The organism is Streptomyces sp. NBC_00704 (assembly GCF_036226605.1).
Lineage (GTDB): Bacteria > Actinomycetota > Actinomycetes > Streptomycetales > Streptomycetaceae > Streptomyces.
The window spans coordinates 7,015,824-7,072,672 of sequence record NZ_CP109000.1 but is presented as its reverse complement, the minus strand read 5'-3'; the positions used below and the strand labels follow the sequence as shown (position 1 = coordinate 7,072,672).

The following is a 56,849-nucleotide window of genomic DNA, read 5'->3' as shown; positions in this document are numbered from 1 at the left end:
GGGTGCGGGCCGGGACGCCGACCGGGTAGGGGTCGGTGCCGGCGGCGCGCAGCCGGTCGAGGGTGCGGTGCCGGACGCGGACCTGTTCGGGCAGGCCGGCGTCCGGCCCGGCGGGTCCGGCCGCCCCGTCCCGCGCGTCGAGGCCGAGCGCCGCGGTGGGCGGCAGTCCCTCGGTGGTGGCGGGGCGCGGCCCGCCGGTGGAGCGCCGTCGGCCCCACAGCTTGCGCAGTGAGGGCACCTGGACGAATCCCTCGGCGATGCCGGAGGCCAGCCCCACCCGGGCCAGGGAGCCCGCGTCGGCGTAGCAGAGGAAGCGGGGGTACCACTGTGGCCGGTACTTGGCGTTGGACCGGTAGAGGGCCTCCAGCTGCCACCACCGGGAGAAGAACAGCAGCAGTCGCCGCCACAGGCGCAGGACGGGCCCGGCGCCGATGCGGGCCCCCTCCTCGAAGACCGAGCGGAAGACGGCGAAGTTCAGCGAGATGCGGCGCACGCCGAGCTTGGGGGCGGCGGCGCACAGGTCGGCGACCATGAACTCCATGACGCCGTTGGGGGCGGAGCGGTCCCGGCGCATCAGGTCCAGGGAGACGCCGTCGGCGCCCCAGGGGACGAAGGAGAGCAGGGCGAGCAGGCGGCCGTCGTCGTCGAGGGCCTCCACGAGGAGGCAGTCGCCGTCGGCGGGGTCGCCGAGGCGGTCGAGGGCCATGGAGAAGCCGCGTTCGGTCTCGGTGTCGCGCCAGGCGTCGGCGCGGCCGACGATCTCCTCCATCTCCTGTTCGGTGAGGTCGCGGTGGCGGCGGACCCGGCAGGTGGCTCCGGTGCGGCGCACCCGGTTCACGGCCTGCCGGGTGACCCGCATCTCGCGGCCGCCGAGGTCGAAGGAGGCGACCTGCACGATCGCCTCGTCGCCCAGTTGCAGGGCGCCCAGGCCGGCGCGGGCGAAGGCCTTCGCGCCGTCCTCGGAGGCGCCCATGACCGCGGGCGCCCAGGCGTAGCGGCGGGCGGCGTCCAGCCAGGCGGCGATGGCGTGCGGCCAGGCCTCGCGGTCGCCGACGGGGTCGCCGCTGGCCAGGCAGACGCCTGCCTCGACGCGGTAGGTGACGGCGGCCTTGCCGCTGGGCGAGAAGACGACGGCCTTGTCGCGCCGGGTGGCGAAGTAGCCGAGGGAGTCCTGGCCGCCGTAGGCCTTCAGCAGGGCGCGGATGCGGGGCTCCTCGTCGCCGTGCAGGGCCGCCTCCATGCGCTGGGAGCGGAAGAGGACGGCGGCGGCGTTGAGGAGGGCGAGGGCGCCGAACAGGCCGAGCAGGAAGTACAGGGCGCGCGGCGGACGGCCGTCGAAGGAGCCCGCGGAGACCAGGCCGCCCAGGACGCGGTTGGCGGCCCAGGCGAGATGCTGGCCGGCCGGGAGCGTGCCCGGGAACAGCGCCACCAGGCCCCAGCCGGCGAGCATCGCCAGGACGAGCCCGACGACGAGGACGGCGAGCGCCCGCCGCAGGGCCGCGCGGCGCGAGGCGGCGTAGAACTCCCCCCGGGCGACGACCAGGACGCCCAGGGCGAGCCCGCAGACCACGAGGGACGGGACCGACTGCGCGTACAGGCCGAGGACGACGCCGAGGACGTCGGTGAGCACGAGGAGCCCGAGGTAGACGACCACCAGCCACCAGGCCACCTTCTTGCGGGCGGCGGTGGCCGCGGCCAGCAGCAGCAGGAAGACGGCGTAGGCGAGGTTGGCGCTGACCGGGACGATGAGCAGGTCGAGGAAGCGCACGACCGGACGCAGCAGGCGGCGCAGCGGCGGGATCAGCGCCAGCAGGACGCAGAGCAGGGCGAGGGCGCCGAAGAACGTCGCGAAGGCTTCGGGCACCCGGTTGAGGAAGCGGCTCGCGGGCCGCCGGCGCGGGCCCGCGGCGCCCTCGGTCGTGGCGGTCTCCGCGGGGGCACTCATGCCTCGACTGTAGGAACACCCGGGCCCGGCCGCCCGTCGAGCGTGCCGCACGGGAAGCGGACGGCGGCCCGCCCACGGGCCGGATCAGGGGCTTCCGATAGCCTCTGGCCGTGACGGAACAGCACTCGCCGCAGCCGGCCCACCAGTTCGAGCGGGGCACGGACGGCCCCAAGGTCGTCCTCGTCGGGGTGGACGGCTCCGAATCCTCGCTGCGCGCCGCGGCCTACGCGGGCGGCCTGGCCCGACGCCAGCACGCCCTGCTCGCGGTGGTGTACGTGCAGCCGGTGCTGGCGGCGGGCGCGGCGCTCGGGGCGCCGGTGGCGGAGACGACCGACGCGATCGCCGAGGACCTGGTCGCGCAGATCCGGGAGGCCACCGAGCGGACCCGCGGGATATTCGACGTGCGCTGGGAGTTCCACACCTTCCGCGGCGATCCCTACGGCGGTCTGGTGAAGGCGGCGGACAGGCTCAAGGCGGACGCCGTGGTGGTGGGCGCCTCCGAGCAGGCGGGGCACCGGATCGTGGGGTCCGTGGCGGTGCGGCTGGTGAAGGCGGGACGCTGGCCGGTGACCGTGGTGCCGTAGCGGCCGCCGCGCGCCTCGGACGGGCCGAGGCCGCCGTCCTGGTCACCGGGGATCGCCTCACCACGGGGCGCGAGGGGCCAGGGGTCGCCGGGGTCATTTTCCGTCCGTCACCAGCCCGGCCGCGGCCGCGCCGCGGCTGAGGGCGACGGCCCTGACGCGGTCGCGTACGCCCGCGACCTCGGCGCCCCGGGCGAGGGCGCGGTCGAGGTCGACCACGCGGCCGGCGTCGACGTCGAACATCGAGGGCAGGGACTCCGCCCTGCGCACCCGCCAGCGTCCGCCGGGCCGGGCGGGCCGGGTGAAGGTGAAGCGGGCGACGGTGGACTGGGCGCCGCGGGCGTCCTGGAGGCCCTGGCCGTTGAACATCTCCCCCGCGACCTGGTCGCCCAGTCCGTAGACCACCCAGGTGCCGTTGACCTTCTCGTAGGCCTGGGGGACGTGGGGGCCGGCGCCGACGATCAGGTCGACGTCGGGACGGCCGCCGGTGCGGGAGGCGGTGAGGGCGCGGGCGAGGGCGAGCTGGCGCTCGTCCGGCGCGTCCTGCCAGGCGGTGCCCCAGTGCAGGGAGACGACGACCACGTCGGCGCCCGCCTTCCGGGCGGCCTTGGCGTCGGCGAGGATCCGGTCCCGGTCGGCGAGGCCGACGGCCCAGGGCTGCCCCGGCGGTGGCGGGTGCCCCGCGGTGTCGCCGGTGTACGCGAGGTGGGCGACGGTCGCCGGGCCCGCGCGCAGCAGGGTGACCGCGTTGCCCTCCGCCTCGGTGCGCGCGGTGCCCGCGTGGCGCACGCCGGCCGCGTCCAGCGCGTCGAGGGTGCGCCGTACGCCGTCGGCGCCGGCGTCCAGGCTGTGGGGTGAGGCGGTGGAGCAGCTGTCGTAGCCGGTGGCCGCGAGCGCGGCGGCGATCTCCGGCGGTGCGCCGGGTGTTGGTGAGCCGGACGCGGGGGAGCCGGGTGCCGGGGAGGCCGGCGCCGGTGCGCCGGGCGCCGGTGCGCCGGGTGTTGGTGAGCCGGGTGTTGGTGAGCCGAGTGTTGGTGAGCCGAGTGTTGGTGAGCCGAGTGCCGGGGAGCCAGGCGCCGGTGCGCCGGATGCCGGGGAGCCGGGCGCCGGTGCGCCGGATGTCGGGGAGCCGGTGGGGGGGTCCTCGGCGCCGAGGACGGTGTCGAGGTGGCACAGGGCCAGGTCCGCGGCGGAGACGACGGGCCTGGCGTCCTCGAACAGGGGGCGGAAGTCGTAGCCCGCGCCGCCCGCGTCGAAGCGGGCGCGGTCGACGACCGTGGCCTGCGGGAGGATGTCGCCCGAGGCCACGAGGGTGAAGTCGCGGGCGGCGGCCGGGGCGGGGTGTCCGGCCCGGCCGGCCGAGGGGTGGCCGGGACCGGCCGGGCGGTGGCCGTGGGCCTGGCAGGCGGCGGCCGAGGTGAGCAGGGCCGTCAGGGCCAGGGCCACCTGCTGTCTGCGGGCGAGCATCGGATCACCCCAATTCGGATGGGTTGTCATATTTACGCACGTATCGCATGTCTCACTACTAATCCATCGACGGCGGGGGACGGCTCCGGCACTCCCTTCGTCCAGGCCGATGCCCGCGATCGGCGTAGCCGGGACCGTTCGTCGAACCGTTCGTCGACGCGATCGACCGTCCGTCGCAGAGCCCGGTGCGCACCCTGTCCCGATCCCGCCCCTTGCGATGCCATACGCCCATGACCGCCGGAACCGCCCTCACCGCCAGGACGACGACCGCCGAACACGAACTCGCCGCGCTCCAGCGCGAACACGGCCGACCCCTGTTCGCCCTGCTGCTGCGCCTGTGCGACGGCGACCGCCAGCGCGCCGAGGACCTGGTCCAGGAGACGCTGGTGCGCGCCTGGCAGCACCCCGAGGCGCTGCGCGCCGACGCCTTCGACTCCGTGCGGCCCTGGCTGCTCACCGTGGGCCGCCGGCTGGCGATCGACGCGCGGCGGGCGCGGCAGGCGCGGCCGCCCGAGGTCGGGGACGCCGTCCTGGAGAACGCGCCCGTCTGCGCCGACCACGCCGAGCGGGCGGCCGCCGCCCTCGACGTCCGCGAGGCTGTGAAGACACTCACTCCGGAACACCGTGAAGTCCTGGTGCTGGTGTATTTCCGAGGGGCGAGTGTGGCGGAGGCCGCCGAGGCGCTCGGAATTCCGCCCGGTACGGTGAAGTCGCGCGCCTACTACGCGCTGCGCGCCCTGCGCAGGGTGCTTCCGGGATACGCGGCCGACCTGCACTGAAACCGGCGATCGGGTCAAGCCTCCGTAAAGCGACTTGCCGTGGACCCCCTTCGGGTAATCGGGTGTCCTTATCCGTGTTGCGGACTGGGGTCCCGGCAACGGGCGACGCGCAAGCACCGGAGGAGGGCAGGAAGGGATGCTGCACAGAGGTCACCAGAGCACGGACGGCACCGGCGGCGGTGAACTCACCGTTCCCATGGCCTGGTTGTACGCCGAGTACATCGCCGACGAACTGCTGCGGACCGGCGATCTCATGCCGCCGACGTCCTTCGAGTTCCGCGCCGGGCGCGACGCCCTGGCACTGACGATCTTCCTGTCCGACGCCGACGGGGAGCTGCCCGGAATCCGGGTCGTCACTCAACTGGAGACCTGGCTTTCGCTCACGGCGTACGACCAGCCGTGGCAGAACTGGGTCGACGAACGTATGTCTCAACTGAGGGCGGAGGCGGCCCGGTTGGACGGCCCCGCGCCCGATCTCGAACTGGCGGCCGCGGCCTGGCGCTGGCTGGAGGAGACCGAGCTGCTCGCTCCCGATCTCAACGCGGTGCCGGGCGGTTGCGCGGCCGGCGAGGACGAGGGTCCGAAGGTCTGGACGCCCGCCTGGCAGCTCGGACTGCCCCTCGGGCATCTGGCGATTCATCTTTTTTAGATTCACACCAATCCGCGGGGCCGACCGCTCCGAATACGTGGGTCACGATTCGGTACGCGGCTTGAGTGATTCGGCGGCCCGGTGCGTACCGGTGGGAGCAAGGAGTAACCCCACTGGCACTCAACGGCACGAGGTTTCGGCATGAGGTCCCTGGAAAGGCATCGCGACGTCGGCGCGTACGCGCTCGGCGTGCTGGACGAAACGGAAGCCTTCCGCTTCGAGGACCACCTCATGGAGTGTCCTCAGTGTGCGGCGCAGGTCACCGAGTTCGGCCCCACCGCACGTCAGATGATGCTCTACCGGCGCGCCACCCCGCGCACCGTGCACCCCTTCGCCGGCCCCGGCCCGCAACTGCTGGAGCGGCTGCTCGCCGAGGTGGCGGCCCGGCACCGGGCCGTGCGCCGGCGGGTGCTGTACGCGGTGGCGGCCTCCGTGGTCGTCGCCCTGGCGGCCCCCGTGCTCGCCATGGCGGCGGGCGGCGGAGGCGGCGGCGACAACGCCGTGCGGGTGACCGCCACGGACGAGAAGTCCGGCGTGTGGGCGCAGGTCACCACCGAGGACGAGGCGTGGGGCAGCCATGTGGAGCTCCAGGTCAAGGACGGGGCGGGCCCCCGCTCCTGCCGTCTGATCGCCATCGGGGCCGACGGCTCCGAGCAGACCGTCACCAGCTGGACCGTGCCCCGCCACGACGCCCGGCCCAACACCGTGCAGGGCACGGCCGCCTGGCACCCCGAGGAGATCGTCGCCTACGAACTGCGCACGGCGGGCGGCGAGCACCTGGTGACGCTGGACGCGCACGCTCCGGCCGCACGCTGAGGCGGACGCCCCGGACGGACGCGAGCCCCGGCAGGCGGTCGTCCGCCCTCCGCTCGGGCTGCCGGACTACTTCAGCAGCCGGGACATCCTCCGGTCCGCCAGCGGCTTGCCGCCCGTCTGGCAGGTGGGGCAGTACTGGAGCGAGGAATCGCTGAACGAGACCTCCCGGACGGTGTCGCCGCAGACCGGGCAGGGCTCGCCGGTGCGGCCGTGGACGCGCAGACCGCTCTTCTTCTCGGCCTTCAGCCGGCCCGCCGCCAGCCCTCGTGAGCGTTCGACCGCCTCGGTGAGCGTGCTGCGCAGGGCCTCGTAGAGGGTGCGGGTCTCCTCCGGGGTCAGGGACGAGGCCAGTTTGAACGGGGACGTCCTCGCCGCGTGCAGGATCTCGTCGCTGTAGGCGTTGCCGACGCCCGCGATCAGGCTCTGGTCGCGCAGGGCCCCCTTCAGCCGGCGGCGCTCACCTGCGAGCAGCGCGGCGAAGCGGGCCTCGTCGAAGTCGTCGGCGAGCGGGTCGGGCCCGAGCCGGGCCACGCCGGGGACCTCCCGGGGATCGCGCACCACGTACACCGCGAGCCGCTTCTGGGTGCCGGCCTCGGTCAGGTCGAAGCCCTCACCCGTCTCCAGGGCGACCCGCAGGGCCAGCGGGCCCTTGCCGGGGCGGGGCGGCCCGTCGGGGAGGCGGTCCTTCCAGTGCAGCCAGCCGGCGCGGGCCAGGTGGGCGACCAGATGGGGGCCGTCGCCGGTCGCCAGGTCGAGGAACTTGCCGTGCCGGGCCACCGCGGTGACGGGCCGGCCCTCCAGGGCGGTGACGGGCGGGTCGTACGTCTTCAGCACGCTGATCGCGACGGGCAGCACCCGCACGATCTCGTGGCCGACGGCGTGTTCGGCCAGGAAGTCCTTGAGCGCTTCGACCTCGGGAAGTTCCGGCATACGTCCAGAGTGCCACCGGGGACGGACATCGCCTCGCGGGACGGGTGCGGCGTGCTGTGGGGAGGGCCGGTCACCGCGGGGGCACCGCGAACTCGCACCACACGCACTTGCCGCCGCCGCGCGCCTCGACGCCCCATCCGTCGGCGAGCAGGTCCACCAGCATCAGGCCGCGCCCGGAGACGCCCGACTCGCCCGCCTCGCGGCGGCGCGGCAGCGCGCTGGAGGAGTCCTCCACCTCGACGCGCAGCCGCCGTTCGCCGCCGGTGAGCGCCCGCAGGGTGACGATCGCCGCGCCCTCGGTGTGCATCAGCGCGTTGGTGATCAGCTCGTCGGCGACCAGTTCGATCTCGTCGGAGCGGTCCCGGGCGCCCCAGGCGCGCACGGCGGCGCGGATCATGTGCCGGGCCTCGGAGAGGGCCTCCGGATCGCCCGGCGCGACGTGCTGCTGGAGCCGGTTGCCGGTCTGCGCGCCGTCCGGTCCGCGCCGGCGCAGCAGGAGCAGGGCCACGTCGTCGTCGCCGCCGCGCTCCTCGGCGACGTCGATGAGCCGGTCGGCGAGGTCGCGCACGTCGGCGGGGCCGGCGGAGATGGACGCGGCGAGGGCGAGCATGCCGTCGTCGAGGTCGGCGCCGGGCTGCTCGACGAGCCCGTCGGTGCACAGCAGCAGGGTGTGGCCGGGGTCGAGTTCGATGGTGCCGACCGGGTACTCCAGGCTGCCGAACTCGGCGGACAGCCCGAGCGGCAGCCCGCCGGGCACCGGGACGCGCCGGCAGGCGCCGTCGGGGGCGCGCAGCAGGGGATCGATGTGCCCGGCGCGCACCACCTGGACGACGCCGGTGGACAGGTCGACCTCCGCGTACAGGCAGGTCGCGAAGCGGTCGGTGTCCAGTTCGTGCAGGAAGACGGAGGCGCGGGCCATCACGGTGGCCGGGGTGTGCCCCTCGGCCGCGTAGGCCCTGAGCACGATGCGCAGCTGGCCCATGACGGCGGCCGCATGGGTGTCGTGGCCCTGGACGTCGCCGATGACGGCGCCGACCCGGCCTCCCCCGGAGGGGGCGCCGCCGGGCAGCGGGATCAGGTCGTACCAGTCGCCGCCGATGTCGCGGCCGAGCGATCCGCCGATGGTGGCGGCCCGGTAGCGGACGGCCACGTCGGCGCCGGGCACGCTGGGGATGGTGCGCGGCAGCATCGCCTGCTGGAGGCCCTGGGCGATGTCCTTCTCCTGCTCGTAGAACATGGCCCGTTGCAGGCTCTGGGCGATGCTGCTGCCCAGGGCGACGAGGATGTTGCGCTCCTCGGGGGTGAAGCCGCGCCGGTCGCTGTAGAGCAGGCCCATGGCGCCGATCGGGCGGGCCTGCACGATGAGCGGCAGATAGGCCGCCGAGGTGATCCGCAGGTCGGTCAGGTGCGGCCACAGCACGGGGTAGCCGCGGGCGAACTCGTCCGGCGACTCGATGAAGCGGGGGGTCAGGGTGCGCACGACCTCGCTCATCGGGTACGGCTCGTCGATCCGGGTGACGAGGGTGCCGGGCACGAAGCTGCCCTCGGGCCCCTCGGCGATCAGCCGGATGCGCCCGGCCTCGACCAGGCCCATGACGAGACTGGTGGCGCCCAGATGGGTGAGGCCCTGGGTGTCCTTGAGGACGTCGATGACGTCCTGCACGGTGCGGGCGTGCGCCAGGGCCGCCGTGGTGAGCTGGACGACGTTGGTCTGGTCGCGGCGCGCGTCGTCGAGGGCGTTCTCGTCGCGGCGGGCGGCGAGGTCGCCGAGTTCCTCGGTCGCGTCGCGGACGATGCCGACGATGCGGCGCGGGCGGCCGGTGGGGTCGCGCCGGATGTAGCCCTGGGTGTGGGTCCAGCGCAGGTCGCCGTCGCGCATCCGCAGGCGGAAGTAGGCGCCGTAGTTCTCGCTGCCGTCCTTGATCGCCTGGGCGACGAGGGCGTCCAGGCGGGTGGCCTCGTTCGGCGGGACCCGCACACCGAGGGACGCCGGATCGCCGTCGTACTCGTCGGGGCGGATGTCGAAGATCTCGTGGGCCCGGGCGTCCATGTGGAACAGCCCCGAGTCCAGGTCCCAGTCGAAGCTGCCCATGCGGTTGAGCGCCAGGATCGGATCCGGGTGGGCGGGCCAGTCGTCCGGGAGTGACAGGGCACTCGCTCCCCGATCAGCCATGGGGCCACCTTGCCAGGGTTTGCCTGATTCTTCGACCGGGGAGCGGGGGCCTGCGGCCACGGTCAGCCGAGGACGGCGTCGACAGGGCTGCCGAAGACGGGGTCGGACGGGTCGAGCGCGTCGGACTCGTCCGGCCCGTCGGGGACCAGCCCGCCGCCGTCGGGCGGGTCGGGGATCTCGGGGACGGTCTCGGGGCCGACGGCGTCCGGGGCGAGGCCGCGGTCGAGGTCCGCGCCGGACTCCGGATCCGCGTCGGACTCCGGGTCGGCGCCGGTGTCCGAGAGGTCGGTGAGGGGGTCGGCGAACAGGACGCGGCCCTGCGCCGCCGGAAAGACCGCGTCCGGGCCCGGCATCGTGTACTTCGCTCCGTCACCGGCGCGGCCGGCGACGAGGAGCGCCGCCGAGAGCGCGCAGGCGGTGAGGACGGTGGCAGTGGGTAGTCGCACCACGTTCTCCCGCATCGACTCGGTCCGCCCCCTTACGGGGATTCGCCCACTATTGTCTGCTTCACCCGCCCCGGTCACGCAAGCGGAGAACGCGATCGCGCACCGTGACGGAGCGGCGGACGGGAGGAGCGCACGGCCGTGGACTGGTTCACCGCACCCGAGTACTGGCTGAGCCGGCTGCTCTTCCAGCGCGGCCTGGCCGCCGTGTACCTGGTCGCGTTCCTGACGGCGGCCCTCCAGTTCCGCCCGCTGCTCGGCGAGCGCGGGATGCTGCCGATCCCCCTGTTCGTGCGGCGGGCGCCCTTCCGGCGGGCGCCGAGCCTGTTCCACCTGCGCTACTCCGACCGGCTGTTCGCCGCCTGCGCCTGGACGGGCTGCGCGGTGGCCGCGGCGCTGCTGGCGGGAGCGGACTCCCTCCTGCCGTTGTGGGCGGCGATGGCGTTGTGGCTGGCGCCGTGGGCGCTGTACCTGTCGATCGTGAACGTGGGGCAGACCTGGTACGGCTTCGGCTGGGAGTCACTGCTGCTGGAGACGGGCTTCCTCGCCGTGTTCCTCGGCAACGACGAGGTGGCCTCGCCCGTCGTCGTGCTCTTCCTGCTGCGCTGGCTCCTGTTCCGGGTCGAGTTCGGCGCGGGCCTGATCAAGATGCGCGGCGACGCCTGCTGGCGGAAGCTGACCTGCCTCTACCACCACCATGAGACCCAGCCGATGCCCGGCCCGCTGAGCTGGTACTTCCACCGGCTGCCGAAGCCGTTGCACCGCGTCGAGGCGGCCGCCAACCATGTCACCCAACTCGTCGTGCCGTTCCTGCTGTTCGCCCCGCAGCCGGTCGCGACGGCGGCCGCGGCCGCGATGACCGCCACCCAGCTGTGGCTGGTCCTGTCGGGCAACTTCGCCTGGCTGAACTGGATCACGGTCGTGCTCGCCGTGTCCGCGCTCGCCCTGCCGGGCGGACACCGCACGGCGCCCGCCGCCCCCCTGTGGTTCGAGGTGGTGGTCCTGGCCACGGCCGCGCTGCTGCTGTTCCTGAGCTACCACCCGGTGGTCAACATGCTGTCCCGGCTCCAGGTGATGAACCGCTCCTTCGATCCGCTGCACCTGGTCAACACCTACGGCGCGTTCGGCAGCGTCAGCCGGACCCGCTACGAGGTGGTGGTCGAGGGCACGCTCGACGAGGCGCCGCGCGAGGACTCCGACTGGCGGGAGTACGAGTTCCGGGGCAAGCCCGGCGATCCCCGCCGCCGCCCGCGCCAGTTCGCCCCCTACCATCTGCGCCTGGACTGGATGATGTGGTTCGCGGCGCTCTCCCCCGCCTACGCCGGGGCGTGGTTCGCCGCCCTGGTGGAACGGCTGCTGGAGGACGACCGCGACACCCTGAGGCTGCTGCGCCGCTCCCCGTTCCCGCCCGGCCTGCCGCCACGGCACGTCCGCGCCCGCCTGTTCCGCTACCGCTACACGACCCGGCGGGAGCTGCGGGAGACGGGAGCGTGGTGGCACCGGACGTACGTGCGCGAGTACCTGCCGCCGACCCGGCTCGCGCAGACGGCCCGCAGGCCGTAGCCGGGAGCCCGCCGTCCCGCGCCGCGGCGGCGGCGCATCGTGTGCGAGGTCGACGGAAGCGACCCGGCGGGGCAGAGTTCTCCCACGCACCCGCGTGTACTCGTGAGTAGTGACCGACCCCCGAGGAGCTGCCGTGACCGTCTGGACAGGCCGGACCGCCGTCGAGATCGCCGCCGCCGTGCGCGCGAAGGAGGTGACGCCCCGCGAGGTGGTGGCCGAGCACCTGGCGCGCATCGAGCGGCTGGACGGGCGGATCGGGGCGTTCCGCACGGTGCGCGCCGCGGCCGCCCTCGCGGAGGCGGACGAGGTGGGGGCCCGCGCCGATCTGGCCGGACTCCCGCTGGCCGGCGTGCCGTTGGCGGTCAAGGACAATCTCGGGGTGCGGGGCGAGTCGACCCGCGTCGGCTCGGCCGCGACGCCGGACGCGCCGGCCGAGGCCGACCACGTGACCGTGGCGCGGCTGCGGGCCGCCGGGGCGGTCGTCGTCGGCCTGACCAACGTGCCGGAGCTGTGCGTCTTCGGCACGACGGAGGGCGTCCACGGCACGGCCCGCAATCCCTGGGACGTCTCCCGCACGGCGGGCGGCTCGTCCGGCGGCAGCGCGGCCGCGGTCGCCGCCGGGCTGACGCCGATCGCCCTCGGCAACGACGGCATGGGCTCCCTGCGCATCCCGGCCGCCAACTGCGGGCTGGTGACGATCAAGCCGGGTCACGGGGTGGTGCCGGCCGGGATCGGGGACGGCGACTGGTTCGGGATGTCGGAGAACGGTCCGCTGGCGACGACCGTGCGGGACGTGCGGCTGATGCTGTCGGTCCTGGCCGGCGCCGAGATCGCGGGACCCGTGGAACCCGGCGCGCTCAGGGTCGCCGTCTCGGTGCGCAGTCCGCTGGCCGGGGTCACCGTGAGCCGGCCGTACACGGACGCGGCCCGGGAGGCGGCCGGGGTGCTCGTGCGGGCGGGCCATCACGTGGAGCGGGCGGAGCCGCCGTACCCTCTGTCCCTCGGCGTCACCGCGCTCACGCACTGGACGGCGGGCACCGCGGTGGACGCCGGGAGCCTGGACGCCCGGCTGCTGGCCCGGCGCACACGGGTGCACGCGGCCGTGGGCCGGCGCTTCGTGAACAGGGTCCGCGGGGGTACGGCACGGGAGGAGCTGCGCCGGCGGCTGGAGCCGTTCTTCGCGCGGTACGACGTGCTGCTCACTCCGGCGCTGGCGCGGCGGTCGCCGAAGTCGGCGCCGTGGCACGAGCGGGGCTGGCTGCGCAACATCGCGGTGAACACGAACTACTCGCCGCTGACCCCGCCGTGGAACCTGACGGGCTGGCCGGCGATGTCCGTCCCCTTCGGGACGCTGCCGTCCGGCGCCCCCACGGCCGTGCAGCTGGTGGGCCGGCCGGGGACGGAGAGCGAACTCCTGCGCCTGGCCGAACAGTTGGAGGCCCTGCGGCCGTGGCGGCGGACGGCTCCGCTGGACTGAGCGCGGGCCCGACGACGGGCCCACCTCCTGGAGCCGGGTCCGGGCACGAGACGCCTGCGGGGCGGTCGACGCCGGCGACACGGGGGCGAGACCGGTGCGCGAGATCGGTGCGCGAGAGCGGGAGGATCGGTGGTTCGCATGGGCGCGGGCTGTGCGGCGCACGCCCATGCGGTCGGCGATCGCGAGGGTTCCCGCGGGCGGTGTCAGTCCACGCTGGGCAGGATGTGGGGCTCGGCGAGGTCGTCCTCGTAGCCCGCCAGGCGGATCGGGGCGGAGCGAGCCCACACGTCGAGGCTGCCGAGCTCGCCGGGCCTGCGGCCGGCGCGCTCGGTGCGTTCCTTGGGGCGTTGTTCGCGATTCGTCTTCTCCGGTGTCACCGCGCACTCCTTATGTGTCGGATCACCCTCGGGGCGTGCCGGCCACTCTGCGGTCCGGCGCTGGACGCTCCCTCGGGTCGGGCTGGAGTCGGTGGCGACACGGTTGCGCCGGTGACTCCCAGGAGAGCTGGCCGTGGTGAACCGGCATGTCCCAGACGGACGATGGGTGTGGGTGGCACTCCGTCCTGCTGTCCGTCGGTCACAGAGTAACCAGATGAGCGGGGTGCCGCTCGATAGCGCCAGAAAATTTGGGGCAACCGTGGCGTGTGACCCGGACGTCTCCGCAGGTGAATTGAACCCTTTTACACCCTGATGCACCTGTTGGGTTCACTCGACCGGCGTACAACGGTGAACACCTCTGCCGATCCGGGCGCGTCGTTCAGGCGCCGTTCGCCGGATCGCAAGCGGGCCATGATCTGCTGATGTGCAGAACGGCCGACTCCCGGGAGGACCGACGCATGGAGCTGCGCAGCGTCGAGGAGCTGATGGACCTGCTGTACGCGTGCCGCGGTGTACGGGACGCCACGCGCCGCCCGGCCCCGTCGGTGGACCTCCACGACCACGCGCTGCGCACGGCCGCGCTGCTGCGCCGCGCCCGGCCGGCGGACAAGGAGCTCCAGCTCGCCGGGCTGGTCCGTCCCGTGGGGCGGCTGCTGAGTCCGGCCGACCCGGCCGGCCGGGCGGGGCGGGCCGCCGACGCCGTGCGGCCGCTGCTCGGGCCCAGGGTCGCCGGCCTGGTATGGCTGCATCCCCGGCGCGGCGTCCCGGCCGACGGCGATCTGCTCAGCCTGCGCCAGGCCGACGAGGATGCTCTGACGAGCGTCTTCGACGCGGGCGTCCTGGAGGACTGGCGCACCGTGCTGGAGCTGGTCTCGGTGCACAACTCCCCTATGAGGACTGTCGATTGACAGTCCGTCGTGAGACGGTACGCCGATGACGTCGTCGCACGGACGGTACGTTCTGCGCGGAAGGGCCGCGGTGGTCACCGGGGCCACCCGGGGCATCGGCCGGGCCGTGGCCCGCGCGCTCGCCGACGCCGGGGCGCGGGTGTGCGTGAGCGCGCGCGACCCGGACGACGTGCGGCGCACGGCCGCGGAACTGGACGGGGTGGGCCTGGCCGGAAGCGTCGGGGACCCCGGCCACCCCGAGGCGCTCACCGGTCTGTGCCTGCGCGCGTTCGGCCGGCTGGACGTCCTGGTCAACAACGCGGCGACGAACCAGCCGCTGGGGCCCCTGATGGACGCCGACCCCGCGCTCTGGCGGGAGGCGTTCGCCGTCAACGTCGAGGCCCCGCTGCGGCTGGTGCAGTGCGCGTGGCGGGGCTGGATGCGCGAGCACGGCGGGACGGTGGTCAACATCTGCACCGAGGGCGCCGCGCACACCGGCCCCGGCGTGGGCGCGTACGGCACCAGCAAGGCGGCCCTGCTGCACCTCACCCGGCAGCTGGCCGGAGAGCTGGGCCCGGGGGTCCGGGTCAACTCGGTCTCCCCCGGTCTCGTCCGCACCGAGATGGCGCGGTTCGTGTGGGAGCCGGGAGAGCGGGAGACCTCGGCCGCCCTGCCGCTGGCCCGCATCGGGGAGCCCGAGGACGTGGCGCGGGCGGTGCTGTGGCTGGCGTCGGACGCGGCGGAGTGGATCACGGGCGCGGACCTGCTGGTGGACGGCGGAACACGGGTGCGGAGGGCCCGCGTCACGCCCTGACGGGCGCGCAGGGGCCTGCGTACCGCACCCGGCGGGCCGGCGGGCCCGCTCGTGCCGGGCTGTACGGCCCCCCGCCCGCGCCTCTCACCGCGCGTCCGGCGGGGCTACCACTTGCCGGGCGCGTAGTCCTTCAGGAAGACCCCGTAGACGTCCTCGCCCGCTTCGCCGCGCACGACCGGGTCGTAGACCCGGGCCGCGCCGTCGACGAGGTCGAGGGGGGCGTGGAAGCCCTCCTCGGCGAGCCGCAGCTTGTCGAAGTGCGGGCGCTCGTCGGTGATCCAGCCGGTGTCGACCGAGGTCATCAGGATGCCGTCGGCCTGGAACATCTCCTGGGCGCTGGTCCGCGTCACCATGTTCATCGCGGCCTTGGCGGCGTTGGTGTTCGGGTGGCCCGCGCCCTTGTAGCCGCGGCCGAACACGCCCTCCATCGCCGAGACGTTGACGACGTAGGCGCGTCCGCTCGACGCCTTCCGCGCGGCGTCGGCCATGGCCGGGCGGAGCTTGCTGATCAGGATGAACGGCGCCGTGTAGTTGCACAGCTGCGTCTCCAGCAGCTCCACCGGGGAGATCTGCTCGATGGTCTGCACCCAGGTGTTGCTGTCGACGACGTCGGGGACCAGTCCGCCCGCGTCGATCGCGGTCCCGTCGAGGTGCCGGGCCACGCTGGCGTTGCCGGCGACCAGCGCGAGGTCGGCGACCTGCTGGGCGTCCATGCCGCTGATCCCGACGGGCAGCGCGGCCAGGCCGTCCACCGCACCCGAGCCGAACGCGCCGATGACGTGGTGGGCGGGCAGCTCGCCGGCGGGCAGCGGGGCGCCCTCCCCGTCGACCAGGGCGGCGTAGGCGGAGGGCAGCCGGCGCACGGTCTGCGTCGCGTTGTTGACGAGGATGTCGAGCGGGCCCGCCTCGGCGACCCGGTCGGCGAGCGCCACGGCCTGCGCCGGGTCGCGCAGGTCGATGCCGACGACCTCCAGCCGGTGGAGCCAGTCGGCGGAGTCGTCCATGGCCTTGAAGCGGCGGATGGCGTCCTTGGGGAACCGCGTGGTGATCGTCGTGTGGGCGCCGTCGCGCAGCAGCCGCAGGGCGATGTACATGCCGATCTTGGCGCGGCCGCCGGTGAGCAGCGCGCGCTTGCCGGTGAGGTCGGCGCGGGCGTCGCGGCGGGAGCGGTTCAGCTCGGCGCAGGCCGGACAGAGCTGGTGGTAGAAGTAGTCGACCTCGACGTACCTGGTCTTGCAGGTGTAGCAGGAGCGGGGGCGCTGGAGTATCCCCGCGATCCTGCCCTCCTCGGTGACGGACGAGGGCAGGATGCCCTCGGTCTCGTCGTCGATGCGCTGGGCGGAGCCGGTGGCGGTGGCCTCGGTGACCGCCTTGTCGTGGGCGGTCTTGGCGGCCCGGCGCTCCTGCCTGCGGCGCTGCTTCACCGTGCGGTAGACGCCGGCGGTGGCCCGGCGCACGGCGATCGCGTCGGGGTGGTCGACGTCCAGCCCGGCGAGCTCGTCCAGCACGGCGAGGCACACCGCGAGCCGCTCCGGATCGATGCCGGGCCCGTACACGACCTCGTCCACGACGTCGTCCGCGATCGCCGCCGAGCCGTCCTCTGTCACCGTCATCGCGCTGCCGCTTTCCCTGCTCACGTGTGCGGCGCTCCGACCGCGCCCGCCCTACGAACGGGGAATTTTACGGAGCGCCGGGCCGCTCCTCCAAACCCGTTCCCGTCAAGAGCCGCAGGCAGTGATGAGCGTCTCCACCTCGGCGGTCAGCGCGCCCGCGAACCGGTCGAGGTCGGGGACCGCCTCGGCGTCGGCGACCAGCCCGTAGTGGACCTGGCCGCGGTACGTCGAGACGGCGACCGCGAGGGCCTGCCCGCGGGCGAGGGGGGCATAGGGGAAGACCTCGGCGAGCGGGTTGCCGCCGAGTCTGAGGCCGAAGCCGGGCAGCGGCACGCTGGTGACGAGGATGTCGAACCAGAGCCGGGCCGCCTGGCCGACCACGGGCCCGCCCAGCCGGTGGCCGAGCGCCGGGACGTGGTCGGCGAGCAGGGCGACGGCCCCGGCGCCCCGGCCGGGACCCGCGTCCTTGTTGCGGTCCATCGCCGTCCGGCAGTGGGCGAGCCGGCCGAGCGGGTCGGGGTCGTCGACCGGAAGCCGCAGCATGTATCCGGACAGCCGGTTGCCCCGCGGGTGCGCGGTGCGCGGGCGCCGCTGGGAGACGGGGATCAGCGCACGGGGCCGCACGCCCGCGCTGCCGTCGCCGCGCTCGTCGAGCCAGCGGCGCAGGGCCCCCGCCACGACCGCGATCAGCACGTCGTTGACGGTGCCGCCCGCGACCTTGCGGACCCGGTGCACGTCGTCGAGGTCGATGACCACGCCGGCGGTGCGGCGGGTGCCGGTGGACTCGGCGGTGAGCGCGGCGCTGGAGCGCACGCCCAGGCCCGACACGGCGACCGACGCGCCGATGTCGAGGGCGCGGCCCACCTCGGAGACCGCCCCGCGCAGCAGGTCGGGGAGCCTGCGCACGTCCGGGAGCAGCGGCGCGGGGGGCCGTGCCGGCCGGGGTCGCGGTGCGGGCATGTCCATGGGGTCCAGGACGGCGGCGGCCAGGGTCAGCGCGCGCAGTCCGTCGGCGAGGGCGTGGTGGAACTTGAAGAGGACGGCGAAGGAGTCGCCGTCCGCGCCGGGCAGCACGTGCGCCTCCCAGGGCGGGCGGCCGCGCTCCAGCGGCCGTTCCATGAGCCGGCCCGCCTCTGCCTGGAAGTCGGCGGCGCGCTCGTGCAGCCGGACGTGGTGCAGGGGGTCGAAGTCCGGGTCGGGCTCGCGGACCGCGCCGCCGAAGGCGAGGGGCTGCCACACGTCCCGGATCCGCATGCGCAGTCCGGGCACGGCGGCCGCCCGGCCGGCGAGCAGATCGGCGGCGTGGGCGGCCGCGGCGGGCGACGCGGCCGAGAACACCCCGAGCGCGCCGAGGTGCATGGGATGGTCGGCGGACTCGATGTTCCAGAACGCCAGGTCCAGCGGTGCCAGCAAATCTTCAGCAGTCAAGAGGCTCGCCTCGCGTCACGATGGGGTGAGGAGGCAGTCAACCTCTCACCACCGATTACGGTCAAGTACGATCGTGCTACGCACAGTCAACATCGGATGACGTTCGCGTTACACGGCGTCCCACGACCGGTCCCGGCGTCTACGTGACCCGCTGGCCCTTGCCCAGGGCGATCACGCCGCCCTGCGAGACGGTGTACAGATCGGCGTCGCGCTCCGGGTTCACCCCGATGGTCGCCCCCGGAGGGACCTCGACGTTCTTGTCCAGGACCGCCCCGCGCACGACCGCTCCCCGCCCGATGTGCACGTTGTCGTGCAGGATCGAGCCCTGCACCACCGCGCCGGGGTCGACCAGGACGCCCGGCGAGAGCACCGAGCGGGTGACCTGTCCGCGGATCAGGCAGCCCGCACTGATGATCGACTCGCCGGCGATGCCGCCCGCGTTGAAACGCGCCGGGGACAACTGGCCCGAGTGGGTGTAGATCGGCCAGTTGCGGTTGTACAGGTTGAAGGCCGGCCGCTCGGCGATCAGGTCCATGTGGGCGTCGTAGTAGGCGTCGAGCGTGCCGACGTCACGCCAGTAGCCCTGGTCGCGGGTGGTCTCCCCCGGCACGTGGTTGTCCTGGAAGTCGTACAGCGCGGCCTCCCCGCGCTCGGTGAGCTGGGGCAGGATCGAGCCGCCCATGTCGTGCACGGACCGCTCGTCCTCGGAGTCGCGTTGGAGGGCCTCGATGAGGGCCTTCGTCGTGAAGATGTAGTTGCCCATCGACGCGAACACCGACTCCGGGTCGTCCGCCAGCCCCGGCGGGTCGGCGGGCTTCTCCAGGAACCGCTCGACCGTCTGGCCGTCCGAGCCCGGAGTGATCACCCCGAACGACGAGGACTCGCCGCGCGGCACCCGGATGCCCGCCACCGTCACACCCGCGCCGCTGTCGATGTGCCGCTCCAGCATCTGGCGCGGGTCCATGCGGTAGACGTGGTCCGCGCCGAAGACCGCCACGTACTCGGGCCGCTCGTCGTAGATCAGGTTCAGCGACTGGAGGATGGCGTCGGCGCTGCCGAGGTACCAGCGCGGGCCGAGCCGCTGCTGCGCCGGGACCGGCGTGACGTAGTTGCCGAGCAGGCTCGACATCCGCCAGGTGGTGGTGATGTGCCGGTCCAGCGAGTGCGACTTGTACTGCGTCAGCACGCAGATGCGCAGGACGTCCGCGTTGACGAGGTTGGACAGCACGAAGTCCACGAGACGGTACGTGCCGCCGAAGGTGACCGCCGGTTTGGCGCGGTCCGCGGTCAGCGGCATCAGCCGTTTGCCCTCACCGCCCGCCAGCACGATCCCGAGCACCGAAGGCCCACCACGACGCATGGCCGCTCCCCTCACCCTGGTTGATACCCATGGCTGCCCCGGCGCGGGGCTCTCTACGCCTGTTTGAGGATCTCCTCGTACAGTCCGACGGTACGGCGTGCCACCGCGTCCCAGCCGAACTCGCCGACCGCGCGGGCCCGGCCCGCCTCTCCCATGCGGCGCGCCGTGGCCGGATCGCCGAGGATCTCGTCGATCGCGCGGCCGAGACCCGCCTCGAAGACGTCGCCCTCGTCGTCCAGGGGGACGAGCGTGCCGGTCACGCCGTGCTCGACGACCTCCGGGATCCCGCCCACCCGGGAGGCCACGACGGGCGTGCCGCACGCCATCGCCTCCAGGTTGACGATGCCGAGGGGCTCGTACACCGACGGGCACACGAACACGGCCGCGTGCGTGAGGAGCTGGATCACCTCGGGGCGCGGCAGCATCCCCGGGATCCAGTGGACGCCGTCGCGGGCGCCGCTCAGCCGGCCGAAGAGGTCGCGGAACTCCTGGTCGATCTCGGGCGTGTCGGGCGCGCCCGCGCACAGCACGACCTGCGCCGCCGGGTCGATGTCCCGGACGGCGCGCAGCAGGTGCGGCACGCCCTTCTGCCGGGTGATGCGCCCGACGAACAGCACGAACGGGCGGTCCGGGTCGAGACCGATCCGGGCGAGGGCGTCCGTGCCGTGGTCGGGACGGTACAGCGAGGTGTCGATCCCGTTGTGCACGACGTGCACCCGGTCCGCGGCGAGCGCCGGGTAGCAGGCGAGGACGTCGTCGCGCATGGCGCCGGAGACGGCGATCACCGCGTCGGCGGCCTCCAGCGCGGTCCGCTCGGCCCAGCTCGACAGGGCGTAGCCGCCGCCGAGCTGCTCGGCCTTCCAGGGCCGCAGCGGTTCCAGCGAGTGCGCGGTCACCACGTGCGGGACGCCGTACAGCTGCTGGGCGAGATGCCCGGCGAGATTGGCGTACCAGGTGTGCGAGTGGACCAGCTCGCGGCCTTCGAGGGCGGCCGCCATGGCGAGGTCCACCGAGAACGTGCGCAGCGCGTCGTTGGCCCCGTCGAGCGCGGACCAGGGGCGGTGGCGCCGGACGCCGTCCGAGGCGCCCTCGCCCCAGCAGTGCACGTCCACGTCGACCAGCCGCCGCAGCTCGCGCGCCAGGAACTCGACGTGGACGCCGGCGCCGCCGTACACGTCCGGGGGAAACTCCCGGGTCAGCAGTCCCACTCGCACCCGTAACCCCCATCTCGGCGACCGTTCCCTTTCATGGTCACTCAGACGGGGCGCGTGGGGAAGAGCGCGGGGGTCGTGTGAAGCAACAGTCGCCGCACAGGCCCCCGCCGGGCGCCCGGTAGTACAGGCAGCAGCTGCGGCGGCGGAAGGCGGCGCCGGTGAGGACGCCGGCGCCCGCCAGACGGGGGTCGGCCAGCAGGTCGGCGGTGAGGGCACGCGCGTGTGCGGCGACGTCGGGCCTGCCGTGCCCGCCGGCCCACTGCTCCAGCAGCCGGGCCGTCGCCGCCAGGGCCGATCCGGCGTTCCCGCGCAGCAGGCCCGCCGCGACCGGGTGGCGGGCCCGCAGAGCCGCGCCGAGGGGCTCCAGATGGCCGTCGACGACCACCTCGGCGACCGTCGCCGCGTCCGCGGGCCGGGACCGCACCCGCGTCAGCCACAGGTCGTCCGGGGCGGACCCGTCCGGGTCCCAGCGCAGCAGCTCCGGGGCGAGGTCGGGGACGCACCCGTACAGCACCGCGCAGCCCAGCGTGACGGACCACAGCCGGGCCGCGAGCCCCTGCTGGGCGACGGAGGCGCCGATCCGCTCCTCCGGGGCGCGCAGGGCCCGCACCACCTTGCCGACCCGGAACGCCAGCGGATCCCCGAAGGGCCCCGGCGCCGCGCCGTCGGCGGGGTCGCCGTAGGCGTGCGCGAGGGTCGGCAGGCCGCGGGCCGGGCCGGCCGAGCCGTCGGAGGGGGTGTGCAGGGCGAAGAAGCCGCCGAGCGGACGGAGCAGGCCGAGACCGGGGTCGAGAGTCACGAAGTCCAGTAGTACCAAGGGTCGTCAGGGGCGGTGGTCAGGGGGATCCCCGGTCCGTCACCCACCTGGGGGAGGACGGCGGGCCCGTCGTACTCCATCGGTAGTAGGACTCATTGGGTGCTCAGGGACGACGACGGGAACAGATCCACAGGGCATCGTGTTGGTCATGGATGACGACCGTTCGCCGCGTCGGGCCCGGTGCCCCCGCCTCACGCAGAGGAGCAGCTCATGAGCGCCCTCGCGTTCTCCGTGGTCCTGTCGCTCGTCTCCGCTGTCGCGTACGCGGCCGGGGCGATCGTGCAGGAGCAGGTCGCGGTGTCCTCGCCCGACGAGGAGTACGCCCCGCTGCGCCGTCCGGGCTGGTGGGCCGCGGTGGCGCTGAACGGTCTCGGCGGACTCCTGCACGTGGTGGCGCTGGCCTACGGTCCGCTCAGCCTGGTCCAGCCGCTGGGCGCGCTGACCATCGTGTTCGCCCTGCCCATGGCGGCGCTGTTCGTCGGCCGCAGGGCCGGGGCGACGGCCTGGCGGGGCGCGATCATGGCGACGGTCGGTCTCGCGGGCCTGCTCTCCCTCGTCGGCGCGTCCGACGCTCAGTCGCTGAGCACCGCGCAGCGCGTGGCCGTGGCCGTCGTCACCGCGGGCGCGGTCGTGACCCTGATGATCGCCGGCCGGGCCGCGCACCGGCACCCCGCGGTCCGCAGCATGCTCCTGGCGACCGCGTCCGGCATAGCGTTCGGCATGTCGTCGGTGTTCACCAAGACCGTCGCCGTCGACTGGACCGACGGCGTCACGGCCGCCGACGTCCCCTCGCTGGCCGTGATCGGCGTGCTGGCCACGTCCGGCATGCTGCTGTCGCAGGCGTCCTACCGGGGCGCCGGCCTCGCTGCTCCGCTGGCCACGCTGACCGTGGTCAACCCGGTGGTGGCGGCGGCCGTCGGCATCACGATGTTCGGCGAGACCTTCCGCTACGGCACCACCGGCACCGTGCTCGCCCTGGGCTGCGGCGTGGTCGCGGCGGGCGGCCTGATCCTGCTCACGACGGAGCGACTCCAGACGAGCCAGGCGCAGACGGCGACGCCGACACCGGCCGCCGTCACGGACCAGGTCCCCGCGACCACGACCACGACCACGGCTGACAGCACGCCGGGCACGCCGGGCACGCCCGGTTCCGTGCCCGTCACGACGACGGCGGCGAGCGCGGCCGGGGTCGTGCAGGACGCGGGCCCGGCCATGAAGGTCACGATCCGGGCGACCCCGGCCGTGCGGGCCGCGAACCCGGTCGCGCGGAGCGCCACGACGCCCCCGCTACGGCCGGTGCTCCGGCTCCCCCAGCGGTCGGCGGCGGCCACACCGCTCGGGAACAGCCTCCTGAACCGCGCCCCCGCGCTGGGCGACGCGCGCCTGGAGAACGCACGGCTCAACGACGCGTGGCTGGACGACGTGAGGCTGGAAGACCTGCGGCTGGACGTCCTGAGACCGGACGGCCTGAGACGGGAAGACGCAGGACGGGAAGACGCACGACGGCAGGACGCACGACAGCAAGACGCACGACGGCAGGACGTGAGGCCGGACGAGGTCGGGCCGAAGATCCTGCGGCTCCACGAGGTGCCCGCGCAGGGGGGCGACGAAAGGCCGTCGCCCGCACCCGTGCCGACCCCCGCGGGCGTGTCCGGGGACGCCCCCTTCGAGGAGGAGCCGTCCGTCCCGGACGTCCCCCCGTCGTTCTACACCCCGCTGTACGGAGGTCCGTTCGTCCCGATGCCGGTCGTGGACCGGCACCGGGAGCGGGTCAAATCCTGACGCCACCGGCCCGCAGATAGGACAGCGGGTCGATGTCCGTCCCGAAGCCGGGCCCGGTCCGCACCTCGAAGTGCAGATGCGGGCCCGTGCTGTTGCCCGTGGAGCCGGAACGGCCGATGCGCTGACCGCCGCTCACCGACTGCCCGTCCCGGACGGAGATCGCGGACAGGTGGGCGTACTGCGTGTAGCGGCCGTCGGCGTGCCGGATGACCACCTGGTAGCCGAACGAGCCGCCCCAGCCCGCGCTCACCACCTCGCCCGACGCCACCGCCTTCACGGACGTCCCGGTCGGCACGGGGAAGTCGACGCCCGTGTGGTAGCCCTTCGACCAGGAGGACCCGCTCGCGTGGTACGGCGTCCCGGTCGCCGCGCCGACGGGCGCGACGAAGGAGTGGCCGGTCCTCGCCCCGCCGTGAGAGCCGGTCTCCTTGGCACTCTTGTCCTTGACGCCCTTGTCCTTGGCGCTCTTGGCCGGTTTGTGCTTACCGGCCTTGCCTGCCTCCGCAGAGGTCTTCGGCTTGTGCGGGTGGTACCCGGCCCCGCTCGGGGTCCGCGGGGCGGCCGCCCGGCCGTCCAGGCTGAGCCGCTGACCCGGCAGGATGAGGTCGGGATCGGCGCCGACGGTCGTCCGGTTCGCGGCATAGAGCCCGCGCCAGCCGCCCCTGACCTCCTCGGCGTCCGCGATGCCCGAGAGCGTGTCACCGCGCACGACCGTGTACATCCGCGCCGTGCCCGCCCGGGACTGCGGGGTGCTGTGCGCCCGCACGTCGTCGAGAGACGTCCTGGACTGCTGCGACTGCCTTGTCTGCGGCGCCTGCGAAGGGCCCTTGGAGGACGTGGTGGACGAGCCCGCCGGCTCGGCGCGCGTGCCGTTCGGGTGGACGTCGGGCGCGTGACCGCCCCGGCTCAGACCGGCCTTGCCCGAGCACACCGGCCACGCGCCGGGACCCTGGCCGTCCAGGACCTTCTCGGCGACGGCGATCTGCTGGTCGCGGGTGGCCAGATCCGCGCGGGGCGCGTACCGGGCGCCGCCGTACGCCTCCCAGGTGGACTGGGTGAACTGGAGTCCGCCGTAGTAGCCGTTTCCGCTGTCGATGCTCCAGTCGCCGGTGGACTCGCAGGCGGCGACCTTGTTCCAGGTGTCCACGTCGGCCGCCTGGGCGGCTCCCGCGCCGATGAGCGGTATCGCCATGCCGGCGCCGCCCGCCGTGACGGTGAGCGAGGCTCGGTTGATCCTGTTCGGCTGATACCGGCGGTGCCGGCCGCGTACGGCCATGGAGATCCCCCTCGACATGCGTCAGGAGCGGCAAAAGTAAGGGCCCCGAACAGGCCATGACAAGGCGACAACCGGCCGCTCCCGCCGGGCCGGGGGCACGAGGGGGACCCGGCGGGAAACCGGGCCCGCAACCCGTCAGGATGGACCGAGGACGATACTGACGGGCACACCTCTCCAAGGAGCCAACCGTATGAGCACTTCAGCCCAGATCGGCGTCACGGGTCTCGCGGTGATGGGGCGCAACCTCGCCCGCAACTTCGCGCGCAACGGCTACACGGTCGCGCTGCACAACCGGACGGCGGCCCGTACCCGCGCCCTGGTCGAGGAGTTCGGCGGCGAGGGCGAGTTCATCGCGGCCGAGACCGCCAAGGAGTTCGTCGCGGCGCTGGAGCGGCCCCGCCGGCTGGTCGTCATGGTGAAGGCCGGTGAGCCGACCGACGCCGTGATCCGCGAGTTCGCCCCGCTGCTCGAACCCGGCGACATGATCATCGACGGCGGCAACGCGCACTTCGCCGACACCCGCCGCCGCGAGCGCGAGCTGCGCGAACAGGGGCTGCACTTCGTCGGCGCGGGCATCTCCGGCGGCGAGGAGGGCGCGCTGCACGGCCCGAGCATCATGCCGGGCGGCTCGCCGGAGTCGTACGAGTCCCTGGGCCCGATGCTGGAGAAGATCTCCGCGAAGGCGGCGGACGGTTCGCCCTGCGTCACGCACGTCGGCCCGGACGGCGCCGGTCACTTCGTGAAGATGGTGCACAACGGCATCGAGTACGCCGACATGCAACTCATCGGCGAGGCCTACCAGTTGCTGCGCGACGTCGCCGGGTACGAGCCCGCGCAGATCGCGGACATCTTCCGCACCTGGAACACCGGCCGCCTCGACTCGTACCTGATCGAGATCACGGCCGAGGTGCTGTCCCACGTGGACGCGGCGACGGGCCGGCCCTTCGTGGACGTCGTGGTCGACCAGGCGGAGCAGAAGGGCACCGGCCGCTGGACCGTCCAGATCGCGCTGGACCTCGGGGTCCCGGTGTCCGGCATCGCCGAGGCCGTCTTCGCCCGTTCCCTGTCCGGTCACGCGGCGCTGCGCGAGGCATCCCGCGACCTGGCGGGCCCGAAGGCGTCCGCGCTGGGCGAGGCGGAGGCGCAGGCCTTCGCCGACCGGGTGGAGCAGGCGCTGTACGCCTCGAAGATCGTGTCGTACACCCAGGGCTTCCACGAGATCGCCGCGGGCAGCGAGGAGTACGGCTGGGACATCGACCTCGGGGCCGTGTCGTCGATCTGGCGCGGCGGCTGCATCATCCGCGCGGCCTTCCTCGACCGGATCCGCGCCGCGTACGACGCCCGCGCCGACCTGCCGAGCCTGCTCTCCGACGCGACGTTCGCCTCGGAGATCGCCGCCGCCCAGGACGCCTGGCGCGAGGTGCTGGTCTCCGCGACACTCCAGGGAGTCCCCACACCGGGCTTCGCCGCCGCGCTCGCCTACTACGACGCCCTGCGCGCGGAACGCCTGCCCGCGGCGCTCACCCAGGGCCAGCGGGACTACTTCGGCGCCCACACCTACCGCCGGGTCGACCGCGAGGGCGCGTTCCACACCCTGTGGGGCGGCGACCGCTCGGAGGTGGACGCGTAGCGGCCCACGCGGGGCGCGCGGTCCGCGGAGGGCGCGGGGAGGGCGTGTCCTCCGCGGGGCGTGCGGTCCGCGGGCGCACAGTCCGCGGAGGATGCGCAGTCCAGGCGCGGTGCCGCATCCGGACGAACACGGCGCCGGACGGACGCCGCTCCGGAAGGACACGGTGCCGCGAGCGGGCGGCGGCGGGCGGCACGAAGCCACCCGCCGCCGCAGTGCCGGGCCGTGCCAGCCTCTCGGGGCGAGGCCTTCGAGTCAGGCCTGACGGCCTGCCCCGAAGGCCTGACCTCGGTCTGGCCCTCAGCTCAGAGGCGGGCCCGGCTCCGGGCTCGGGACCGGCTCCGGGCCCGGCGGGATCGGCGACGGCGACGGGTCCGGGGCGGGCACCGGCTGCGGCGGCGTCGGTCCCGGCCCGGGCGGCTGAGGGCCGGGCGGCTGCGGCTCGGGCGTGGGCGGAACGGGGAACGGGTCCGGCGGGACCGGGTCCGGGCCGGGTGTCGGTCCGGGCGGGACGGGGGCGGGGTACGGGTCGGTCATCGTGTCCTCCGGCCGCTTGCGGGGCATGACTCTGATCTACTCCCCCGCGTACCCGGGGCCGCCCCACGCACTCACCCGTACGGCCGGACCGGCCCGCGCCCGCCCCACGCCCACTCCTCCACCCACGGCGAGGGGCGGGCGGACGACGCCGGCCTGCCCGCACCCGTCAGCGGGCGGCGGTCGGTGGCCGGTGGCTGGCGGGACGTCAGAAACGCCCCGGGTGCGCCCGCAGCCATTCCTTGGCGGCGCTCAGCAGGGCGGGGTCCGCCGGCGGAGCCTCGTCGGGGTGACGCTCGGCCCACTTCACGACGTAGGGGCACAGCGGCGCGACCGGCAGGCCCTCGCGCGCGGAGAGCGCGTACAGCTCGCGCGCCAGCGACCCGGCGATGCCCTTGCCCTCGTGCGCCGGCTCGACGACGGTGTGCACCGGAACCAGCGCGGGCGCGGGCGACTCCAGCACGAAGTACTCGACGCGGCCCACGACTTCGCCCCCGTCACCGAGGGCTTCGAGGCGGCCCGCCGCACGGTCGTCGCGGATCTCGATGTCGCTCATGGGCACTCCCGGTGCGATGGGTGAGATGCGTGCGGAGGCGACGCGGGGCCGCGTCAGTCCGTGGGTCAGACAGACACCGCGTGCGGACTGCGCTCCTGGTCGGAGCCCGGCACCGGCGCCGAAGGGTCGGCCCCCAGGGCCACGATCCGGTTGTCGCGGTCCACGTGCACGACCCGCGGCTCCAGCGCCCGCGCCTCGGCGTCGGTCACCTGAGCGTAACTGATGATGATCACCAGATCGCCGGGGTGCACGAGGTGGGCGGCGGCGCCGTTGATGCCGACGACACCCGAACCGCGCTCGCCCTCGATGACGTAGGTCTCCAGCCGGGCCCCGTTGGTGATGTCGACGATGTGCACGAGTTCACCGAGCAGCAGATCGGCGGCGTCGAGCAGATCGGCGTCGATCGTCACGGACCCCACATAGTGCAGGTCGGCCTGGGTGACGGTGGCGCGGTGGATCTTGGACTTGAACATGGTGCGCAGCATGTTGGACTCCCGGAAGACGGCTCCCTGCCTGCTCTCTGCAGGTCAGGGGCGTCGTTCACTGTACCTTGGCCTGCCTTCGAGTCGAAGACTGTCCATAACATCGAGCGCCGCGGTGAGCAGATTCCTCATCCTGCGCACACTGCACCGACCAAGCTGCCGCGAAGCCGCCGTCAGAACCACGTGGGAAAGACTGCCCGGTCCCAAGCTGATCGCATGCCGACCTATCTGACGCCCCATCAGGTCTGGAGAGACGCGCGGGCACCCGCGCTCAACGTCGGCGGGCCTGCAGCGCTGCATGGCGCGCAGGAGGTGATCCAAGGTGGCGTCGAAGCGGAAGCTCCCCGCCTGAGTGACGGCTCATGGCCACGGCTTCTCGCGGGCGGCCGAAGCCTGCCGGAGGTCCGCGCCCGAGTTCACGTGCCGCTCAGTCTCCTGAGGGCCGTGCCAGTCCAGGCACATCACGGTGGCATCGTCTTCGAGCCGACCTCCGGCGGCCTCACGGACGGCGGACGTCAACGTCAGCGCCGTCTCCCGCGGGTGCAGGTCCCGAGTGTGCTCCAGCAGGGCAGGCAGGTCGACCGTCCCCCCATGACGCTCGAGCATGCCGTCGGTGAGCATGAGCAGACGGTCACCGGGACGCAGATCGACGTCCTGAACGCGGTAGGAGTGACGCGCGGACTCGGACAGCCCGAAAGGCGGGTCGACCAGACAGACGATCTCCTGCGCAGTCCCGTCACGCACGCGCAGCGGCCAGGGATGGCCGGCGTTGACCAGCTGGGCCCGCCCGGTGGTGAGGTTGACGCGCAGCAGCTGCCCGGTGGCGTGCCCCTGCCCGTGGTCGGTCAGGGCCTGGTCGGCCCGGTGGGCCTGTTCGGCCAGGCCGGCTCCCGTGCGACGGGCGCCGCGCAGGCCGGCCACCAGGACCGTGGCAGCCAGCGCGGCGTCGAGGTCGTGGCCCATGGGGTCGGTCACCGACACGTGCAGGGTGTCGCGGTCCAGGGCGTAGTCGAAGGTGTCGCCGCTGAGGTCTTCGGAGGGCTCCATGCTCCCGCACAGGGTGAACTGCGCAGCCTCGCACGACAGTGACGGGGGCAGCAGCTGGTACTGGATTTCCGCTGCCAGGGTGGGAGGACGGGAGCGTTTGCCCCAGGTGTACAGGTCGGTGAAGCGTCCGTTGGCGATCACTATGTAGGCCAGGGCGTGGGCTGCTTCCTTGACGCCTTCGAGGACGCCCTCACCGGCATCGGCCGGCAGCAGCACTTCCAGCAGCCCGATCGCGTCCCCCCGGTTGGTGACCGGCACGATCACCCGCTGTCCTTGGCCGCTCACCTCCTGGTACAGCCGCTGGGTGCAGACCACCTGCTCATAGGCGCTGCCGAACATGGGAATCCGCTCCGCTTCCCGCCCGCCCTCGACCACCCCGGCGGTGGACAGCCGCACTACCGACTTTCCCGTCAGGTCGACGATGAGAAAAGAGACCTTCGTGGCCTCGAAACGCCGCCGCAGGTGCTCGGCGACCACATCGACGGCGCCCACCGGTGCCGCCGTCTCCGCCGCTGTCAGCAGCCGGGGAAGATCACTCTGTCCACTACTCACGGCCGTGGTCCCTTCCACTCCCCTCCTACAGCATGGGAACCTCCACGGTGAGCGTCAATCGGTGAGCCCTTCACGGCAGTCAGGACGCCATGTGTCGCGGAGCTGATCCGTGAACGTCCGGCGCGGAGATGATGCGCGGGAAGGACGGGTCGCACGGCTCGGAGAACCGGAGCTACCGCTGTTCGTCATGGTCACCTCGGCCGGCGTGCCCGACCGCGACGCGGCGAAGCGAAGTCCTGTGCTTCGACCGCGCACCGCCTGTCGCCCGCCGTGGTGACGGCGATCGCCGTGAACATCGTCAAGCAGTACGAGGGGGGAGTGCTGTTCCGATGACCGCCGAAGCCACCGGCCGGCGCCCGATGACGGATGCCCGCTCGGTCGATCACGAACAGTTCCCGGGGCGCCGACGGGACTCCGGCGTCGGCCACACCGTCGGCCGCTGGCGGCCGCATCGGGCTACGACGGCCCGCCGCTGACCGCGAGCGCACTCGTCGCCGCTCTGCCCTTGGCCGAAGGCGGCCGGCAGATCCGTGGCCCGTCGGTGAAATGCCTGCTCACGCACACGTCCCGGGACCGATGCAGCGGCGTAGAGTGAAAGGACCGGGAGTACTTCGCACACCGGCCGCCATGTCGGTGTCGTTCCCGGTGAGCAACAACGCCGGCCTCCGCGAGGAGGCCCGGGGACGGGTCCGCGTCATGACCGCGACCATCGAACCCACGATCATCGAAGAGCGCCTTCCTTCGGCGTCGGCCCGGCTGTCCCTGACCCCGACCGGTTCGGTTCCAGGTCTCCTGGACGGCGCATGGTGGCCCCGCTCCCGTGATCTCCGCCGCGAGATCCGCACACTGACGGACGCACTGGACGCGTGCTGGGGCCGGATCACCCACGTCACCGTGAACCCGACCCACTGGCCCGTCATCCCACGCAAGGTCCCCGTCACGGGCCACACGGTGCATGTCGGCTGGTTCGCCGCCGAGCAGGACCCGAACAAAGTGATCCTCTTCTCCTACACGGTGGGCCGCCTGGACCTGCTGGTGATCCCTCCGGAAGCGGACCCTGCCGCCGCCGCCCGGCTGATGGCAGCGGCGACCGTTCCGGGAGGCGTCCGCACCGCCGGCGCTCTGATCACCGACGAGGCCATCAGCCAGGACACGGCAGAGGCTCGTGGCCGGGAAGTCGCATGGGAGACGGACGGCGGAGCCGCTTCGGCGGACAGAGCCGCGACCGGGATCCCGAGCTACGCCCCGAGGAGGTGAGGACGTGGAGACCTTCGTCACCGTGGTCGTGATCATTCTCGTGATCATCGCGGGAATGGTTCTGATCCACCGGCTCAACGCACAGCGCGACGACAGGATCGGGGCGTTCCACTACAGCGACACACTGCCGGGAATCGGTCGGCGGACCCGCAAGAGCCCACGTGCCGCCGTACCGAAGGGCCCTCCTGCCGACGCCGCACACAGTGAGGATGGAGAGCCGTCCTCGCGCCCGTAGGCGACATGGTCAAGTGCACTTCCGCACACGAACCAGGCCGTTGCAACCCCGCCGGACAGCCGGCCGTCGGCGCAGCGAGCGTCGGCGTACGTGGTCATCGCGCCCTGCGGGGCGGGGTGAAGGCGTAGAGGTCGAGGATGTCGGGGCAGGGGGCTGTGCCGGGGCCGCCGGCTTGCACCCAGGCGGCGATGTCGTCGGTGGCGTCGGGGTCGTTGACGAGGCCGAGCCAGACCGGGCGGGCTCCGGCGGCGCGGGCGGCGGCGGAGGGCTGGACGACGATCACGTTGGCGTGTTCGCACACGTCGAGGCAGGCCGCGATGCGTACGGGAGCGTTCTCGGCCAGGCGCGCGGTCTGGCGGTCGTGATCGACTCCGGTCACCTTCGGGGTTCCGCAGCAGCAGTCCCGGCAGACGACGATGCGGCACGGTGCCGGCGGGGCCGGGGTGTGCTCCGGGCGCCCTTCTTCAGCTGTCTGTCGAGACGTCACTCGTCCCAGCTCCTCTCACTGTGGGGAATTCGTCATGGGTCGCCGGACGCAGGAAGCGGATCACCGGATGACCGGGGTCGTGGGTGACCTCGGCGCGGACGCCGTAGACCTGCTGGATGAGGGTGGTGGTGAGGACCTCGGCCGGGGTGCCTTCCGCGACGGCGCGGCCGTCGCGCAGGACGAGCAGGCGGTCGCAGTACATCGCGGCGAGGTTGAGGTCGTGCAGGGCGATCACGGTGGTGACCGGCAGGCTCGCGACGAGGTCCAGCAGGTCGAGCTGGTGCTGGATGTCGAGGTGGTTGGTGGGTTCGTCGAGGAGGAGTTCGCGGGGTTCCTGGGCGAGGGCGCGGGCGATCTGGGTGCGCTGGCGTTCGCCGCCGGAGAGGGTGTGCCAGGACTGCTCGGCCCGGTCGGTCAGGCCGGTGCGCGCCAGGGCCTTCGCGACGGCCCGTGTGTCGGCCGCCGTCGGGGGCGTCCAGGCGCGGCGGTGCGGGATGCGGCCGAGCGACACGACGTCGCGGACGCTCAGTTCGGTCTGGGTGTGGGCGTGCTGCTCCACGGTGGCGATCCGCTGGGCGGTGGCCCTGCGCCCGGCCTCGGACAGCGGGCGCCCGTCCAGGGTGACGACTCCGGCGGTGGGTTCGAGGATCCCGGCGAGGAGTCTCAGCAGCGTCGACTTTCCCGAGCCGTTGGGACCGAGCAGGCCGACGGTCTCGCCGGGACGCAGGACGAGAGTGACGCCGTCGACGACGACCTTGTCGGCGAGGAGCCTCGCGACGCGGTCCGCGTGCAGGCTGCTCATGTCCTTCTCCGTCCGCGGTGGAGCACGACCACGAATGCGGGGACGCCGATGAGGGACGTCACCACGCCCACCGGGACCTCCTGGGGGTCGAGGACGGTCCGGGCGAGGGTGTCCACCCACACCAGGAACACGGCTCCGGTCAGTGCCGTGACCGGCAGGAGGCGGGCATGGCCGGAGCCGGTGAGAGCGCGGGTGGCGTGCGGGAGGACCAGGCCGACGAAGCCGATGGCGCCGGCGCAGCTCACCAGGGCGGCGGTGAGCAGCGCGGTGGCGCAGAGCAGTACCAGGCGGGTGCGGGCGACGCGGACGCCCAGTCCGGCGGCGGCTTCGTCGCCGAAGGCGAAGGCGTCCAGGGTGCGGGCGTGCCCGAGGCAGACGGCCAGGACGACGGCGAGTACGCCGGCGCAGAGCAGCACCTGTCCCCAGTCGGCGCCGGTGAGCGAGCCCAGCAGCCAGAACAGCACGCCCCGGGTGGTCTCGGCGCCGGCCGAGGTGAGGACGATGAAGGAGGTCAGAGCGGAGAACAGCTGCATGGCGGCCACCCCGGACAGGACGACTCGGTCGGTGCTTCCCCCGAGGGTGTGGCTGAGCAGCAGCACCAGGGCGAAGGAGAGCAGCGCGCCGAGGAAGGCGCCCGCCGACAGGGACACCGCTCCCCCGCCCACTCCCAGCACGACCACCGCGACCGCCCCCGTGGACGCACCGGACGACACGCCGAGCACGAACGGATCGGCCAGCGGGTTGCGCAGCAGTGACTGCATGACCGTCCCGCACACGGCGAGCCCGGCCCCGCACACGGCGGCGAGCAGCGTGCGCGGCATCCGCAGGTTCCACACGATGCCGTCGCGCAGCGGGGCCAACGTGCTCTCGCCGAGGCCGAGATGGGCCGCGACGGCCGCCCAGACGTCCCCCGTGGAGATGTCGGCCGGTCCGATGGTCACAGCCACGGCTGTGGAGGCCAGCAGCGCGGCCAGTCCGCAGACCGACAACACGAGTGTGCGGACGCTCACTTGGCGAGTCCGAAGTCGCGCAGACCGGCCGCGACCTTCTCGATCCCCTCGATCGTGCGGATGGACGGGTTCATCGCCTGGCCGCTCAGCAGGACGTACCGGTTCTTCCGCACTGCGCTCAGGTTGCGCGTGGCGGGGTGGGTCTCGAGGAAGCGGATCTTTGCGGCGGCGGTCTCGGCGGTCTGCTGCTTGCGGGTCAGGTCGCCGATCACGATGACGTCGGGGTCACGGTCGGCGACGGTCTCCCAGTTGATCTGGGGCCATTCGTCGTGGGTGTCGGAGAAGGCGTTCTTCGCTCCGACGGCGCGGGTGATGGCGCCGGGCGCGCCGCAGCAGCCGGCCAGGTAGGGCGACTGGGAGTTGGCGAACCAGTACATGAGTGAGACGTCGGAGGCGTCCAGTGCGGCGGTGGCGGTGCGTACCCGCTGCTTCAGCCGCGTGACGAGCTTCTCCCCGCGCTCCTCGACGCCGAACGCGCGGGCCAGGTCGCGGATTTCGCCGTACACGGCGTCGAGGGTGAGCGGCTCGCTGCGCGATCCGTCGCCGCCGCTGTCGTTGTCCTTGCCCGAGCAGTCGGACGGTGAGACGTACGTGGGCACGCCGAGCTTCTCGAACTGCTCGCGGGTGGCGACCCCGCCCTTGCCCAGGGTGGAGACGAACGAGGCGGTGACGAAGTCGGGTTCGGCGTCCAGGACCTTCTCGAAGGAGGGCGTGTTGTCGGCGAGGCGCGGCACGGACGCGTTGGCCTCCTCCACGCCCTTCATCACCGGGTCGGTCCAGGTCGCCGTACCGGCCATGCGGTCGGCGAGGCCGAGGGAGAGCAGGATCTCCGTGGTGCCCTGGTTGAGGGAGACGGCCCGTTCGGGGACCGACCTCAGGGTGACCTCGTGGCCGCAGTTGTCGATCGTGACCGGGCGGCCGGCGGCGGAGGTCGCCTCCGGTCTCGCGCCATCGCCGCCGGAGGAGGCGCAGGCCGTGAGCAGCAGGGCGGACGCGAGAACGAGCGCCGGAGCGCGGAGAAGAGCGGGGGTGCGGAGCACGGGTATGCCTTTGGGGTCGGGGCTCGTACGCGGAGCCTGGCCTGCGGACGTCCCCCGCGCCGGGGCGCGGAGGTGCCAGCAGGTCTTCGGACTCGGGTTCGTCCGGACGGGACGCCTTCCCGGTTCCCCAGTGGCGTCGTGCCCCGCCCGTCCCCCTCACCGCTGCGCGTCAGCTCCGGATTCGCACCGGATTCCCTGGCCTCGGGTGTGGCTCGACTGGCCTGTCGAGGCTATCAAGGCGATCGCCGGGTCAGGTCGTGCGGTGGGTCACGGGTGCCATCCGCAGGCGGTTCAACGGAAGGCCCCCGCAAGCCGGAGGCGGGTTCTATTGATCCCCGCAACACCCTGGAGTTCAGGGAGTTGCGGGGATCGTGGATTTTGAGGTGCTGAAGGCGAAGTTCTTCGAGGCGCTGGATCGGGAGGACGGCGGCATCACCGCTGCCGCTCGCGCAGTCGGAGTGAACCGCAATACGGCGTTCGGATGGGCCCGTCAGGCTGGTGTCCGAGGTCGCGGCAAGCCCGGCACATCCGGGCATCCCGGTCGGGCGGAGTACGAGCGGCTGCGTGCGGCCGGAGTCCATCGCCGCGATGCCGCCGCGCAGGTCGGCGTCCACGAGCGCACCGCTCGGGACTGGGACCAAGGGATCCGGCAGATCGGCCACTCGCGCCTGCATGCAGACGGCCGCCTGATCGACTATACGACCGGTGTGATCACCATCGTTACTGCCGCGTCGAAGCCGTCCGTTGCCGCGGTCGAGGCCGGGCTGCACCCCCGTTTCCTCACCGTGGCCGAGCGGGAGCTGATCGCCGACATGCGCCGTGAGGGCCGCTCGCTGCGCGCGATCGGACGGGCACTCGGCCGGCCGGCCTCCACCGTCAAGCGTGAGATCGACGCCCGTGCGGTCAACGGCGTCTACCGGCCGCACCAAGCCCAGCGGGCATGGGCGAAGAGCCGGTCGCGTCCAAAGGACTCCAAGCTGGCCCGGGAAGGAGCGTTGCGCGACTTCGCTACGGCCAAGCTCCAGGAACGCTGGTCGCCCGAGCAGATCTGCCACGCTCTGCTCATCGAGTTCCCCGACGACGAGAGCATGCGCGTGAGTCCGGAGACGATCTACCAGGCGGTCTACGTCCAGGCCCGCGGCGGACTGCGCCGCGAGGTCGCCCTGGCGCTGCGCACCGGACGCACCCGCCGCAAGCCCCACCGCAGCCCGGAGCAGCGCACTCGCCGCTTCGTCGACGAGATGGTGATGATCTCCGAGCGGCCGCCGGAGGTCGAGGACCGGGCTGTTCCTGGCCACTGGGAAGGCGATCTGATCGTCGGCCCCCGCAGCGAGAGCGCGATAGTGACCCTGGTCGAGCGCTCCACCCGCTACGTCCTGCTCGGACATCTGCCCGGCGGGCACACGGCCGAGGAAGTCCGCGATGTGCTGGTGCCGCTGATCCAGACCCTGCCCGAGCACCTGCGTGGCTCGCTGACCTGGGACCAGGGCTGCGAGATGGCCGCGCACAAGCAGTTCACCGTGGCCACCGGCGTGCCAGTCTACTTCTGCGACCCCCACTCGCCCTGGCAGCGCGGATCGAACGAGAACACCAACGGCCTGCTGCGGCAGTACTTCCCCAAAGGCACCGACCTCTCCGCGCACAGTCCCGCAGACCTCGAACACGTTGCCCAGCAACTCAACGGCCGGCCACGCAAAACGCTCGGCTGGAGAACCCCAGCCGAGCGCCTGCGTGATCTACTGACGGCCGCATAAGCCATCAGGTGTTGCGAGGACCCCGAGAATCCGCCGGAGGCTTGCGGGGGCATTCCCGTCCCCCGTGCCGAGGGTGAGAAGACGATCACGCGCAGGTCGCGCTCACGCGCTCATGCGCTCACGCGCTCAGGGCGCGAGCAGCAGGCTGTCGCCCCGCTCCTTGGCGGCGGCGTAACGCCTGGCCACGTCCTGCCAGTTGACGACCGCCCACATGGCGTCGATGAAGTCGACCTTCTGGTTCCTGTACTGCAGGTAGAAGGCGTGCTCCCAGGCGTCGAAGACCAGGATCGGGGTGGAGCCCTGGCCCACGTTGCCCTGGTGGTCGTAGACCTGCTCGACGATGAGACGACCGGACAGCGGCTCGTAGGCGAGGACGCCCCAGCCCGAACCCTGGGTGGTCGCCGACGCCTTGGTCAGCTGGGCCTTGAAGTTCCGGAAGGAGCCGAAGGACTCGGCGATGGCGTCCGCGAGTTCGCCCGTGCCGTCCTTCTCCAGCGGCTCGCCGCCGCCGTCACCGGTCATGTTGTGCCAGTAGACGGAGTGCAGGATGTGCCCGGAGAGGTGGAACGCCAGGTTCTTTTCCAGGCCGTTGATCGAGCCCCAGGACTCCTTGTCCCGCGCCTCCGCCAGCTGCTCCAGCGTGTCGTTCGCGCCCTTGACGTACGCCGCGTGGTGCTTGTCGTGGTGCAGCTCGATGATCTCCGGGCTGATCACCGGGGCGAGCGCCGCGTAGTCGTAAGGAAGCTCCGGGAGCGTGTAAACCGCCATGTCCAACGTCCTCCGACGTTATTGCGAGTGATGTGCAGTTGCACGTTAACAGCACAAGCAACGCGTTGCCGATAGGCGTCGGACCCAGGACGCCGGACGTGTCCCGTCCGGGCGCGAACTCGGCGGCCACGGCTCATGCTTCTCCGCGCGCTCCCGGTAGCGTGGCCGTCTACCGCACGAGGTGTTCATGTGTCCGGCCGCCGGCCTGACGGCCGTCGACGGAGAGTGGCAAGGCTGCGATGAGCGAACCGACGAAACCCGAGGTCGACGTTCCGGAGGGGGACGCCCCTGGCGAGCTGGTTGTCCGGGACCTGGTCGTGGGCGGCGGGGTCGAGGTCAAGCCGGGCATGGTGGTCAGGGTCCACTACGTGGGGGTGACGTTCGAGTCCGGGAGGGAGTTCGACGCCTCCTGGGACCGGGGCCTGCCGTTCAAGTTCGCCCTGGGCGGTGGCAAGGTCATCAAGGGCTGGGACCGGGGAGTGAGAGGGATGAAGGTCGGCGGTCGGCGCGAGATCATCGTCCCTCCGCGTCTCGGGTACGGCGATCAGTCGCCCTCGCCGTCGATCCCGCCGGGTTCGACCCTGGTCTTCGTGGTGGACCTGCTGGACGCGTATTCCGGCGTGACCGGGTGGAGCAACCCCCAGTGGGGGCGCTGAGCCGTCCTGGGGCCGGGGCCGCCAGGTGTAACGACCTGTGAGGTCGGGGACGCGGTCGGCCCGGTGACGTCGGTGCGGGGTGGTCGTTTTCGTGCGGCGCGGTGCGGCTGGGTGCGCCGGGGGCCGCGGGCCGGCCGGACGGCGTTCCCGAAGTCCCGCGCGGTGTCCCGGCGTCGGCCGCCTTCGGTCACAGGGCGGTGGCGGCGCGGACCAGGCCCGCGACCGCCGTGGAACGGCTGTGTGGCGGCCAGGCGATGACCGTGGTGACGTGGGGGGCGTCGGCGACCGGTACGGCGGCGAGGTCTTCGCGCAGGCCGGTGCGGCCCGACTCCGGCACGACCGCGCAGGCCCGGCCGAGGGCGATGAGCTGGGTGAGTTGCGTGTGGTCGCGCACCTGCGGTCCGGGGCCGTCCGGGAAGGTGCCGTCCGCGCGGGGCCAGCGGGGCAGGGGCAGGTCGGGAAGGCCGGTGACCTCGGCGAGCCGCACGTGAGGGCGGGCGCCGAGAGGGTGGCCCGCCGGGAGGACCGCGACTTGTCCCTCGGAGTGCAGGTCCTCGGTGTCGAAGCCGGCCGTGTCGTCGAACGGCCGGTGCAGCAGGGCCACGTCGGCCCGGCCGTCGTGCAACAGTCGTGTCTGCTCGCCCGGCCCGCACAGCACGACGTCCACGGCGACGGCGCCGGGCTCGGCGGCGTAGGCGTCGAGGAGTTTCGCCAGCAGTTCACCTGAGGCGCCCGCCTTCGCGGCCAGGACCACCGCGGGGCGGCCGGTCGCCGCGAGGGCGGCCCGGCGGGTACGCCGTTCAGCGGCCTCGACGGCGTCCAGCGCCGCGCGCGCCTCCCGCAGCAGCACCGCCCCCGGCCCGGTCAGGGCGACACCCCGGCTGCCGCGCTCCAGCAGGAGGGTGCCCAGGCGCCGTTCGAGCCCGCCGATCGCCCGCGACAGCGGGGGCTGGGCGATCCCGAGCCGCTGCGCGGCCCGGCCGAAGTGCAGCTCTTCGGCGACCGCGACGAAGTACCGCAGCTCACGTGTCTCCACCCCGCCAGCCTAACCGGCCCGGCCAGGGGCGATACCCGGGCGGTATCGCCGTCCACCCGGTCGGTCTTGGACGCCCTGCCCGACGGGAGAGAAGTATCGACGTCATGAGTGAGACGAACACCGTGAACCATCAGAAGGTCGCGCTGGTGACCGGGGCCAACAAGGGCATCGGGTACGAGATCGCCGCCGGGCTGGGCGCCCTCGGCTGGTCCGTCGGCATCGGCGCGCGGAACGAGGAGCGGCGCGAGGCCGCCGTGGACAAGCTGCGCGCGGACGGCGTCGACGCGTTCGGCGTGCCGCTGGACGTGACCGACGACGCCGGCGTGACAGCGGCGGCTCGGCTGATCGAGGAGCGGACCGGGCGGCTCGACGCGCTCGTCAACAACGCGGGGATCACCGGCGGCGGACCGCAGGAGCCCACCACGGTCGACGTGGACCGGGTACGGGCGGCCGTGGAGACCAACGTGATCGGCGTCATCCGCGTCACCAACGCCATGCTCCCCCTGCTGCGCCGCTCGCCGTCGCCGCGGATCGTGAACGTGTCCAGCAGCGTCGGCTCCCTCACACGCCAGACCACCCCTGGCGCCGGGACGGGTCCCATCTCCGTCGCCTACGCCCCGTCGAAGACGTTCCTCAACGCCGTCACCGTGCAGTACGCCAAGGAACTGGCCGACACGCACATCCTGATCAACGCCGTCTGCCCCGGCTTCACGGCGACCGACCTCAACGCGTTCCGGGGCGTGCGCACCCCCCAGCAGGGCGCGGCCGCCGCGATCCGGCTGGCCACCGTGCCGGCCGACGGGCCGACGGGCCGCTTCTTCGACGACGAGGGAGAGGTGCCCTGGTGACGCGCCCGGTTCGCGGTTCGCGCCGCTCCGGGGGGATGACGGACGCGCGTCCTCGTGGCCGCTCACTCCGGTCGCTCGGGGGTCACTCCCGAGGTGTGGTCCCGAGTCGCAGCAGGACTGCCGTGTCGGCGCGGGGCAGGGACACGGTCAGGGTCGCGTCGGCCGCGTTCCAGTCGGCTGTGGCGTCGGAGTCGGCCGGGTACAGCGACTCGATGCGCGGGCGGGCGCCGAGCAGGTGGGGGACGCGGAGTGTGCGGCTGTCGCTGCCGGCGTCCGCCGGGGCGCGCCGGTCACGGGCCGCCGCCCGGCTGCCGGCGCCCGCGGGGGCCGAGCCGTCGCGGGCTTCCGCCCGGCCGGTCGCGGCCGGGTCCCGCCGCCACAGGGCGAGGTACGTCGCGGACGCCCCGCGCAGCCCGTAGGCCAGCCAGGTGTCCTCCCACCCGGGAAGGCCGAGCGGCCACATCGGGAGGGCCTCGCCGATCTCGGGCCGGATGCGCTTGTAGACGTCGACGGCGGAGCGGACGCGTGCGAACTGCTCGTCGTTCATGCGGTCGAGGAAGCCGGAGAGGTGAACGCGGCCCAGCAGGGCGGTGGTCATCGTGAACGCGATCTCGTCGGGGCCGAAGTCCGGCTGTGGGTAGGCCCACACGGCGGCCTGTTCCGGCGCGACCGCCGTGGCCGCCGCGACGGCGATGGGCGGACTGCGCCGGGGGTCCTGCTGGTCGCTGGTGGACTGCACCTGGGCTACCGCCAGTTGGGCGTAGTCCATGCGCAGTCCGCCCGACCCGCAGTTCTCCAGGACCAGGCCGGGGTGGCGGTCGAGGAGGGAGGCGAGCCAGTCCAGATGGGCGCGGTGGTGTCCGAGCAGGCCCGCCCCGGCGCTCTCGGCCCCGTTCTCGGTCCCCGGGCCGATGTTGATGTTGTAGTCGAGCTTGAGGTAGCCCACTCCCCACTCGCCCACGATCCGGTCGACGACACGGTCGAGATGGGCGCGGGCCGCGGGATGGCGCAGGTCCAGGTGGTGCCGGCCGTGCTCGGTCAGCCGTACACCGCCCCGGCGGAAGAACGCCTCGGGCGGCAGGGCGGCGGCCAGCGGGCTGCGTACGCCGACGACTTCGGGCTCCAGCCACAGACCGGGTGTCATGCCGTGCCGTCCGATGGCGTCCAGCACTTCCTGGATGCCGCCGGGGAAGCGGCGTGCGGCGGGTTCCCAGGCACCCACGGCGTCCCACCAGCCCTCGGCGTCGTCGTCGTACCAGCCGGCGTCGACGACGAAGACCTCCGCGCCGACGGCGCCGGCCGCCTCGACGAGCGGCAGGAGCTTGTCGGTGGTCGGGTCGCCCATGAGGGTGTTCATGTAGTCGTTGTAGATCACCGGCAGGTTCCGGTGGTCGGGGTGGTCGCGGCGGATGCGGCGGCGGTAGGCGGTGAGTTCGCCGAACGCCGCGTCCAAGCCACCGGCGCCGCCCCCGCTTCCGCCCCCGGCCTTGGCAACGGCCTTCGCCCCGGCACCGCCCTCAGCCCCGGCGTTCACCCCGGCACCGGCCTCGTCCCCGGCCTTCGCCTTGGCACCGCCCTCGTCCCCGGCGTTCGCCATGGCACCGCCCTCGTCCCCGGCCTTCGCCATGGCACCGGCCTCGACCCCGGCGTTCACCCCGGCACCGCCCTCGGCCCCGACCTTCGCCCCGGCACCGCCCTCGGCCCCGGCGTTCACCCCGGCACCGGCCTCGTCCCCGGAGTTCGCCCCGGCACCGGCCTTCACCCCGCCACCGACCCTGGCCCCGATACCGGCCCCCGCCCCACCCCCGGCCCCACCCCCGGCCTCAGCCCCGGCCGCGACCCTGACGAGGGCGGCGGGCACCGTGGTGAACTCCTCGCCGGGGGCGAGTGTCCGCCGCCACTGGTGGTGCGCGTCGTCGGGCCCGAACAGCGCGAGATAGGCGGCGCCCTCGCGCTCCCCGATCTCGTAGCGCCAGCCCGCGCCGGACTCGATCTGCCACAGCCACGCGCCGCCGCGGCCGTCGGTGACGGCGGCGACGGGCAGGTGACGGCCGGTGGACCAGGAGCCCTGCGAGTACCGTTCGAAGCAGCCGCGGCCCTCGTGGCCGTGCGCGGCCCGGTTCAGCGGGACGACCAGGTCCCGGAACGCGGCCCTGCGCCAACGGCACTCGGCGAGCCAGTCGTTGTCCGCCCAGTGCAGGGTCAGGCCGTCCAGGCCGCCCGCCCGGTCGGTGACGCCGCCGAGGGTGAGGCTGGAGACGCTCTCCAGGTGCAGCGGCGCCTGGCCTTCGTTGACCAGCCGCACCTGTGAGCGCAGGAAGCGGGAGCCGGGGACGGTGCTCAGGGTGACGTGGGCGGCGAGGCCGGTCTCGGGGTCGGCCAGCCCGATGGTGGTGCGCCGCCACGCTCCGTCCACCGCGGTCTCATGGCCGCGGAGCACCAAGCGGCCGCCGACGGCGGTGTCGATGAAGCGTTCCCCCGACCACATGCGCCCCTGGCCCGTGACGACGACCTCGACGAGGGGCACGAGTCGGTTCCAGAGCTGGTCCGCGCCCGTGAGTCTCACCGACCCGGCGATATCCACCACGGCACGCAGCCCGAGAACCTCATCGCTCCACAGTGACGACTCCTGGGCGTTCTCGGCGGCAGCTGCCAACGCACTCTCCCTTCAGCGGGCGGCCGATCGCCTCTGCGGTCCCTCAGGGGTCGTCTCCGCCCCCGACTTGTGCAACTGGCGTGAGGTGCTCGGTAGTTCTCGCCCTGCGGAGCAGCGGACCGCCGGTGTGCGAACGCAGCTCACCGCCGGTGCGCCGGCGAGGTGGCGCCTTGCTGAGGGTCCCGGCACCGCCGATGTGACCGCTCACAACACTCCCACGCCGAAATCGGTCACACAAGCTCCCCGGTGACGGCGCAACCGAGCGCTCCGAGCGCACCGCGCCCGAGGAGGGCCATCGAAGCCGCGGGCACGGGTGTCACCGACGCGTCTGGCGGCCGGGCGTCCGGGTATCGGTTCGGTCACGGGTCGGGCATTCTGTTCGCGGAAATATGCGATCGAGGGGTTTACCCCGAGGCGTCCACAGGCCAGAATGGTCTTTCGCTCTGTGAAAAAACCTTTTCTCACACAGCTGTCCCCTAGATCACAGAACGACGATCTAGCGGTGCAGTGCTCCTGAGCGATCCAATGTCCCCGACCGTCCAGGGCCGTCGCAGGTCCACCATTTCGAACGTCATTCGATATATCGAACACACAGCGTGGCCGTCAGCAGAGCGGCCACTGAGAGGACAGCCAATGGCGGGCGCAGAGATCGAGGCACCGGCAGGACAGGACGCCTGCGCGGTGGGGATCGACTTCGGAACCCTGTCCGGGCGGGCCGTGGTGGTCCGGGTCCGTGACGGCGCGGAGTTGGGGGCGGCCGAGTTCGTCTACCCGCACGCGGTGCTGGACCGCGAGCTGCCGGACGGAACGCGTCTGCCGCCGGACTGGGCGCTTCAGGTGCCCGCCGACTACATCGACGTGCTGCGGCACGCCGTGCCCGAGGCGCTGGCCCGTTCGGGCGTGCGCCCGGAGCAGGTGATCGGGGTCGGGACGGACTTCACGGCGTGCACGATGCTGCCGGTGCTGGCGGACGGCACACCGCTGTGCGAGCTCCCCGACTACGTCTCCCGTCCGCACGCGTACGTCAAGCTGTGGCGGCACCACGCGGCCCAGGGCCAGGCGGACCGCATCAACGCGCTGGCCGAGGAGCGGAAGGAGCCGTGGCTGGCGCGGTACGGCGGGAAGATCTCCTCGGAGTGGGAGTTCGCCAAGGCTCTGCAGCTCCTGGAGGAGGACCCGGAGGTCTACGGCCGCACCGAGCGGTGGGTGGAGGCGGCGGACTGGATCGTGTGGCGGCTGAGCGGCTCCTACGTGCGCAACGCCTGCACCGCCGGTTACAAGGGCCAGTACCAGGACGGCGCCTATCCGAGCCGCGACTACCTCGCCGCCCTGAACCCGGACTTCGCCGGCTTCGTGGCCGACAAGCTGGACCATCCGATCGGCCGGCTCGGCGACCGGGCCGGAGGGCTGACGGCCGAGGCGGCGGCCTGGACGGGGCTGCCCGAGGGCATCGCGGTCTGTGTCGGCAACGTCGACGCCCATGTCACCGCCCCTGCCGCGGTGGCGGTGGAACCGGGCCGGATGGTCGCCATCATGGGCACCTCCACCTGCCATGTGATGAGCTCCGACCAGCAGGGCGTGGTGCCCGGCATGTGCGGGGTCGTCGACGGCGGCATCCTGCCCGGGCTGTGGGGTTACGAGGCCGGGCAGAGCGGTGTCGGCGACATCTTCGCCTGGTTCATCCGCACCCACCTGCCGGCCGAGTACGCCGAGAAGGCCGCGGCCCTCGGCATGGGCGCGCACGAGTACCTGACCTCGCTGGCGGCCGGGCAGAAGGTCGGCGAGCACGGGCTGATCGCGCTGGACTGGCACAGCGGCAACCGCTCCGTCCTGGTCGACCACGACCTCAGCGGCGTCCTCGTGGGGCAGACGCTGTCCACCCGCCCCGAAGACGTCTACCGGGCCCTGCTGGAGGCCACCGCCTTCGGCACCCGCACCATCGTCGACGCCTTCGAGGCCGCCGCCGTGCCGGTGGAGGAGCTGATCATCGCGGGCGGGCTGACGAAGAACGCCCTGCTGATGCAGATCTACGCCGATGTCACCCGCCGCCCGCTCGGCGTCATCGGTTCCGCCCAGGGCCCCGCCCTCGGGTCGGCCATGCACGCCGCCGTCGCCGCCGGGGCGTACGACGACATCCGGGCCGCCGCCCACGCCATGGGCAAGGTCCAGCGCGGCGTCTACCAGCCCGACCCGGAGCGGGCCGCGGCCTACGACGCTCTGTACGCCGAGTACCGGTTGCTGCACGACTACTTCGGCCGCGGCGCCAACGAGGTCATGCACCGCCTGCGCCGTCTGCGCGCACAGGCCGCCTCCTGACCCCCTTCCTCCCGATGACGCGATGTGAAAGGACACCCCTGTCATGACGACTCCCGAATCGCCCTTCGACGGCCAGGAGATCTGGTTCCTCACCGGAAGCCAGGGCCTGTACGGCGAAGAGACGCTCCAGCAGGTCGCCTTCCAGTCCCGGCAGATAGCCGAGCGCCTGGACGCCGCCTCCGACATCCCGATCCCCCTGGTCTGGAAGCCGGTCCTCACCGACGCGGAGTCGATCCGCCGTCTGTGCCTGGAGGCCACGGCGTCGGACGCCTGCGTGGGGGTGGTCGTGTGGATGCACACCTTCTCCCCGGCGAAGATGTGGATCGCGGGACTCAGCGCGCTGGACCGCCCGGTGCTGCATCTGCACACCCAGTACAACCTGTCGCTGCCCTGGCCGAGCATCGACATGGACTTCATGAACCTCAACCAGGCCGCCCACGGCGACCGCGAGTTCGCGCACATCGAGTCCCGTCTCGGCGTCAACCGCAAGATCGTCGCCGGGCACGCGACGGACGCGCGGGTCGTCGGACGCATCGCCACCTGGGCGCGGGCCGCCGCCGGCCGGCACGCCGCCCGCACCCTGCGCCTGGCCCGTTTCGGCGACAACATGCGCGATGTCGCCGTCACCGAGGGCGACAAGGTCGAAGCGCAGATGCGCTTCGGGTACTCCGTCAACACCTACGGTGTGAACGACCTGGTCGCCGTGGTGGACGCCGTCGAGGACAAGGCGGCCGCCGAACTCGCCGAGGAGTACTGCGACCTGTACGACATGGTGCCCTCGCTGCGCCCGGACGGCATCCGCCACGACTCACTGGTCTACGCCGCGCGCCAGGAGATCGGCCTGCGCACCTTCCTCACCGAGGGCGGCTTCACCGCCTTCACCACCAACTTCGAGGACCTGGGCGGACTGCGTCAGCTGCCCGGCCTGGCCGTCCAGCGGCTCATGGCCGACGGCTACGGCTTCGGCGGAGAGGGCGACTGGAAGACGTCCGCGCTGCTGCGCACGATGAAGGTCATCGGGCAGGGTGCTCCGGGCGGCACGTCCTTCATGGAGGACTACACCTACCACCTCGGCCCGGGCACCCCCCGCATCCTCGGCGCGCACATGCTGGAGGTCTGCCCGTCGATCGCGGCCGGCCGCCCCCGCTGCGAGATCCACCCCCTGTCCATCGGCGGCCGCGAGGACCCCGTCCGTCTCGTCTTCGACGCCGCCCCCGGCCCGGCCCTGGTCGTCGGCCTGGCCGATCTGGGCGAACGGTTCCGGCTGACCGCCAACGCCGTCGACGTCATACCCCCCAGCCAGCCCCTCCCCATGCTGCCCGTGGCCCGCGCGGTCTGGCAGCCGCGTCCGTCGCTGGCGGAGTCGGCGGAGAGCTGGCTGCTGGCCGGCGCACCCCATCACACCGTGCTCACCTCGGCCGTCGACGCCGAGACGCTGGCCGACTTCGCCGCCATGACCGGCGTCGAGCTGCTGACCATCGACGAGAACACCACGTCCGGCCAGTTCGCCAAGGAGATCCGCTGGAACGCCGCCTACCACCGACTCGCCCAGTCCCTCTGAGACGCCACGGGAAGGACACGATCATGACCAAGGTCCGTGACGGCCTGCGCCAAGAGGTCCTGGACGCCAACCTCACCATCCCCGAGGTCGGTCTCGCGACCCTGACCTGGGGCAACGTCAGCGGAGTGGACCGGGAGGCGGGCGTGTTCGTCATCAAGCCCTCCGGTGTGCCCTATGCGGACCTGGCGGCCGACCACCTGGTCACCGTCCGCCTCGCCGACGGCGCCGTCGTCGCGGGCGACCTGCGCCCCTCCACCGACACCGAGACCCACCGCTGCCTCTACCTGGCGTTCCCCTCCATAGGCGGCGTCACCCACACCCACTCCACCCACGCCGTCGCCTTCGCCCAGGCCCACCGCGACATCCCGGTCCTCGGCACGACCCACGCCGACACGTTCAACGGCCCGGTCCCCTGCACGCCCGACCTCACCCCCGAGCAGTGCGCGAAGGACTACGAGTACAACACCGGCCAGGTCATCGTGGACCTGCTCGAGCACGACGACCGGCGGGCCGTCGAGGTCCCGGCCGCCCTCGTCGCCGGCCACGGCCCGTTCACCTGGGGCGCGAACGCCCGCGCGTCCCTCGAACACGCCATCATCTGCGAGGCCGTCGCCGAGATCGCCCTGCGCACCCTCGCCCTGAATCCGGCCGGTCCTCCGCCGCAGCACCTGCTGGACCGCCACTACTCCCGCAAGCACGGCCCCGACGCCTACTACGGCAATCCGGGGGCGGCGACGGCCGGTTGAGCCGGCGCTCCGTGAGCACGACCCCGGCCCGGCACCCGTCCATCGGGTGCCGGGCCGGGCTGTCGCGGTCGTCCCCTCGCCTGCGTGGCGTGCGCGGCCGAGGCTCCGGGGAGGGGCGCGGTGGTGCTGCTCGCGGCCGGAGTCGCGGCGAGAGCCGGGCTTACCGAGAGGGCCGCGGGGGCGGTCAGACGTCCGCCGGGCGGAGGACGCCGTCCACGCAGCTCGTCGCGAGCCACTGCTCGACGGCGGTGATGTGCACGGTCGCGGCGGAGACCGCGAGCAGCGCGTCGCGTGCCCGGAGCGCGCGCAGGATCTCCTCGTGGTCCCGGTGGGCGCTCTCCAGGGCGTCCCGGGTGCGGCTGCCCCGGACGATGCGCACCCGCTGGGTGCGGGTGGAGAGCACCTGCAACAGCATCGAGAGGACGGGGTTTCCGACGGCTTCGACGATGCGCAGGTGGAAGGCGATGTCGTGGGCGACGAAGTCCTCGACGGTGTCGGCGGAGCGGCACCGGTCGAGGATGTCGCGGAGTTCCTTCAGGTCCCGCGGCCGCAGCGCGGACGCGGCCAGTCCGGTCGCCTGCGGTTCGAGCAGTCGGCGCACCTGGAGCAGTTGCAGGGCCGCGCGCCCGTGGGAGACGTCCGCCGCGAAGGACAGCGTTCCGAGGAGCAGGTGGGGCTCCAGGCTGGAGACGTAGGTGCCGTCGCCCTGCCGGCTGACGAGGATCCGCAGGGCGGTCAGGGCCCGCACGGCTTCACGCAGTGAGTTGCGGGAGAGGCCGAGCTGCGCGGCGAGGACGTCCTCCTTGGGCAGGCGGGAGCCGGGCGCGAGTTCGCCGGCGAGGATCATCGCCTTGATCTTGTCCATCGCCTCGTCCGTCAGTGCCACGAGGGTGCCTCTCTGTGCGGGGGACGCGGAGGGGCCGTCGCGCTCCACCCCGCGTCGGGGCGGAGCGCGCGGCCGCCGTGTGCCGGCGTCACTCCTGTGTCTCGCCCGACGCGAAGCGCGAGATGATCAGGGCGACGATGATGATCGCGCCGTTGAGGAACTGGTTCCACAGCGGCGGCACCCCTGCCAGGGTCATGACGTTGACGACCAGCTGGAGCGTCAGCACGCCGGTCAGGGCGCCGAAGACGGAGCCCTTGCCGCCGTTGAGGCTCACCCCGCCGATGACCGTCGCGGCGAAGACCTGGAAGATCCAGCCGCTGCCCTGGGTGGCGGAGATCGAGCCGTAGTGCCCGCTGTAGAGGATGCCGGCGAACGCGGCGAGCACGCTGCCGACGATCAGCACCACCCAGACGATCCGGTCGACGCGGATGCCCGCGGTGCGGGCGGCCTCCGCGTTGCCGCCGATCGCGTACAGCGCGCGCCCGTGCCGAAGCCAGGCCAGCGCGCCGCCGCCCGCCGCGAACAGCAGCGCGCAGATCCAGATGGCGGCCGGGGCGCCCAGCCAGGACGCCTTGCCCAGGTAGGTGAAGGAGGAGGGCAGTTCCACGATGGACTGGCCCTCGGACAGGGCCACTTGGAGGCCCCGCAGCATGGTCAGGGCGCCGAGGGTGACGATGAAGCCGTTGAGGCGCAGTTTGAGGATGAGGAAACCGTTGACGGCGCCGATCGCCGCGCCGACGAGGAGGCACAGAGGGACGGCCGTCCACTCGGGGAACCAGCCGAGGCCGGTGAAGCGGCCGCCGCTGGAGGGCAGTACGAGCCACACGGCGATGACCGGGGCCACGCCGATGGTCGACTCCAGGGACAGGTCCATCCGTCCGCTGATGAGGATGAAGGTGGTGGCGAGGACGAGGAGGCTCAGCTCGGTGGACTGCTGGGCCACGCCGATGAGGTTGTCGGCGGTGAGGAAGGCGGGCGAGACGATGAACCCGATCAGCATCAGGACGAGGATGGCCGGGACGAGGGACAGTTCACGGAAGCGGCCGAGGTCGACCCGGCGGCGTGCGGTGTCCGCGGCGGCCGGGTCCGCCGCGCTCGCTGCGGGCTCGGTGAGATCTGTGGTGGCGGACATGACTACCTTCCGTGCTCGTCGGTGCCGGATACGGTGGATGCGGTGACGGCGCCGACGCCCTCGATGGCGGCGACGAGCTGTTCGTCCTGCCAGCCGCGGTCGAACTCGTCGACCACCCGGCCGTGGAACATGACGACGACCCGGTCGCACGTCCTGAGGTCGTCGAGTTCGTCGGAGACGATCAGTGCGGCCCGGCCGGCGTCGGCGACCTGCCGGATCCTGCCGAGCAGGAACTCCTTGGACTTCACGTCGACGCCGTTGGTGGGACGGACGGCGACCAGGAGGCGGGGATCGGTGGCCAGGGCACGGGCGACGACGACCTTCTGCTGGTTGCCGCCGGAGAGGGCGGAGACCGGGGTGGCGGTTCCCGGGGTCTTGATGTCGAGGTCGCGGATCATGCGCCGGGCGAAGGCCCTGGTCCGGGCGGGCAGGATCGTGCCGAGCGGGCCGAGCTGACCGGTGACGGTCAGGGTGGCGTTCTCCGCCACGCTGCGGTTGCCGACCAGTCCCTGGAGGTGGCGGTCCTCGGGGACCAGGCCGACCCCGGCGGCGAGGGCGGACGGCACGCTGCCGGGGCGCACGTTCCTGCCGCCGACGGAGATGCTGCCGTCCGTGGCCCGGTGCAGGCCGGCGACCGCCTCGCCCACCCGCACGTTGCCGCTGGCCGCGGCGCCGGCGAGCCCGACCACCTCGCCGGCGCGGACCGACAGGGACAGGTCCTCGCAGGCGCCGGGCAGGGTCAGGCCGTCGATCCGCAGCAGTTCCGGGGAGTCGGCCCGTGCGGCCGGGGGCCCGTTCCGGTCGACCGCGGCGCCGGCGGCGGACTCGCCGGTCATGGCCTCCACCAGCGCACGGTGACCGAGTTCCGCCACGGGCGCGGTGAGGATGTGGCGCGCGTCGCGGTAGACCGTGACCGTGCCGCAGAGGTCGTACACCTCTTGCAGGTGGTGGGAGATGAAGAGGAAGGCGACGCCCTGCTCCTGGAGGTCGCGGAGCTTGTCGAAGAGACGGCCGATGCCGCGGGCGTCGAGCTTGGCGGTCGGCTCGTCGAGGATGATGAAGCGGGCGCCGAAGGACAGGGCGCGAGCGATCTCGACGAACTGGCGCTGCTCGACGGTCAGGTCCCTGGCCCGCGCGGCGGGGTCGACGGCCACCCCGTACTCGCCGAGCAGTTCCTCGGCGCGCAGCCGCAGTCGCTTCCAGCGGATCGGCTGTACCGCTTTGGCGCTCTGCCGGTTCAGGAAGAGGTTCTCGGCGACGGTCAGCTCACCGATGATCGTGGAGCGCTGGTAGACGCAGGCGACGCGGGAGCGCCAGGCGTCGATGTCGCCGACGGCGGGCGCCGCCTCGCCCGAGAAGCGCAGGGTTCCGGTGTCGGGCTGCTGGAGGCCGGTGAGGATCGACACGAGCGTCGACTTGCCGGCGCCGTTGCGTCCGACGAGCGCGTGCGACTCGCCCGCCGCGACGCCGATACGGGCTTCGCGCAGGGCGACGGTCGCGCCGAACCGTTTGCTGATGCCGGTCGCCTCGGCCACCGGGGCCGGGTGCCCGGGGCCGGTCGCGGTGTCCGCCATGGTGGGTCCGTCCTTTTGACGTCGGGTGCTGGGGTACGGGGGTCGCGGTGGGGAGGGAGGCGGGCGCCGGTCCCTCCCCCACCGCGGGCGCGGGCTGCCGGTGATCAGCCGACGTTGTTGCCCCAGAGGGACTTGTCGTCCACGTTGTCCTTCGTCACCAGCGGGGCGGGCAGCTGGTCCTCCAGGCCGTTGGGGATCTTGACGATGGTGGAGTCGTGGTCGGTCTTGCCCGGCGCGAAGGTCTTGCCCTCGGCCGCCGCCCGGGCGTAGTACAGGGCGTACTTGGCGTAGAGGTCGGCGGGCTGGGAGACGGTGGCGTCGATCTGGCCCTTGCGGATGGCGTCGAACTCCTGCGGGATGCCGTCGTTGGAGACGATCGCGATGTGGCCCTTCTCGCCCGCCGGCTTGAGCAGCTTCTTCTGTTCCAGCAGTGCCAGGGTGGGCTGGAGGAAGACTCCGCCGGCCTGCATGTAGACGCCGTTGAGGTCCGGGTGCTGGGCCAGCAGCGACTGGAGCTTGGCGGAGGCGACGTCGCCCTTCCAGTCGGTGGGCAGCTCGAAGACGGTGATCTTCGGGAACTTCTGCTTCATGCACTGGGCGAAGGCCTCGGAGCGGTCGCGTCCGTTGATGGAGTCCAGGGCGCCCTGCAGTTCGGCCACCTTGCCCTCGCCGCCGAGCTGCTTGCCGAGGAACTCGCAGGCCCGGGTGCCGTACGCCCGGTTGTCGGCGCGGACCACCATGTAGACGTCGCCCTTGTCGGGTCTGGTGTCGACGCTGACCACGGGGATCTTCTTCGACGCGAGGGTGTCGAGGGTGGAGGCGATGGCGCCGGTGTCCTGGGGCGCCATGACGACGGCCTTGGCGCCGGTGTTCTGGAACACCTGCACGTTGGCGACCAGCTTGGTGACGTCGTTCTGCGAGTTGCTCAGCGGGAGCGCGTTGACGCCGTCGGTCTCGATGTCCTTCTTCAGGTACTGCGCGTAGGAGTTCCAGAAGTCGGAGTCGGCGCGGGGCAGGTCGATGCCGATGGCCGGTGCGTCGCTCGAGCCGGCCGAGTCGGAGCTGCCGCGGTTGCACGCGGTGACGAGGGACATCGCCGCGAGGACGACGGTGACGGCTGCGGCGGTGGAGCGGGTGCGAGCGGGCTTCATTCCGTGTTCTCTCTTCAGGCAGGGCGGGGAGCCGGCGGGCGAGGGCGGAGGGGGCGTACTCGCCCTCGAGAGGGGCGAGGACGACGGCCGGTCCGCGGATCCGGGGCGGGGCGGGTGCGGATCACGTCGGACGGAGGCGTGAGGGAGGGGCAGCCGGAGGGACGGGAGGCCGGACGGTCGCACGGTGCGCGTCGACCGCGACGGGAACGTGCGGGCCATTCCTCCGATGTATTGCGGGACGTCGAGGACGTTACGACGGCATTGCCGACGTTGACAAGAGCGCGCCGCAGCACATTTGCGTGACATCGTCCCGCGGGACGCCGACCGGTCCTGCGGCCGGCCGTCAAAAGAACGCGCGACAGGCCTCCCGCCTGCCGGAACGGGTGATCCGCCGGGCCTCCACGGCATCCGACGGCGAGGACGGCGGCGCAAGCGCCCCACCGATTCGTCGGAGGAGGGAGCCGTACTCGCTTGCCATGTGCGGGCAAATGCTACCGAACCGACCAATCGGCAGGGTCACGGCCGCACATGACCACGAAATACATCCGAGGTTTCCCTGGTCTGAGGGCCCTTCTCCGTTTAAAGTCACCTTGCCGCCAGTCCTCCGATGACTGCGCGGAGCAATACGTCGGATCGTCCGCGGGTCCCGCTGATGCGACGACGGCGGGGCCCGCACGGCCGCCTCGCCCCTCACGAACCACCGACGACAAGGGAGTTGCCCAGTGAAACTGCTACGAGTCGGCGCGCCCGGCGAGGAGCGGCCCGCCGTCCGCGCCGACGACGGCCGGCTGCTGGACCTGTCCCCCGTGGCCTCCGACATCGACGGCGCCTTCCTCGCCGGCGGCGGTGTCGAGCGGGCCCGTGCCGCGCTCGCCGCGGGCGGGCTGCCCGAACTGGACGCGGACGGCCGGCGGATCGGCGCACCGCTCGCCCGTCCGGGCAAGATCGTCTGTGTCGGCCTGAACTACCGCGACCACGCCGCCGAGACCGGCGCGCCGATCCCGCCGCGTCCGGTGGTGTTCATGAAGGACCCGGGCACGGTCGTGGGCCCCTACGACGAGGTCCTGATCCCCCGCGGCTCGGTGAAGACCGACTGGGAGGTCGAACTGGCGGTCGTCATCGGACGCCGGGCGCGCTACCTCGACGGGCCCGAAGCGGCGCGCGACGCGATCGCGGGCTATGCGATCAGCCATGACGTGTCCGAGCGCGAGTTCCAGCTGGAGTACTCACCGCAGTGGGACCTCGGCAAGTCCTGCGAGACCTTCAACCCGCTCGGCCCCTGGCTGGTCACCGCCGACGAGATCGGCGACCCCCAGAACCTCGGACTGCACCTGAGCGTCAACGGCGTGAAACGGCAGGACGGCCACACCGGCGACATGATCTTCCCCGTGGACCACCTCGTGGCGTACCTGAGCCGGTACATGGTGCTGGAGCCGGGCGACGTGATCAACACCGGGACTCCCGCGGGCGTGGCCCTGGGTCTGCCGGGCGCCCCCTTCCTGCGGCCCGGCGACACCGTCGAACTCTCGGTCGACGGGCTCGGCGGGCAGCGTCAGACCTTCGGCCAAGCGTGAAAGGCACTCCCGTGACTGCGACCTCCGGCCGGATCACGGCCGTCGACACGTACGACGTCCGTTTCCCCACCTCGCGGGAGCTGGACGGCTCGGACGCGATGAACCCGGATCCCGACTACTCCGCCGCCTACGTCGTCCTGCGCACCGACGCGGCCGACGGGCACGAGGGCCACGGCTTCACCTTCACCATCGGCCGCGGCAACGACGTCCAGGTGGCCGCCATCGACGCCCTGCGGTTCCATGTCGTGGGCCGCGGCGTCGACGAACTGTGCGCCGACCCCGGCTCCCTCAGCCGCGACCTGATCGGCGACAGCCAGCTGCGCTGGCTGGGCCCGGAGAAGGGCGTGATGCACATGGCGATCGGCGCGGTGGTCAACGCCGTGTGGGACCTGGCCGCCAAACGGGCCGGACAACCGCTGTGGCGCCTGCTCGCCCACGCCGACCCCGAGTGGCTGGTCTCCCAGATCGACTTCCGCTACATCGCCGACGCCCTCACCCCCGAGGACGCCCTGCGGCTGCTGCGCGAGGGCAGGACCGGGCTCGCCGAGCGCGAGGCGGCACTGCTGCGGCGCGGCTATCCCGGATACACCACCTCCCCCGGCTGGCTCGGCTACTCCGACGACAAGCTCACCCGGCTGGCCAAGCAGGCGGTCGCCGACGGGTTCACCCAGATCAAGCTGAAGGTCGGCGCCGACCTGGAGGACGACATCCGGCGGCTGCGCACCGCCCGTGCGGCGGTCGGCGACGGCATCCGCATCGCCATCGACGCCAACCAGCGGTGGAACGTCGGCGAGGCGATCGAGTGGACCAACGCGCTCGCCGCCTTCGACCCGTACTGGATCGAGGAGCCGACCAGCCCCGACGACGTGCTCGGACACGCCGCCGTGCGCAAGGCCGTCGGGCCCGTGAAGGTGGCGACCGGCGAGCACGTGCAGAACCGCATCGTCTTCAAGCAGCTGCTCCAGGCCGAAGCCATCGACGTCCTCCAGATCGACGCGGCCCGGGTCGGCGGCGTCAACGAGAACCTGGCGATCCTGCTGCTGGCCGCCGCGTTCGGGGTGCCGGTGTGCCCGCACGCCGGCGGCGTCGGCCTGTGCGAGCTGGTGCAGCACCTGTCGATGTTCGACTGGCTGGCGCTGACCGGCACGACCGAGAACCGCGTCATCGAGTTCGTCGACCACCTCCACGAGCACTTCACCGAGCCCGTCGTGATCCGCGACGGCCACTACACCGCGCCGCTCGCCCCCGGCTTCTCCGCCACCATGCGGCCGGAGTCCATCGCCGAGTACCGTTTCCCGGACGGCACGTTCTGGGTGGCCGACCGCGCCGGACGGGAGGACGTGGCATGACCGCTCTGTCAGGTCTGACCGCCGTCGTCACCGGCGGAGCGTCCGGCATCGGGCTCGCCACGGCGCGCGCGCTGGCCGCGCAGGGCGCCGCGGTCGCGGTGCTCGATCTCGACGCCGCCGACGTGCCGCGGCCCCTGCTCGGCCTCACGGCCGACGTGAGCGACGACGCCTCGGTACGCGCCGCCGTCGAGGCCGCCGCCACCGGGCTGGGCGGCATCGACATCCTCGTCAACAACGCGGGCATCGGCGCCGTCGGCACCGTCGAGGACAACCCCGACGAGCAGTGGCTGCGCGTCCTGGACGTCAACGTCCTCGGCATGGTCCGCACCACCCGCGCCGCCCTGCCCCACCTGCGGCGCTCGGCCCACGCGGCGGTCGTCAACACCTGCTCCATCGCGGCCACCGCGGGCCTCCCGCAGCGCGCCCTGTACTGCGCCAGCAAGGGCGCGGTCCTGTCGCTGACCCTCGCCATGGCCGCCGACCACGTCCGCGAGGGCATCCGCGTCAACTGCGTCAACCCCGGCACCGCCGACACTCCCTGGGTGGGCCGGCTGCTGGACGGCGCCGACGACCCGGAGGCGGAGCGGGCCGCGCTCGCCGCCCGCCAGCCCATGGGCCGGCTGGTCACCGCCGACGAGGTGGCGGCCGCCATCGTCTACCTCGCCAGTCCCGTCGCGGCATCCGTCACCGGCACCGCGCTCGCCGTGGACGGCGGCATGCAGGGGCTGCGGCTGCGCCCGGCGGCCCGGTCATGACGACCACCACACTGGGCGGCAGCGCGGTCCGCGTCACACCGCTCGCGCTCGGCTGCGCGGCCATCGGCAACCTCTACCGGGCCGTCACCGACGAGGCCGCCCTCGCCACCGTCGACGCCGCCTGGGACGCGGGAGTGCGCACCTTCGACACCGCGCCCCACTACGGGCTCGGCCTCTCGGAACGACGGCTCGGCGAGGCACTGCGCGGCCGCCCCCGGGACTCCTACACCGTCTCCACCAAAGTGGGCCGGCTGCTCGTGCCCGACACGACGGCGGGCCCCGGTGACGACCTCGCCGACGGCTTCGCCGTCCCCGCCACCCACCGCCGCGTCTGGGACTTCACCGCCGACGGGGTACGGCGCTCGCTGGAGGAGAGCCTGGACCGCCTCGGCCTGGACCGGGTCGACACCGTCCTGCTGCACGACCCGGACCGGCACGCCGAGCAGGCTCTGCGCGAGGCCTACCCGGCACTGGAGCGGCTGCGCGCCGAGGGCGTGGTCGGGGCCGTCGGCGTCGGCATGAACCAGTGCGCGCTGCCCGCCCGCTTCCTGCGCGAGACCGACATCGACGTGGTGCTGCTCGCCGGCCGCTACACCCTCCTGGACCAGGAGGGCCTCGCCGAGGTGCTGCCGGAGGCCGCCGCCCGCGGCCGCGGCGTGATCATCGGCGGGGTCTTCAACTCCGGGCTGCTCACCGCCCCGCGGCCCGGCGCCACCTACGACTACGCGCCCGCGCCCCGGCCCGTGCTCGACCGCGCGCTGCGCCTGCGGGAGGTGACCGCACGGCACGGCGTGCCGCTGCGCGCCGCCGCCCTGCACTTCCCGTTCGGCCATCGCGCGGTCGCGAGCGTCCTGACGGGCGCCCGCTCCCCCGACGAGGTACGCGACACCGTCGGGCACCTGCGCCGCCCGGTCCCGGACGCGCTGTGGGACGACCTGCGCGCCGAGGGGCTGCTGGGCCCGGGCGCCCCCGTCCCCGTCGACCCGCCGCTGGAGGAGCCGTCATGAGGATCGCCCTGCACACCAGGGTCCGCGCCGACCGCGTCGCCGCGTACGAGGCGGCACACCGCGAGGTGCCCGAGGAGCTGACCGCCGCCATCCGCGCCGCCGGGGTGAGCGAGTGGACGATCTGGCGCAGCGGCGCCGAGCTGTTCCACCTCCTGGAGGTGAAGGACTACGCCGTCATGATCGCCGAACTCGACAAACTGCCGGCCAACATCGCCTGGCAGGCCCGGATGGCCGAGCTGCTGGACGTCGTCCACGACTACTCGGCCCAGGGCTCGGACGCCTCGCTGCCGGTGGTGTGGCAGTTGTGAGCGCGGAGGAGCGCGAAGCCGGCGTCGTCGACGCGCACCATCACGTGTGGGACCTGTCCGTCCGCGACCAGGACTGGATCCGCGGACCGGAACTGGCCCCGCTGCGCCGCGACTTCACCCTGGCCGACCTGGAGCCGGAGGCCCGCGCGGCCGGGGTCGCCGCCACCGTGCTGGTGCAGACGATCACCGTGCCGGAGGAGACCCCGGAACTCCTGGAGCTGGCCGCGGGCAGCGAGCTGGTCGCGGGCGTCGTCGGCTGGGTCGACCTGACCGCGCCCGACGTCGCCGACCGGCTCGCGGAGCTGCGCGCGGGCCCGGGAGGCGAGTACCTGGTGGGCATCCGCCACCAGGTACAGGGCGAACCGGACCCCCGCTGGCTGGTCCGCCCCGACGTGCTGCGCGGTCTGACCGCGGTCGCCGCGGCGGGGCTCGTCCACGACCTCGTGGTGACACCCCACCAGCTCGACGCCGCCGCCGAAGCCGCCGCGCGCCTGCCGGAACTCACCTTCGTCCTCGACCACCTCGGCAAACCGCCCGTCGCCTCCCGCGCCCTCCACCCCTGGGCCGAGGACGTCCGGCGGTTCGCCGCCCTCCCCAACACGGTCTGCAAGCTCTCCGGCCTGGTCACCGAAGCCGACTGGAGTTCCTGGACGACGGCGGACCTCGGACCGTACGCCGACACCGTCCTGGAGGCCTTCGGCCCCGACCGGATGATGTTCGGCTCCGACTGGCCCGTCTGCCGCCTCGCCGCC

48 protein-coding genes, 4 pseudogenes and 1 riboswitch (2 of these 53 cut by a window edge) are annotated in these 56,849 nt (G+C 73.0%); of the genes and pseudogenes, 24 read left to right on the top strand and 28 right to left on the bottom strand.

Annotated features, from left to right (window positions below; genetic code table 11):
• Positions 1-1,945: the 5' portion of a bifunctional lysylphosphatidylglycerol synthetase/lysine--tRNA ligase LysX gene (lysX, locus tag OG802_RS30675; protein WP_329415747.1), read on the bottom strand. The gene continues 1,340 nt to the left of window position 1, outside the view; 1,945 of the gene's 3,285 nt are visible here — the first part of the coding sequence; the start codon lies at positions 1,943-1,945; the stop codon falls past the left edge of the window.
• Between the two features lie 110 nt (positions 1,946-2,055).
• On the opposite strand from lysX, the gene OG802_RS30670 reads away from it, so the two are divergent.
• Entirely contained in the window at positions 2,056-2,529 is a 474-nt protein-coding gene (locus OG802_RS30670) for a universal stress protein (RefSeq protein ID WP_329415744.1), read from the top strand.
• A 384-nt stretch (positions 2,530-2,913) separates the two neighbouring features.
• Here OG802_RS30670 and OG802_RS36040 read toward each other — a convergent pair.
• From OG802_RS36040 to OG802_RS36030, 3 pseudogenes are all read right to left on the bottom strand, one after another.
• Positions 2,914-3,465, bottom strand: a pseudogene (locus OG802_RS36040) (CapA family protein); the annotation flags it as partial.
• A gap of 97 nt (positions 3,466-3,562) precedes the next feature.
• A pseudogene (locus OG802_RS36035) lies at positions 3,563-3,700 on the bottom strand (hypothetical protein); the annotation flags it as partial.
• Positions 3,682-3,993: pseudogene (locus OG802_RS36030) on the bottom strand (CapA family protein); the annotation flags it as partial. The pseudogenes OG802_RS36035 and OG802_RS36030, both read right to left, overlap by 19 nt.
• 230 nt (positions 3,994-4,223) lie before the next feature.
• Between OG802_RS36030 and OG802_RS30660 the strand changes: the two are divergent.
• The 3 genes from OG802_RS30660 (at position 4,224) to OG802_RS30650 (ending at position 6,237) form a co-directional block, all read left to right on the top strand.
• Positions 4,224-4,772 carry a sigma-70 family RNA polymerase sigma factor gene (locus OG802_RS30660; protein ID WP_329415741.1) on the top strand — a complete coding sequence of 183 codons (549 nt, stop codon included), beginning with the start codon at positions 4,224-4,226 and terminating at the stop codon, positions 4,770-4,772.
• A 136-nt stretch (positions 4,773-4,908) separates the two neighbouring features.
• On the top strand, positions 4,909-5,421 hold the full coding sequence (locus tag OG802_RS30655; protein WP_329415739.1) for a hypothetical protein: 513 nt from the start codon (positions 4,909-4,911) through the stop codon (positions 5,419-5,421).
• Between the two features lie 141 nt (positions 5,422-5,562).
• Positions 5,563-6,237: a zf-HC2 domain-containing protein gene (locus OG802_RS30650; RefSeq protein WP_329415737.1), complete on the top strand. Its 675-nt coding sequence runs from the start codon at positions 5,563-5,565 to the stop codon at positions 6,235-6,237.
• 66 nt (positions 6,238-6,303) lie between these two features.
• Here the strand turns inward: OG802_RS30650 and OG802_RS30645 are convergent, their stop codons facing one another.
• From OG802_RS30645 to OG802_RS30635, 3 genes are all read right to left on the bottom strand, one after another.
• Positions 6,304-7,167 (bottom strand): Fpg/Nei family DNA glycosylase, encoded by an 864-nt coding sequence (locus OG802_RS30645; protein ID WP_329415735.1) that lies wholly within the window; start codon positions 7,165-7,167, stop codon positions 6,304-6,306.
• Between the two features lie 70 nt (positions 7,168-7,237).
• Entirely contained in the window at positions 7,238-9,340 is a 2,103-nt protein-coding gene (locus OG802_RS30640; RefSeq protein ID WP_329415733.1) for a SpoIIE family protein phosphatase, read from the bottom strand.
• Between the two features lie 62 nt (positions 9,341-9,402).
• The gene (locus OG802_RS30635; RefSeq protein WP_329415732.1) at positions 9,403-9,786 is read right to left on the bottom strand and encodes a hypothetical protein; all 384 of its coding nucleotides are present in this window, start codon (positions 9,784-9,786) and stop codon (positions 9,403-9,405) included.
• A gap of 138 nt (positions 9,787-9,924) precedes the next feature.
• On the opposite strand from OG802_RS30635, the gene OG802_RS30630 reads away from it, so the two are divergent.
• Both OG802_RS30630 and OG802_RS30625 read left to right on the top strand, forming a co-directional pair.
• The gene (locus tag OG802_RS30630; protein WP_329415729.1) at positions 9,925-11,346 is read left to right on the top strand and encodes a lipase maturation factor family protein; all 1,422 of its coding nucleotides are present in this window, start codon (positions 9,925-9,927) and stop codon (positions 11,344-11,346) included.
• 133 nt (positions 11,347-11,479) lie between these two features.
• On the top strand, positions 11,480-12,823 hold the full coding sequence (locus tag OG802_RS30625; RefSeq protein ID WP_329415726.1) for an amidase: 1,344 nt from the start codon (positions 11,480-11,482) through the stop codon (positions 12,821-12,823).
• Positions 12,824-13,026: 203 nt separating this feature from the next.
• On the opposite strand, the gene OG802_RS30620 is transcribed toward OG802_RS30625, so the two are convergent.
• Complete coding sequence (locus OG802_RS30620; RefSeq protein ID WP_106980896.1) at positions 13,027-13,200, bottom strand: hypothetical protein; 174 nt, start codon at positions 13,198-13,200, stop codon at positions 13,027-13,029.
• Positions 13,201-13,658: 458 nt separating this feature from the next.
• On the opposite strand from OG802_RS30620, the gene OG802_RS30615 reads away from it, so the two are divergent.
• Together OG802_RS30615 and OG802_RS30610 are read left to right on the top strand one after the other, a co-directional pair.
• Complete coding sequence (locus tag OG802_RS30615) at positions 13,659-14,108, top strand: hypothetical protein (protein ID WP_329415722.1); 450 nt, start codon at positions 13,659-13,661, stop codon at positions 14,106-14,108.
• Positions 14,109-14,133: 25 nt separating this feature from the next.
• Positions 14,134-14,901 (top strand): SDR family oxidoreductase, encoded by a 768-nt coding sequence (locus OG802_RS30610; protein WP_329415719.1) that lies wholly within the window; start codon positions 14,134-14,136, stop codon positions 14,899-14,901.
• Between the two features lie 104 nt (positions 14,902-15,005).
• On the opposite strand, the gene OG802_RS30605 is transcribed toward OG802_RS30610, so the two are convergent.
• The 5 genes from OG802_RS30605 to OG802_RS30585 all read right to left on the bottom strand — a co-directional run bounded on the left by OG802_RS30605 (position 15,006) and on the right by OG802_RS30585 (position 21,315).
• Positions 15,006-16,514: an SDR family NAD(P)-dependent oxidoreductase gene (locus OG802_RS30605; RefSeq protein WP_329415718.1), complete on the bottom strand. Its 1,509-nt coding sequence runs from the start codon at positions 16,512-16,514 to the stop codon at positions 15,006-15,008.
• Positions 16,515-16,619: 105 nt separating this feature from the next.
• A complete protein-coding gene (locus tag OG802_RS30600; RefSeq protein ID WP_329415717.1) occupies positions 16,620-17,942 on the bottom strand; it encodes a wax ester/triacylglycerol synthase family O-acyltransferase in 1,323 nt (440 codons plus the stop codon).
• 139 nt (positions 17,943-18,081) lie between these two features.
• Positions 18,082-19,302, bottom strand: a complete 1,221-nt coding sequence (glgC, locus tag OG802_RS30595) for a glucose-1-phosphate adenylyltransferase (RefSeq protein WP_329415715.1) — start codon at positions 19,300-19,302, stop codon at positions 18,082-18,084.
• 53 nt (positions 19,303-19,355) lie between these two features.
• Positions 19,356-20,516: a glycogen synthase gene (glgA, locus tag OG802_RS30590; RefSeq protein ID WP_329415714.1), complete on the bottom strand. Its 1,161-nt coding sequence runs from the start codon at positions 20,514-20,516 to the stop codon at positions 19,356-19,358.
• A gap of 37 nt (positions 20,517-20,553) precedes the next feature.
• Positions 20,554-21,315 (bottom strand): (2Fe-2S)-binding protein, encoded by a 762-nt coding sequence (locus OG802_RS30585; protein WP_329415713.1) that lies wholly within the window; start codon positions 21,313-21,315, stop codon positions 20,554-20,556.
• Positions 21,316-21,543: 228 nt separating this feature from the next.
• On the opposite strand from OG802_RS30585, the pseudogene OG802_RS30580 reads away from it, so the two are divergent.
• A pseudogene (locus OG802_RS30580) lies at positions 21,544-22,366 on the top strand (DMT family transporter); the annotation flags it as partial.
• A 738-nt stretch (positions 22,367-23,104) separates the two neighbouring features.
• On the opposite strand, the gene OG802_RS30575 reads toward OG802_RS30580, so the two are convergent.
• The gene (locus tag OG802_RS30575; protein WP_329415712.1) at positions 23,105-24,391 is read right to left on the bottom strand and encodes a transglycosylase family protein; all 1,287 of its coding nucleotides are present in this window, start codon (positions 24,389-24,391) and stop codon (positions 23,105-23,107) included.
• A 190-nt stretch (positions 24,392-24,581) separates the two neighbouring features.
• Here OG802_RS30575 and gndA point away from each other — a divergent pair, with 190 nt between their 5' ends.
• Entirely contained in the window at positions 24,582-26,021 is a 1,440-nt protein-coding gene (gene gndA / locus OG802_RS30570; RefSeq protein ID WP_329415710.1) for an NADP-dependent phosphogluconate dehydrogenase, read from the top strand.
• A gap of 739 nt (positions 26,022-26,760) precedes the next feature.
• On the opposite strand, the gene OG802_RS30565 is transcribed toward gndA, so the two are convergent.
• The 3 genes from OG802_RS30565 to OG802_RS30555 all read right to left on the bottom strand — a co-directional run bounded on the left by OG802_RS30565 (position 26,761) and on the right by OG802_RS30555 (position 29,189).
• Positions 26,761-27,108, bottom strand: coding sequence for a GNAT family N-acetyltransferase (locus tag OG802_RS30565; protein ID WP_329415709.1), 348 nt, complete (start codon positions 27,106-27,108; stop codon positions 26,761-26,763).
• A 65-nt stretch (positions 27,109-27,173) separates the two neighbouring features.
• The gene (panD, locus tag OG802_RS30560; protein WP_329415707.1) at positions 27,174-27,593 is read right to left on the bottom strand and encodes an aspartate 1-decarboxylase; all 420 of its coding nucleotides are present in this window, start codon (positions 27,591-27,593) and stop codon (positions 27,174-27,176) included.
• Positions 27,594-27,950: 357 nt separating this feature from the next.
• The gene (locus OG802_RS30555) at positions 27,951-29,189 is read right to left on the bottom strand and encodes a PP2C family protein-serine/threonine phosphatase (RefSeq protein ID WP_329415704.1); all 1,239 of its coding nucleotides are present in this window, start codon (positions 29,187-29,189) and stop codon (positions 27,951-27,953) included.
• A gap of 696 nt (positions 29,190-29,885) precedes the next feature.
• Between OG802_RS30555 and OG802_RS30550 the strand changes: the two genes are divergently transcribed.
• Both OG802_RS30550 and OG802_RS30545 read left to right on the top strand, forming a co-directional pair.
• Positions 29,886-30,446 carry a DUF5994 family protein gene (locus OG802_RS30550; RefSeq protein WP_329417542.1) on the top strand — a complete coding sequence of 187 codons (561 nt, stop codon included), beginning with the start codon at positions 29,886-29,888 and terminating at the stop codon, positions 30,444-30,446.
• 4 nt (positions 30,447-30,450) lie between these two features.
• A complete protein-coding gene (locus OG802_RS30545) occupies positions 30,451-30,681 on the top strand; it encodes a hypothetical protein (RefSeq protein WP_329415702.1) in 231 nt (76 codons plus the stop codon).
• Between the two features lie 94 nt (positions 30,682-30,775).
• On the opposite strand, the gene OG802_RS30540 is transcribed toward OG802_RS30545, so the two are convergent.
• Genes OG802_RS30540 through OG802_RS30525 form a run of 4 tightly spaced genes read right to left on the bottom strand, consistent with a single transcriptional unit; the run spans position 30,776 to position 34,026 of the window.
• On the bottom strand, positions 30,776-31,168 hold the full coding sequence (locus OG802_RS30540) for a (2Fe-2S) ferredoxin domain-containing protein (protein WP_329415701.1): 393 nt from the start codon (positions 31,166-31,168) through the stop codon (positions 30,776-30,778).
• A complete protein-coding gene (locus tag OG802_RS30535) occupies positions 31,146-31,970 on the bottom strand; it encodes an ABC transporter ATP-binding protein (RefSeq protein WP_329415700.1) in 825 nt (274 codons plus the stop codon). The genes OG802_RS30540 and OG802_RS30535 overlap by 23 nt, the downstream gene beginning before the upstream one ends.
• A complete protein-coding gene (locus OG802_RS30530) occupies positions 31,967-32,980 on the bottom strand; it encodes a FecCD family ABC transporter permease (RefSeq protein ID WP_329415696.1) in 1,014 nt (337 codons plus the stop codon). The genes OG802_RS30535 and OG802_RS30530 overlap by 4 nt, the downstream gene beginning before the upstream one ends.
• Positions 32,977-34,026: an ABC transporter substrate-binding protein gene (locus tag OG802_RS30525; RefSeq protein ID WP_329417540.1), complete on the bottom strand. Its 1,050-nt coding sequence runs from the start codon at positions 34,024-34,026 to the stop codon at positions 32,977-32,979. Before OG802_RS30525 ends, OG802_RS30530 begins: the two co-directional genes overlap by 4 nt.
• A 54-nt stretch (positions 34,027-34,080) precedes the next feature.
• Positions 34,081-34,256: riboswitch (cobalamin riboswitch) on the bottom strand.
• A 324-nt stretch (positions 34,257-34,580) separates the two neighbouring features.
• On the opposite strand from OG802_RS30525, the gene OG802_RS30520 reads away from it, so the two are divergent.
• Positions 34,581-35,774 (top strand): IS30 family transposase, encoded by a 1,194-nt coding sequence (locus OG802_RS30520; protein WP_443055435.1) that lies wholly within the window; start codon positions 34,581-34,583, stop codon positions 35,772-35,774.
• Positions 35,775-35,900: 126 nt separating this feature from the next.
• Here OG802_RS30520 and OG802_RS30515 read toward each other — a convergent pair whose 3' ends face one another.
• On the bottom strand, positions 35,901-36,542 hold the full coding sequence (locus tag OG802_RS30515) for a superoxide dismutase (protein ID WP_329415694.1): 642 nt from the start codon (positions 36,540-36,542) through the stop codon (positions 35,901-35,903).
• A 239-nt stretch (positions 36,543-36,781) separates the two neighbouring features.
• On the opposite strand from OG802_RS30515, the gene OG802_RS30510 reads away from it, so the two are divergent.
• A complete protein-coding gene (locus OG802_RS30510) occupies positions 36,782-37,198 on the top strand; it encodes an FKBP-type peptidyl-prolyl cis-trans isomerase (protein WP_329415692.1) in 417 nt (138 codons plus the stop codon).
• 187 nt (positions 37,199-37,385) lie between these two features.
• Here OG802_RS30510 and OG802_RS30505 read toward each other — a convergent pair whose 3' ends face one another.
• A complete protein-coding gene (locus OG802_RS30505) occupies positions 37,386-38,234 on the bottom strand; it encodes a LysR family transcriptional regulator (protein WP_329415690.1) in 849 nt (282 codons plus the stop codon).
• Positions 38,235-38,338: 104 nt separating this feature from the next.
• Here OG802_RS30505 and OG802_RS30500 point away from each other — a divergent pair, with 104 nt between their 5' ends.
• Positions 38,339-39,082: an SDR family oxidoreductase gene (locus tag OG802_RS30500; RefSeq protein ID WP_329415689.1), complete on the top strand. Its 744-nt coding sequence runs from the start codon at positions 38,339-38,341 to the stop codon at positions 39,080-39,082.
• Positions 39,083-39,164: 82 nt separating this feature from the next.
• Here OG802_RS30500 and OG802_RS30495 read toward each other — a convergent pair whose 3' ends face one another.
• Complete coding sequence (locus OG802_RS30495; protein WP_329415686.1) at positions 39,165-41,738, bottom strand: glycoside hydrolase family 36 protein; 2,574 nt, start codon at positions 41,736-41,738, stop codon at positions 39,165-39,167.
• A 633-nt stretch (positions 41,739-42,371) separates the two neighbouring features.
• Here OG802_RS30495 and araB point away from each other — a divergent pair.
• From araB to araD, 3 genes are read left to right on the top strand one after another with little or no spacing between them, the layout of a single operon-like run.
• Entirely contained in the window at positions 42,372-44,054 is a 1,683-nt protein-coding gene (gene araB / locus OG802_RS30490) for a ribulokinase (protein ID WP_329415684.1), read from the top strand.
• Between the two features lie 43 nt (positions 44,055-44,097).
• Entirely contained in the window at positions 44,098-45,615 is a 1,518-nt protein-coding gene (araA, locus tag OG802_RS30485; protein ID WP_329415681.1) for an L-arabinose isomerase, read from the top strand.
• Positions 45,616-45,638: 23 nt separating this feature from the next.
• Complete coding sequence (araD, locus tag OG802_RS30480; RefSeq protein WP_329415679.1) at positions 45,639-46,361, top strand: L-ribulose-5-phosphate 4-epimerase AraD; 723 nt, start codon at positions 45,639-45,641, stop codon at positions 46,359-46,361.
• A 184-nt stretch (positions 46,362-46,545) separates the two neighbouring features.
• Here araD and OG802_RS30475 read toward each other — a convergent pair whose 3' ends face one another.
• The 4 genes from OG802_RS30475 to OG802_RS30460 all read right to left on the bottom strand — a co-directional run bounded on the left by OG802_RS30475 (position 46,546) and on the right by OG802_RS30460 (position 51,104).
• Positions 46,546-47,247 (bottom strand): FadR/GntR family transcriptional regulator, encoded by a 702-nt coding sequence (locus tag OG802_RS30475; protein ID WP_329415677.1) that lies wholly within the window; start codon positions 47,245-47,247, stop codon positions 46,546-46,548.
• Positions 47,248-47,335: 88 nt separating this feature from the next.
• Entirely contained in the window at positions 47,336-48,379 is a 1,044-nt protein-coding gene (locus OG802_RS30470) for an ABC transporter permease (RefSeq protein WP_329415675.1), read from the bottom strand.
• A 2-nt stretch (positions 48,380-48,381) separates the two neighbouring features.
• Entirely contained in the window at positions 48,382-49,953 is a 1,572-nt protein-coding gene (locus tag OG802_RS30465; protein ID WP_329415674.1) for a sugar ABC transporter ATP-binding protein, read from the bottom strand.
• A gap of 104 nt (positions 49,954-50,057) precedes the next feature.
• Positions 50,058-51,104: a sugar ABC transporter substrate-binding protein gene (locus OG802_RS30460; protein WP_329415673.1), complete on the bottom strand. Its 1,047-nt coding sequence runs from the start codon at positions 51,102-51,104 to the stop codon at positions 50,058-50,060.
• A gap of 722 nt (positions 51,105-51,826) precedes the next feature.
• Here OG802_RS30460 and OG802_RS30455 point away from each other — a divergent pair.
• The 6 genes in view from OG802_RS30455 to OG802_RS30430 are tightly spaced (at most 11 nt apart) and all read left to right on the top strand, a layout consistent with a single transcriptional unit that may run on beyond the window.
• Positions 51,827-52,678: a fumarylacetoacetate hydrolase family protein gene (locus OG802_RS30455; RefSeq protein ID WP_329415671.1), complete on the top strand. Its 852-nt coding sequence runs from the start codon at positions 51,827-51,829 to the stop codon at positions 52,676-52,678.
• An 11-nt stretch (positions 52,679-52,689) separates the two neighbouring features.
• Entirely contained in the window at positions 52,690-54,027 is a 1,338-nt protein-coding gene (locus OG802_RS30450; RefSeq protein WP_329415669.1) for an enolase C-terminal domain-like protein, read from the top strand.
• Positions 54,024-54,782 carry an SDR family NAD(P)-dependent oxidoreductase gene (locus tag OG802_RS30445; protein ID WP_329415667.1) on the top strand — a complete coding sequence of 253 codons (759 nt, stop codon included), beginning with the start codon at positions 54,024-54,026 and terminating at the stop codon, positions 54,780-54,782. Before OG802_RS30450 ends, OG802_RS30445 begins: the two co-directional genes overlap by 4 nt.
• Complete coding sequence (locus OG802_RS30440) at positions 54,779-55,789, top strand: aldo/keto reductase (RefSeq protein WP_329415665.1); 1,011 nt, start codon at positions 54,779-54,781, stop codon at positions 55,787-55,789. Before OG802_RS30445 ends, OG802_RS30440 begins: the two co-directional genes overlap by 4 nt.
• Positions 55,786-56,097, top strand: a complete 312-nt coding sequence (locus tag OG802_RS30435; protein ID WP_329415663.1) for an L-rhamnose mutarotase — start codon at positions 55,786-55,788, stop codon at positions 56,095-56,097. Before OG802_RS30440 ends, OG802_RS30435 begins: the two co-directional genes overlap by 4 nt.
• A protein-coding gene (locus OG802_RS30430) for an amidohydrolase family protein (RefSeq protein WP_329415660.1) crosses the window boundary here: on the top strand, positions 56,094-56,849 show its 5' portion. Its footprint extends 177 nt past the window's final position; only the first 756 of its 933 coding nucleotides appear in the window; it begins with the start codon at positions 56,094-56,096; its stop codon lies off the right edge, out of view. Before OG802_RS30435 ends, OG802_RS30430 begins: the two co-directional genes overlap by 4 nt.

Excerpts from the sequence above, each read along its gene's own strand:
- araD (WP_329415679.1), top strand. The coding sequence starts at position 45,639 with ATGACCAAGGTCCGTGACGGCCTGCGCCAAGAGGTCCTGGACGCCAAC.
- OG802_RS30645 (WP_329415735.1), bottom strand. The coding sequence starts at position 7,167 with ATGCCGGAACTTCCCGAGGTCGAAGCGCTCAAGGACTTCCTGGCCGAA.
- OG802_RS30440 (WP_329415665.1), top strand. The coding sequence starts at position 54,779 with ATGACGACCACCACACTGGGCGGCAGCGCGGTCCGCGTCACACCGCTC.
- OG802_RS30615 (WP_329415722.1), top strand. The coding sequence starts at position 13,659 with ATGGAGCTGCGCAGCGTCGAGGAGCTGATGGACCTGCTGTACGCGTGC.
- OG802_RS30640 (WP_329415733.1), bottom strand. The coding sequence starts at position 9,340 with ATGGCTGATCGGGGAGCGAGTGCCCTGTCACTCCCGGACGACTGGCCC.
- OG802_RS30565 (WP_329415709.1), bottom strand. The coding sequence starts at position 27,108 with ATGAGCGACATCGAGATCCGCGACGACCGTGCGGCGGGCCGCCTCGAA.
- araB (WP_329415684.1), top strand. The coding sequence starts at position 42,372 with ATGGCGGGCGCAGAGATCGAGGCACCGGCAGGACAGGACGCCTGCGCG.
- OG802_RS30655 (WP_329415739.1), top strand. The coding sequence starts at position 4,909 with ATGCTGCACAGAGGTCACCAGAGCACGGACGGCACCGGCGGCGGTGAA.
- gndA (WP_329415710.1), top strand. The coding sequence starts at position 24,582 with ATGAGCACTTCAGCCCAGATCGGCGTCACGGGTCTCGCGGTGATGGGG.
- OG802_RS30460 (WP_329415673.1), bottom strand. The coding sequence starts at position 51,104 with ATGAAGCCCGCTCGCACCCGCTCCACCGCCGCAGCCGTCACCGTCGTC.
- OG802_RS30465 (WP_329415674.1), bottom strand. The coding sequence starts at position 49,953 with ATGGCGGACACCGCGACCGGCCCCGGGCACCCGGCCCCGGTGGCCGAG.
- OG802_RS30535 (WP_329415700.1), bottom strand. The coding sequence starts at position 31,970 with ATGAGCAGCCTGCACGCGGACCGCGTCGCGAGGCTCCTCGCCGACAAG.
- OG802_RS30470 (WP_329415675.1), bottom strand. The coding sequence starts at position 48,379 with ATGTCCGCCACCACAGATCTCACCGAGCCCGCAGCGAGCGCGGCGGAC.
- OG802_RS30500 (WP_329415689.1), top strand. The coding sequence starts at position 38,339 with ATGAGTGAGACGAACACCGTGAACCATCAGAAGGTCGCGCTGGTGACC.
- OG802_RS30515 (WP_329415694.1), bottom strand. The coding sequence starts at position 36,542 with ATGGCGGTTTACACGCTCCCGGAGCTTCCTTACGACTACGCGGCGCTC.
- OG802_RS30660 (WP_329415741.1), top strand. The coding sequence starts at position 4,224 with ATGACCGCCGGAACCGCCCTCACCGCCAGGACGACGACCGCCGAACAC.
- panD (WP_329415707.1), bottom strand. The coding sequence starts at position 27,593 with ATGCTGCGCACCATGTTCAAGTCCAAGATCCACCGCGCCACCGTCACC.
- OG802_RS30550 (WP_329417542.1), top strand. The coding sequence starts at position 29,886 with ATGACCGCGACCATCGAACCCACGATCATCGAAGAGCGCCTTCCTTCG.
- OG802_RS30650 (WP_329415737.1), top strand. The coding sequence starts at position 5,563 with ATGAGGTCCCTGGAAAGGCATCGCGACGTCGGCGCGTACGCGCTCGGC.
- OG802_RS30510 (WP_329415692.1), top strand. The coding sequence starts at position 36,782 with ATGAGCGAACCGACGAAACCCGAGGTCGACGTTCCGGAGGGGGACGCC.
- OG802_RS30435 (WP_329415663.1), top strand. The coding sequence starts at position 55,786 with ATGAGGATCGCCCTGCACACCAGGGTCCGCGCCGACCGCGTCGCCGCG.
- OG802_RS30605 (WP_329415718.1), bottom strand. The coding sequence starts at position 16,514 with ATGACGGTGACAGAGGACGGCTCGGCGGCGATCGCGGACGACGTCGTG.
- OG802_RS30575 (WP_329415712.1), bottom strand. The coding sequence starts at position 24,391 with ATGGCCGTACGCGGCCGGCACCGCCGGTATCAGCCGAACAGGATCAAC.
- OG802_RS30610 (WP_329415719.1), top strand. The coding sequence starts at position 14,134 with ATGACGTCGTCGCACGGACGGTACGTTCTGCGCGGAAGGGCCGCGGTG.
- glgC (WP_329415715.1), bottom strand. The coding sequence starts at position 19,302 with ATGCGTCGTGGTGGGCCTTCGGTGCTCGGGATCGTGCTGGCGGGCGGT.
- araA (WP_329415681.1), top strand. The coding sequence starts at position 44,098 with ATGACGACTCCCGAATCGCCCTTCGACGGCCAGGAGATCTGGTTCCTC.
- OG802_RS30445 (WP_329415667.1), top strand. The coding sequence starts at position 54,024 with ATGACCGCTCTGTCAGGTCTGACCGCCGTCGTCACCGGCGGAGCGTCC.